At 41.4% G+C, this 57,671-nt stretch carries 48 protein-coding genes, 1 tRNA gene and 2 pseudogenes (2 of these 51 running past the window's edge); 20 read left to right on the top strand and 31 right to left on the bottom strand.

Annotated features, from left to right (window positions below):
* Together nifJ and H6541_12410 are read left to right on the top strand one after the other, a co-directional pair.
* Positions 1 to 1,542 carry the end of a pyruvate:ferredoxin (flavodoxin) oxidoreductase gene (nifJ, locus tag H6541_12405; protein MCB9016591.1) on the top strand. Its footprint begins 1,995 nt before the window's first position, so the window shows 1,542 of its 3,537 coding nt (coding positions 1,996-3,537); its start codon lies beyond the left edge, outside the window; the stop codon is at positions 1,540 to 1,542.
* A gap of 72 nt (positions 1,543 to 1,614) precedes the next feature.
* On the top strand, positions 1,615 to 2,469 hold the full coding sequence (locus H6541_12410) for a 5'-nucleotidase, lipoprotein e(P4) family (protein ID MCB9016592.1): 855 nt from the start codon (positions 1,615 to 1,617) through the stop codon (positions 2,467 to 2,469).
* 1 nt (position 2,470) lies between these two features.
* On the opposite strand, the gene H6541_12415 is transcribed toward H6541_12410, so the two are convergent.
* Positions 2,471 to 3,016 (bottom strand): 5-formyltetrahydrofolate cyclo-ligase, encoded by a 546-nt coding sequence (locus H6541_12415; protein MCB9016593.1) that lies wholly within the window; start codon positions 3,014 to 3,016, stop codon positions 2,471 to 2,473.
* Between the two features lie 121 nt (positions 3,017 to 3,137).
* Positions 3,138 to 4,907, bottom strand: a complete 1,770-nt coding sequence (gene sppA, locus H6541_12420) for a signal peptide peptidase SppA (protein ID MCB9016594.1) — start codon at positions 4,905 to 4,907, stop codon at positions 3,138 to 3,140.
* Positions 4,908 to 5,205: 298 nt separating this feature from the next.
* On the opposite strand from sppA, the gene folK reads away from it, so the two are divergent.
* The 3 genes from folK (at position 5,206) to H6541_12435 (ending at position 7,439) form a co-directional block, all read left to right on the top strand.
* Positions 5,206 to 5,703: a 2-amino-4-hydroxy-6-hydroxymethyldihydropteridine diphosphokinase gene (gene folK, locus H6541_12425; GenBank protein MCB9016595.1), complete on the top strand. Its 498-nt coding sequence runs from the start codon at positions 5,206 to 5,208 to the stop codon at positions 5,701 to 5,703.
* 15 nt (positions 5,704 to 5,718) lie between these two features.
* Positions 5,719 to 6,351: a deoxynucleoside kinase gene (locus H6541_12430; GenBank protein MCB9016596.1), complete on the top strand. Its 633-nt coding sequence runs from the start codon at positions 5,719 to 5,721 to the stop codon at positions 6,349 to 6,351.
* Positions 6,352 to 6,431: 80 nt separating this feature from the next.
* Complete coding sequence (locus H6541_12435) at positions 6,432 to 7,439, top strand: hypothetical protein (protein MCB9016597.1); 1,008 nt, start codon at positions 6,432 to 6,434, stop codon at positions 7,437 to 7,439.
* Between the two features lie 80 nt (positions 7,440 to 7,519).
* Here the strand turns inward: H6541_12435 and H6541_12440 are convergent, their stop codons facing one another.
* From H6541_12440 to alaS, 3 genes are all read right to left on the bottom strand, one after another.
* Positions 7,520 to 8,026 (bottom strand): RNA polymerase sigma factor, encoded by a 507-nt coding sequence (locus tag H6541_12440; protein MCB9016598.1) that lies wholly within the window; start codon positions 8,024 to 8,026, stop codon positions 7,520 to 7,522.
* Positions 8,027 to 8,536: 510 nt separating this feature from the next.
* Complete coding sequence (locus H6541_12445; GenBank protein MCB9016599.1) at positions 8,537 to 9,427, bottom strand: MerR family transcriptional regulator; 891 nt, start codon at positions 9,425 to 9,427, stop codon at positions 8,537 to 8,539.
* A 279-nt stretch (positions 9,428 to 9,706) separates the two neighbouring features.
* Positions 9,707 to 12,319, bottom strand: coding sequence for an alanine--tRNA ligase (gene alaS / locus H6541_12450; protein ID MCB9016600.1), 2,613 nt, complete (start codon positions 12,317 to 12,319; stop codon positions 9,707 to 9,709).
* A gap of 160 nt (positions 12,320 to 12,479) precedes the next feature.
* On the opposite strand from alaS, the gene H6541_12455 reads away from it, so the two are divergent.
* Positions 12,480 to 13,451, top strand: coding sequence for a M23 family metallopeptidase (locus tag H6541_12455; protein ID MCB9016601.1), 972 nt, complete (start codon positions 12,480 to 12,482; stop codon positions 13,449 to 13,451).
* Positions 13,452 to 13,463: 12 nt separating this feature from the next.
* Positions 13,464 to 13,799: a MerR family transcriptional regulator gene (locus tag H6541_12460; protein ID MCB9016602.1), complete on the top strand. Its 336-nt coding sequence runs from the start codon at positions 13,464 to 13,466 to the stop codon at positions 13,797 to 13,799.
* A gap of 88 nt (positions 13,800 to 13,887) precedes the next feature.
* Here H6541_12460 and rfaD read toward each other — a convergent pair whose 3' ends face one another.
* Together rfaD and H6541_12470 are read right to left on the bottom strand one after the other, a co-directional pair.
* The gene (gene rfaD, locus H6541_12465; GenBank protein MCB9016603.1) at positions 13,888 to 14,853 is read right to left on the bottom strand and encodes an ADP-glyceromanno-heptose 6-epimerase; all 966 of its coding nucleotides are present in this window, start codon (positions 14,851 to 14,853) and stop codon (positions 13,888 to 13,890) included.
* A 38-nt stretch (positions 14,854 to 14,891) separates the two neighbouring features.
* Positions 14,892 to 16,010: an alkaline phosphatase gene (locus H6541_12470; GenBank protein MCB9016604.1), complete on the bottom strand. Its 1,119-nt coding sequence runs from the start codon at positions 16,008 to 16,010 to the stop codon at positions 14,892 to 14,894.
* Between the two features lie 275 nt (positions 16,011 to 16,285).
* Between H6541_12470 and H6541_12475 the strand changes: the two are divergent.
* A pseudogene (locus H6541_12475) lies at positions 16,286 to 17,512 on the top strand (MFS transporter).
* An 873-nt stretch (positions 17,513 to 18,385) separates the two neighbouring features.
* Here the strand turns inward: H6541_12475 and H6541_12480 are convergent.
* Together H6541_12480 and H6541_12485 are read right to left on the bottom strand one after the other, a co-directional pair.
* A complete protein-coding gene (locus tag H6541_12480) occupies positions 18,386 to 20,233 on the bottom strand; it encodes an alpha-amylase (GenBank protein ID MCB9016605.1) in 1,848 nt (615 codons plus the stop codon).
* A 175-nt stretch (positions 20,234 to 20,408) separates the two neighbouring features.
* Positions 20,409 to 21,419 (bottom strand): LacI family DNA-binding transcriptional regulator, encoded by a 1,011-nt coding sequence (locus H6541_12485; protein MCB9016606.1) that lies wholly within the window; start codon positions 21,417 to 21,419, stop codon positions 20,409 to 20,411.
* Positions 21,420 to 22,032: 613 nt separating this feature from the next.
* Here H6541_12485 and H6541_12490 point away from each other — a divergent pair.
* The 4 genes from H6541_12490 to rlmD all read left to right on the top strand — a co-directional run bounded on the left by H6541_12490 (position 22,033) and on the right by rlmD (position 29,962).
* Positions 22,033 to 25,065 carry a TonB-dependent receptor gene (locus H6541_12490; protein ID MCB9016607.1) on the top strand — a complete coding sequence of 1,011 codons (3,033 nt, stop codon included), beginning with the start codon at positions 22,033 to 22,035 and terminating at the stop codon, positions 25,063 to 25,065.
* A gap of 13 nt (positions 25,066 to 25,078) precedes the next feature.
* Complete coding sequence (locus tag H6541_12495; GenBank protein ID MCB9016608.1) at positions 25,079 to 27,253, top strand: RagB/SusD family nutrient uptake outer membrane protein; 2,175 nt, start codon at positions 25,079 to 25,081, stop codon at positions 27,251 to 27,253.
* Between the two features lie 20 nt (positions 27,254 to 27,273).
* Complete coding sequence (locus tag H6541_12500; protein MCB9016609.1) at positions 27,274 to 28,443, top strand: SusE domain-containing protein; 1,170 nt, start codon at positions 27,274 to 27,276, stop codon at positions 28,441 to 28,443.
* A gap of 106 nt (positions 28,444 to 28,549) precedes the next feature.
* Positions 28,550 to 29,962 (top strand): 23S rRNA (uracil(1939)-C(5))-methyltransferase RlmD, encoded by a 1,413-nt coding sequence (rlmD, locus tag H6541_12505; GenBank protein ID MCB9016610.1) that lies wholly within the window; start codon positions 28,550 to 28,552, stop codon positions 29,960 to 29,962.
* Positions 29,963 to 30,080: 118 nt separating this feature from the next.
* Here the strand turns inward: rlmD and H6541_12510 are convergent, their stop codons facing one another.
* Positions 30,081 to 30,593, bottom strand: coding sequence for a shikimate kinase (locus tag H6541_12510; protein MCB9016611.1), 513 nt, complete (start codon positions 30,591 to 30,593; stop codon positions 30,081 to 30,083).
* A gap of 267 nt (positions 30,594 to 30,860) precedes the next feature.
* On the opposite strand from H6541_12510, the gene H6541_12515 reads away from it, so the two are divergent.
* A complete protein-coding gene (locus H6541_12515) occupies positions 30,861 to 32,774 on the top strand; it encodes a RecQ family ATP-dependent DNA helicase (GenBank protein MCB9016612.1) in 1,914 nt (637 codons plus the stop codon).
* 1 nt (position 32,775) lies between these two features.
* On the top strand, positions 32,776 to 33,417 hold the full coding sequence (locus H6541_12520; protein ID MCB9016613.1) for a DNA-3-methyladenine glycosylase: 642 nt from the start codon (positions 32,776 to 32,778) through the stop codon (positions 33,415 to 33,417).
* 28 nt (positions 33,418 to 33,445) lie between these two features.
* On the opposite strand, the gene H6541_12525 is transcribed toward H6541_12520, so the two are convergent.
* The 3 genes from H6541_12525 to H6541_12535 form a co-directional block, all read right to left on the bottom strand.
* Positions 33,446 to 33,718, bottom strand: coding sequence for an HU family DNA-binding protein (locus tag H6541_12525; protein ID MCB9016614.1), 273 nt, complete (start codon positions 33,716 to 33,718; stop codon positions 33,446 to 33,448).
* Between the two features lie 185 nt (positions 33,719 to 33,903).
* Positions 33,904 to 34,857 carry a methionyl-tRNA formyltransferase gene (locus tag H6541_12530; protein MCB9016615.1) on the bottom strand — a complete coding sequence of 318 codons (954 nt, stop codon included), beginning with the start codon at positions 34,855 to 34,857 and terminating at the stop codon, positions 33,904 to 33,906.
* Positions 34,858 to 34,957: 100 nt separating this feature from the next.
* Positions 34,958 to 35,638, bottom strand: coding sequence for a tetratricopeptide repeat protein (locus tag H6541_12535; protein MCB9016616.1), 681 nt, complete (start codon positions 35,636 to 35,638; stop codon positions 34,958 to 34,960).
* A 376-nt stretch (positions 35,639 to 36,014) separates the two neighbouring features.
* On the opposite strand from H6541_12535, the gene H6541_12540 reads away from it, so the two are divergent.
* Complete coding sequence (locus tag H6541_12540; protein ID MCB9016617.1) at positions 36,015 to 36,266, top strand: 30S ribosomal protein THX; 252 nt, start codon at positions 36,015 to 36,017, stop codon at positions 36,264 to 36,266.
* Between the two features lie 219 nt (positions 36,267 to 36,485).
* Here H6541_12540 and murD read toward each other — a convergent pair whose 3' ends face one another.
* On the bottom strand, positions 36,486 to 37,868 hold the full coding sequence (gene murD, locus H6541_12545; protein ID MCB9016618.1) for a UDP-N-acetylmuramoyl-L-alanine--D-glutamate ligase: 1,383 nt from the start codon (positions 37,866 to 37,868) through the stop codon (positions 36,486 to 36,488).
* Positions 37,865 to 39,238 carry a hypothetical protein gene (locus tag H6541_12550; GenBank protein ID MCB9016619.1) on the bottom strand — a complete coding sequence of 458 codons (1,374 nt, stop codon included), beginning with the start codon at positions 39,236 to 39,238 and terminating at the stop codon, positions 37,865 to 37,867. The genes murD and H6541_12550 overlap by 4 nt, the downstream gene beginning before the upstream one ends.
* Before the next feature lie 211 nt (positions 39,239 to 39,449).
* Here H6541_12550 and H6541_12555 point away from each other — a divergent pair, with 211 nt between their 5' ends.
* A complete protein-coding gene (locus H6541_12555; protein ID MCB9016620.1) occupies positions 39,450 to 40,013 on the top strand; it encodes a YqgE/AlgH family protein in 564 nt (187 codons plus the stop codon).
* Here H6541_12555 and H6541_12560 read toward each other — a convergent pair.
* A complete protein-coding gene (locus H6541_12560) occupies positions 40,010 to 40,633 on the bottom strand; it encodes a rhomboid family intramembrane serine protease (GenBank protein ID MCB9016621.1) in 624 nt (207 codons plus the stop codon). The two genes, H6541_12555 and H6541_12560, sit on opposite strands and share 4 nt — an antisense overlap.
* A 7-nt stretch (positions 40,634 to 40,640) precedes the next feature.
* The gene (locus H6541_12565) at positions 40,641 to 41,459 is read right to left on the bottom strand and encodes a hypothetical protein (GenBank protein ID MCB9016622.1); all 819 of its coding nucleotides are present in this window, start codon (positions 41,457 to 41,459) and stop codon (positions 40,641 to 40,643) included.
* Between the two features lie 267 nt (positions 41,460 to 41,726).
* On the opposite strand from H6541_12565, the gene H6541_12570 reads away from it, so the two are divergent.
* Complete coding sequence (locus H6541_12570; protein ID MCB9016623.1) at positions 41,727 to 43,217, top strand: hypothetical protein; 1,491 nt, start codon at positions 41,727 to 41,729, stop codon at positions 43,215 to 43,217.
* A gap of 130 nt (positions 43,218 to 43,347) precedes the next feature.
* Here the strand turns inward: H6541_12570 and H6541_12575 are convergent.
* Positions 43,348 to 44,523: pseudogene (locus tag H6541_12575) on the bottom strand (ABC transporter permease).
* Between the two features lie 92 nt (positions 44,524 to 44,615).
* A complete protein-coding gene (locus H6541_12580) occupies positions 44,616 to 45,386 on the bottom strand; it encodes a TIGR00266 family protein (protein MCB9016624.1) in 771 nt (256 codons plus the stop codon).
* 139 nt (positions 45,387 to 45,525) lie between these two features.
* Here H6541_12580 and H6541_12585 point away from each other — a divergent pair.
* Positions 45,526 to 45,602 (top strand) — tRNA-His (locus tag H6541_12585).
* Between the two features lie 323 nt (positions 45,603 to 45,925).
* Here the strand turns inward: H6541_12585 and H6541_12590 are convergent.
* The 12 genes from H6541_12590 to ndhC all read right to left on the bottom strand — a co-directional run bounded on the left by H6541_12590 (position 45,926) and on the right by ndhC (position 56,464).
* A complete protein-coding gene (locus H6541_12590) occupies positions 45,926 to 46,294 on the bottom strand; it encodes a hypothetical protein (GenBank protein MCB9016625.1) in 369 nt (122 codons plus the stop codon).
* A gap of 92 nt (positions 46,295 to 46,386) precedes the next feature.
* A complete protein-coding gene (locus tag H6541_12595; protein MCB9016626.1) occupies positions 46,387 to 47,817 on the bottom strand; it encodes an NADH-quinone oxidoreductase subunit N in 1,431 nt (476 codons plus the stop codon).
* Between the two features lie 74 nt (positions 47,818 to 47,891).
* On the bottom strand, positions 47,892 to 49,412 hold the full coding sequence (locus H6541_12600; GenBank protein MCB9016627.1) for an NADH-quinone oxidoreductase subunit M: 1,521 nt from the start codon (positions 49,410 to 49,412) through the stop codon (positions 47,892 to 47,894).
* 16 nt (positions 49,413 to 49,428) lie between these two features.
* A complete protein-coding gene (gene nuoL, locus H6541_12605; protein MCB9016628.1) occupies positions 49,429 to 51,345 on the bottom strand; it encodes an NADH-quinone oxidoreductase subunit L in 1,917 nt (638 codons plus the stop codon).
* 54 nt (positions 51,346 to 51,399) lie between these two features.
* Positions 51,400 to 51,717 carry an NADH-quinone oxidoreductase subunit NuoK gene (gene nuoK / locus H6541_12610; protein ID MCB9016629.1) on the bottom strand — a complete coding sequence of 106 codons (318 nt, stop codon included), beginning with the start codon at positions 51,715 to 51,717 and terminating at the stop codon, positions 51,400 to 51,402.
* A gap of 13 nt (positions 51,718 to 51,730) precedes the next feature.
* A complete protein-coding gene (locus tag H6541_12615; GenBank protein ID MCB9016630.1) occupies positions 51,731 to 52,279 on the bottom strand; it encodes an NADH-quinone oxidoreductase subunit J in 549 nt (182 codons plus the stop codon).
* A gap of 45 nt (positions 52,280 to 52,324) precedes the next feature.
* Positions 52,325 to 52,807 carry a 4Fe-4S binding protein gene (locus tag H6541_12620; GenBank protein ID MCB9016631.1) on the bottom strand — a complete coding sequence of 161 codons (483 nt, stop codon included), beginning with the start codon at positions 52,805 to 52,807 and terminating at the stop codon, positions 52,325 to 52,327.
* Between the two features lie 19 nt (positions 52,808 to 52,826).
* Positions 52,827 to 53,903, bottom strand: coding sequence for an NADH-quinone oxidoreductase subunit NuoH (nuoH, locus tag H6541_12625; GenBank protein ID MCB9016632.1), 1,077 nt, complete (start codon positions 53,901 to 53,903; stop codon positions 52,827 to 52,829).
* A gap of 43 nt (positions 53,904 to 53,946) precedes the next feature.
* Positions 53,947 to 55,014, bottom strand: coding sequence for an NADH-quinone oxidoreductase subunit D (locus H6541_12630; GenBank protein MCB9016633.1), 1,068 nt, complete (start codon positions 55,012 to 55,014; stop codon positions 53,947 to 53,949).
* 68 nt (positions 55,015 to 55,082) lie between these two features.
* Positions 55,083 to 55,538: an NADH-quinone oxidoreductase subunit C gene (locus tag H6541_12635; protein MCB9016634.1), complete on the bottom strand. Its 456-nt coding sequence runs from the start codon at positions 55,536 to 55,538 to the stop codon at positions 55,083 to 55,085.
* 45 nt (positions 55,539 to 55,583) lie between these two features.
* The gene (locus H6541_12640; protein ID MCB9016635.1) at positions 55,584 to 56,123 is read right to left on the bottom strand and encodes an NADH-quinone oxidoreductase subunit B; all 540 of its coding nucleotides are present in this window, start codon (positions 56,121 to 56,123) and stop codon (positions 55,584 to 55,586) included.
* Positions 56,114 to 56,464, bottom strand: a complete 351-nt coding sequence (ndhC, locus tag H6541_12645; GenBank protein MCB9016636.1) for an NADH-quinone oxidoreductase subunit A — start codon at positions 56,462 to 56,464, stop codon at positions 56,114 to 56,116. The genes H6541_12640 and ndhC overlap by 10 nt, the downstream gene beginning before the upstream one ends.
* Before the next feature lie 301 nt (positions 56,465 to 56,765).
* On the opposite strand from ndhC, the gene H6541_12650 reads away from it, so the two are divergent.
* Both H6541_12650 and H6541_12655 read left to right on the top strand, forming a co-directional pair.
* Positions 56,766 to 57,224 carry a hypothetical protein gene (locus H6541_12650; protein MCB9016637.1) on the top strand — a complete coding sequence of 153 codons (459 nt, stop codon included), beginning with the start codon at positions 56,766 to 56,768 and terminating at the stop codon, positions 57,222 to 57,224.
* An 87-nt stretch (positions 57,225 to 57,311) separates the two neighbouring features.
* Positions 57,312 to 57,671: the start of a TonB-dependent receptor gene (locus H6541_12655; GenBank protein MCB9016638.1), read on the top strand. 1,875 nt of this gene lie beyond the right edge of the window; 360 of the gene's 2,235 nt are visible here — the first part of the coding sequence; the start codon lies at positions 57,312 to 57,314; the stop codon falls past the right edge of the window.

Below are 57,671 nucleotides of genomic sequence, written 5' to 3' on the forward strand. Positions count from 1 at the left end.
ACTTTCCCTGCCGGTACAACTGCTTACGAAAAACGCGGTATTGCTGTAAATGTACCTAAATGGGTGTCTGACAATTGTATCCAGTGTAACCAGTGTGCCTATGTTTGCCCTCACGCCTGTATCCGTCCTTTCCTTATTGATGAAGAGGAAATGAAAGGCTTGCCTGTAGGTACTCCGGCGCTTAAAGCTATTCCAAAAACATTCGAAGGACTTAAATTCAGAATTCAATTAAGCCCGCTTGATTGTACTGGTTGTGGAAATTGCGTAGACGTATGTCCGGCCAAAACCAAAGCACTTGTCATGGAGCCACTTGAAAGTCAGATGGAGCAAAATGACCTTTGGAATGTTATTTCTAAATCTGTTTCTTATAAAGATACAATCGTGTCAAAAGAACAGAATGTTAAAAATAGCCAGTTTGCCCAGCCACTGTTCGAGTTCTCAGGAGCATGTTCAGGTTGCGGTGAAACACCATATATTAAACTGATTACTCAGCTTTATGGCGACAGAATGATGGTTGCCAATGCTACTGGTTGTTCTTCAATTTATGGTGGTTCAGCTCCTTCAACTCCTTATACTACAAATGCAAAAGGAGAAGGTCCTGCATGGGCTAATTCATTGTTTGAAGATAATGCAGAATATGGATTTGGAATGGCTACAGCCGTTTCGAAGCTGCGCGATCGCATTGCTCAGCGCATGGAAATTATCATCAATGGCGATGCAAAGGCAGCTCTCAAAGAAGCTTGTCAGGAATGGATTGCTGGTAAAAATGATGCAGTGAAATCGCGCGAAGCATCAGCTAAAGTGCTTGATTTACTCAAGGATGAAACATCTGATGTTGCCAAAGAATTGCTGGCACTGAAACAGTATTTCGTTAAGAAATCAATCTGGATGTTTGGTGGCGACGGTTGGGCATATGATATTGGATATGGCGGACTTGACCATGTGATTGCCTCTGGCGAAGATGTTAATCTGCTTGTGCTTGATACCGAAGTTTATTCCAATACAGGAGGACAGGCTTCCAAATCTACACCTGTTGGCGCCATTGCCAAGTTTGCAGCAAGCGGTAAGAAAGTAAGAAAGAAAGATTTGGGCATGATGGCCATGAGTTATGGTTATGTTTACGTTGCCCAGGTTGCCATGGGTGCCAACCAATCACAGTATCTTAAAGCACTGCGTGAGGCCGAAGCTTATCCCGGACCATCTGTCATTATTGCCTATTCTCCTTGTATCAATCATGGTATCAGGGCTGGCATGGGTAAAGCTCAGGAACAGCAGGCCAATGCAGTTGAATCGGGTTATTGGGCACTTTACAGATTTAATCCGCTTCTTGAAAAAGAAGGAAAAAATCCATTCCAGCTTGATTCAAAAGAGCCTGATTTTAGCAAATTCCAGAACTTCCTTGAATCAGAGGTACGCTATACTTCACTCAAAAAGTCATTCCCGGCCGAAGCTGCAGAGCTATTCTCTGCTGCCGAGGATAATGCCAAATGGCGTTATTATGGCTACAGACGGATGAGTGAAATGGATTTTACTCCCAGATAATCGTTTTTCCTTTCAAAGGAATATGTAACTTTGAAGCCGGGATTTTTCCCGGCTTTTTATTTTTAAACAATCATGAAACATATCTTATACCTGGCTACTGCTATCATTTTAATTACATCCTGCAAACAGGAAAAAAGTAATAACAAAGCGCAGAATGATTTAAAATCAATTCATGAAACAACTTTAAAGTCAGCTGATTCTTCGGCAAATAACAAGTTGGGCAATGAATACATGGTACTTGGTACATTGTATCAGCAAAAGGCCGGTGAATACCGGGCATTGTGCTATCAGGCCTTTAACCTTGGCAAATTAATGCTTGATGCTGATTTGAAAGATGCTTCTGTTGATAAACATCGTATTGTAATTCTTGATGTTGATGAAACAGTGTTGGATAACAGCCCTTTTCAGGCAAAGTGCATCAAGGAAGGGACTAATTATCCGGTAAACTGGGATGAATGGTGTAAAAAATCGTCGGCTATGCCGTTACCGGGCGTTCTCGATTTTCTGAGTTATGCCAAATCTAACGGTGTGAGTATTTATTATGTAACTAACAGAAAGTCACACCTGAAAGAAGCTACAATTAATAATTTAGTTGTAATGGGTTTTCCGCAGGCTGATGCCGAACATGTGATTACCAGGACAACAGATGATAGCAAAGAGGGCAGGAGGCAGGAACTGGCATCAAAATATCATATCTCACTGCTGTTTGGTGATAATCTGAATGATTTCTCCAATGTGTTTGAAAAGAAAGATTCATATACCAGAGCTGCCAGCGTGGATGAGTATAAAAATGAGTTTGGAAGGAGGTTTATTGTTCTGCCAAATGCTATGTATGGTGATTGGGAATTAGCCCTTTACAATTATGATTCAAAGTTGAGTGATTCCACTAAGTCTGCTCTCAGGCATGAGGCTTTGACGGGTTTTTAAGTCAGGCTGAGATAATTTTGTCCATAGCCACATCGTGCTCGTCAACAGGAATGTGATTGAAGATTTGAAAATCAAAACAGATTCCCACTTTTACAGCACTGAGCGTTTGCAAAAACCGGTCGTAATATGCTTTTCCACGCCCCATACGGTTGTTTTGTCTGTCAAAAGCTATACCTGGCACAATGATAAGCTCAATTGAATTGTAGTCAGTAAATAACGCTCCGTCAGGCTCCGGTATCTGGTAAAGATCCCCTGAAATCAAATTTTTTTCGCCGGTATATTCTTTCAGGTTCATGGTTTCACCGTCAACAGTGGGCAATATTATTCTTTTGGCAGAAGCCCACTTTTGAATGGAGGTATGGGTAAAGACTTCACCGGGTATTGACCAGTACATCATTATTGTATTGGATTGAACGAACTCCGGCAGAGCCTCAATTTGTTCCATGATTGAACGGGATTTTGAAAAGTATTGTTCCTGGTCAAGATCGCCTTTTAATTTTTTTACGATTTTTCTGATTTCCTTTTTAGCTTCGTCTGTTGATCTCATGGCTTATTCTCATGGTTTTTGGATTGAGCAAAGTTATAGAAACGTGTTTGTCAGAAATATGAAATATTGCACTAAAAAGAAAGCCGGTGAAAACCGGCTTTTTTTTTAGTGCGGATGATGTTTAATTGATGTCTAATATAAATGGAAGGCGGGCTTGTACACCACTCATTTTCGAGAATGATTGTATTTCTTTCAGGTATGGGTACATATTGCCCAATTCGTTTCTAAGCATGGTTTCTGAAGGAGAGCCTGTGATATCTTCCATAAGTTCAGTGAAAGGATCTTTCTGTTCGGGAAGTGAGGTCAGGCGGTAGTCTTCAATTTTGGCCATTTTAGCAGCAATTTCAATGGCCTTTCTCAATCCGCCCATTTCATCAACCAGGTGAATTCGTTGACCGTCAATCCCGCTCCAGACTCTTCCCTGACCTATACTGTCAACTGCAGCGGTAGTCATCATTCTGCCGTCTGATACATGGCCGATAAATGTTTTGTAAATTCTTTCGATGCTGTTGGTCATCACTTTCTCTTCATAGGAAGTCATGGGCCTGGTTACTGATATGTAATCTGAGTTTTTATTGGTTTTAACCATATCAAATGTAATTCCCAGCTTTGAAGAAAAGAATTTCTGGAAATCTGGAATTACTCCAAATACACCGATGGAGCCGGTCAATGTTGTAGGATTAGCCAGAATGGTGTCAGCGGCACAGGCAATATAATATCCGCCTGAGGCGGCTAAGTCGCCCATGGAAGCGACAACCGGTTTCTTTTCGCGGGCAAGTTTTATCTCGCGAAGAATAACATCAGATGCAAGTGCGCTGCCGCCGGGTGAGTTGATTCTGAATACAATAGCTTTTACGTTGTCGTCAAGCCTGGCTTTGCGGATGGCGCGCGAAATTCTTTCAGAGCCAATGGCCTCATCGCTGCCTTCTCCGCCGCCAATTTCTCCGACTGCGTAGATTATAGCAATTTTATCTTTTGATCGTTTTTTTGAACTTAATGCAGGTGAATTTTTATAAGACTCGAGTTTTAAAAATTCAATCTTGTCGGTTGAACCAAGCTCAAGTTTTTCCCTCAAAAGGTCAAGTACTTGATCTTTATAGGTGATTTTATCGGCAAAGCCATATTTTACGGCGTCTTCAGCTGTCTGCAGAAGTAATGAGTCGGCAATGTTTTGTAATTTTTCAGGAGCAATATTACGGGCTTTGCTGATTTCAGACGAAATGTGTTGCCATATTGACCCAACATAAGTGAGTGTTTGCTCTTTGTTGGCCTCGCTCATTCTGTCGCTAATAAGAGGTTCAATGGCACTCTTGTATTTGCCGTGCCTGATAACCTGCGCATTAATGTCGAGCTTGTCAAGGAGTCCTTTCAGGAAAAGAACCTGACCTGTCAGTCCTTTAAAATCAATAAATCCTTCAGGATTAAGACAAATGATGTCGGCAGCTGAAGCCATATAATATGCCTTCTGCGAGTAGGTTTCGCTGTAAGCAATGACAAATTTACCTGATTGTTTAAAGTCAAGGATGGCGTTTCTGATTTCTTCCAGTGTGGCCATTCCTGAGGGTATGTCGCTTAAATTCAGATATATGCCACGGATATTTTCATCTTCTGTGGCTTTCTTTAATAAATCCATTGTTTCAAGTAACCCGGGTGTGGTTGTTTTGGACAGGAAGGATGATTGATTGAATGAAAATGGACTTACAGGGCTTCTTTCAGGGATTGCTTCGCTCAAATCAAGTGTTAGCACAGTTCCTGGTTTGACCATAACCTCTTCTTTACTTGCAAATGAAGCAATAGAAGCGATAATGATGAAAATGAAAAATAAAAATAGAAATGTCGTAAGAATAAAGCCTGCCATTGATGCAAGCATAAACTTGAAAAACTGTTTCATGGTAATTGTTTTTAATTTTTGTTTTTCAAAGATACAGCTTTTGACTTCTTTTGCTATAAAGGGTATTCAACTTTACAATCATTAAATTGGGGGAGCCTGTTTTCTGTTCAGAATATTTGAAAATATGACAGCAGTATATTTAGATGTGTGGTTTGCATGCCTGCTGTTTAGGTTTCGTCAGTGCAACTGAAACTATTAATGGCTAAATTGTCTAAATAACGATTTTAATAGTCTTAAAAACTTCCATTTAGCTTAATCCTGCTTATTTTTGCGTGCAATTAACTATAATTATTGAATAATGGAGGCAGTTTACTTGCTCCTGGGTGGTAATCTGGGTGATAGGGTGTTAAATATTGAAAAAGCCAAACAGCTTATCGAAGAGCGGGCTGGTTTAATCATCAGAGAGTCGGCATTGTATGAAACTGAGCCGTGGGGCACAACTGAATCGCCTTTTTTTCTTAATTGTACAATCCTTATCAAAACATTGCTGGAACCGGATGATTTGTTAAATGTCCTTTTGCAAATTGAAATGGAGCTTGGGCGGATTCGTACGGGGAAAATTAATGGTTCCAGAACAATGGATATTGATATTTTGCTTTACGGTCAACGGGTTCTTGATTCTGAATACCTTCAAATACCGCATCCGCGTATGCATTTGCGCAAGTTTGTGCTTATCCCCTTGAATTCCATAGCTTCTGATTTTGTGCATCCTGTCAGTGGAAGAAGTATTGGTCAATTGCTTGGTAGTTGTTCCGACGATTTGTTGGTGAATGAATATGAACCGGTGTTGCTGTAAATTCTTCTTTTTATTATGATGTATAATTTTATTGCCATCGAAGGAACTATTGGAGCAGGTAAAACATCTTTGTCTGCAATGCTGGCCGCTGAGTTAAATGCAAGGCTGATTCTTGAGCAATTTGAAGACAATGATTTTTTGCCTAAGTTCTATAAAGATCCTGCTAAATATGCCTTTCCTCTCGAGCTTTCTTTTCTTGCCAGCCGCTTTCAGCAATTAAAAAATGAACTTTCGGTTACTGATATTTTTAAACCTTTTACAATATCAGATTATTTTATCAACAAGTCGCTGATTTTTGCCCGAAAAACACTGGCTGATGATGAATATGCCTTGTATGCGAGGCTTTTTAACATCATGAACCTTTCCCTGCCAAGGCCTGATTTGCTGGTGTATCTCTATGTGTCGGTTGATCAGCTGAAGTCCAATATTGCCAAAAGAGGAAGGCCTTACGAACAAGATATCAAGCATGAGTATCTTGAAAATATTCAAAGCGGCTATTTTGAATATATTCGGCAGCAAAATGATATGAGGATTATTATTATTGATACAAATGGGATTGATTTTGTAAACAATCATGCTCATTATGAGTTAATAAAGGAACTTATCCTCGCTAAATACCCTGTTGGCGTTACCACGCTTACTCCCTGATTTTTTTTCTTTTCCTGTTAATAAAGAGAGCGCATTATTGCTGAATAAGCTTAAATTTGTCACTTAAGTTAGAATCAATTATGCTGAAAGTAATTTTACTGATCTATAGTTCGCTGTTTCCTGTTACAGGAGGGTTGAGCATAGAGCCCTGCTTTATTTCCTATGGGTCTTATCTGCTCCGGCTTCCCCTGGTTAATAGCCAGCAGTTTTTATATGCGATGGCCTTTATCCTGGCGCTTTTGTTTATTGCATTTTTCTTTTATTACAGAAAGCTGGTTGTACAAAAGAACCGGATGATTAAGCTTTTAAGTGAGCAAAATAAATCTATGCTGGTTGCCCAAAAGGAACTTCTTGAATCTCGCGATAAGGCAAAGGAATCAGACAGGCTGAAGTCTGCTTTTCTGGCAAATATGTCGCACGAAATCAGAACACCCCTGAATGCCATTATGGGCTTCTCTTCCTTGTTGCAGGATACTGATCCCGCTGAAGATGAGCGTGCGCAGTTTCTTGGCATTATTCATAACAATAGTACCAGGCTCCTCAATCTGATGGACGAAATATTTGATATCGCACAAATTGAATCGGGACTGGTTTCCATGCATCATGCGCCAGTGAATGTCAATGAAATGCTTGTTGGATTGGTTACCTTTTTTAATCTGGAAAAGGGGTTAAGCGGGAAAGATGATATTCAAATCAGAGTGAGTAAGGCCAATAAGGATAATAATTTCAAAATTGATACAGATCCTAAGAAGTTGAGACAGACTATCTATAATCTGATTGAAAATTCGTTGAAGTACACCAAGGAAGGGTATATTGAACTGGGATATAATTTTATTGAGGGCTCAATGGTCGAATTTTATGTCAGAGATACCGGGATTGGTTTTGATGCCGATTTGCTTGATGTTTTATTTAAACCATTCAGGCAGGCTGATGACAGTAATTCCCGGAAGTTTGGCGGGATTGGGCTTGGCTTGACTTTGTCGCAGAAATTTGTTGAAATTATGGGTGGCAAAATGAGAGCTGATTCAAAGCCTGGTGTTGGATCTGTTTTTTATTTTACTATTCCTTATTTGGCAGAAACAGAGTAGACTTGTCATTTTGAATGCAATTTATATGAAACAAAGAAGGCTGCCCAATGGCAGCCTTCTTTGTTTTGTTTAACATTAAGTTAACTCTGAAATTCTTTTAACGATTCCATCAGTTTCTTCCGGGTAAAGAATATCCGGCTTTTTACTGTACCAATGGACAGGTTCAGGTTTTCAGCTATTTCTTTGTATTTATAACCGGCTGTATGCATTTCAAAAGGCATGCGCTGGTCTTCTTCCAATCTTGAAATTCCGGCTTTTATTTCTTTGGTCGAAAGTGCTGACTCGGGCGATACAAAGTCTGATTTGCGGGGAATGTTCAAATAATACAGGTCTTCAGTATTGTCAACAATGGTGTTCGCTTTCTGGTTTCTGCGGTAATTGTTGATGAAGGTATTTTTCATGATGGTGTAAGTCCATGCTTTCAGGTTGGTGTCATCGGCAAATTTATCCTTGTGCGTAAGGGCTTTCAGGTAGGTGTCCTGAATCAGGTCTTTCGCTTCCTCTCTGTCATTGGTGAGCGTGTTAGCAAAATAGGAAAGGTTGTCGTGAAGACTAATAAGTTTGTGGTTGAACTCTATGGCTGTCATGGTTATCTGTTTTAAGTACAAAAGGTGTTTAACAAATATAGTGCAGAATTAAACAAATAACAAGGAAAATGGTCAATTATTTTTTCATTCTGTTGTTAAAACATGTTAAAAATGCTGTAAAAAACTGATAATAAGGTGTCTAACATTTTATTAAGATTAGGTTTAAAATGTTAAATAATTGCGGTGTTTAGGTTAAACAAAAAATTTACACAAAATTATTTCGAATTGGGACAGTGGGTGTCCTGAAATGGAGAATTCTGAATATGTAGCGACAGGTAAAATGTAAATGCAACAAAATCAAATAGATAATTAGGTTGTTGCAAGGCGCATTTATTTAATTTCTGGCCTAAAATGGGACAAATGGTGTTTAAAAAGTCGTTTTGACAAAATAAAATATATTATAAAGTATTGTAAGGTATTGATTTATTGTGTTATACAATTTGTTTAAGCTGTGGCTTATTCTTCTTGAAATGTAATTTGTTAAAATGACTTACTGTCAGTTTGTCAATCCTATTTGGTTTGAATTCCTTTTAGTAAAAGGGCGAATTCATCGGGAGTACCTGCCAGGTTGACATTTTCAGGCAATTCTATGGCATATTCATGTGTCTGATATCCTGTGAGGAATATTCTTTTATCCGGAAAGGCTACAGAAAGTTGATGAATGTATTCCGCGTATTTTTTTCTGGTTAGCGGAGTGGTTATAGATGTGAAGAGATAGTTTATTTGCTGTTTGTTACTGACTTCCTGCAAATCTTCAAATGGCACCGATTGTCCGAGATAGATTACTTTAAACCCGTTCTTTTTGATGAGATAACTGTAAAACAGCAGTCCGAGTTCGTGCCATTCATTGGCTGGTAAAAACATCAGAAAGCATTTGGAGTCGGCTTTGTAAATGCCGCTTTGCCCGTCAATGGCAATGATAAGCTTTTGTCTGATAAGGTTGGATACAAAGTGTTCCTGTGCAGGGTAAATAGTCCCGATTTGCCAGAGTATCCCTATTTTTTCAAAGAATGGGAAAAGTACTTTTATTACAGTGTCGTCAAATCCGATTTTAATAATAGATGTTGACAGAACCCGCTCGAAACGTTGTTCGTCAAGGTCTATCATTGATACAATTAATTGCTCAATCTGATTGGTGCTGTCATGCGAAGTTTCCGATATCTCAACAATGCGTTCATTGATTTCATTATTGTCCATAGTAACAATATTTGAAATCTTTAACCCATTTCTGTTCAGCAACGATACGTTCAGAAGTTTTTTTAAGTCGTTGTCAGAATAATACCTGATGTTGGTCGAAGTGCGCTCAGGTTCAATCAGCTGGTATCTTTTTTCCCAGATTCGTATTGTATGAGCTTTGATCCCGGTGAGTTTTTCCAGATCTTTTATCGAGTATCGCATCATTGGTTCAGATATATAAAACATATGCTTCAAGCGGTTAGTTGTCATGCTTATAACAAAGCGGCTGTAAAAAAGTTTGAATAACCATCATTTACAGTTTAATGTGTGCTTTGTTATTTTCCTAATGGCTTTGGCTGATGTTGTTGCGTTCGGTTTTATGGTTTACGTTTAATCTCCCCTTCCATTGTTTGTGAATGAATGGAAGGGGAGTAGGATTGAATTTTAAGGTTAATCCTGGATAGGATTAATTGGCAGGAATTCAGATACTAAATTTCCGCAGACTTATAATTCAGCTGCTATTTCAAATGCTTTTTTTACTACAAGGTCAAGTCCTGCAACGTTTTTGCCTCCGGCAGTTGCAAAATGAGGTTGTCCTCCTCCGCCACCCTGGATGTCGCGTGCAAGTGTTTTAACAATAGCTGAAGCATTTACATTCAGTGTTTTGACGAGCGTTTCAGAGATGCCGACAGTGATACCCGGTTTTTCGTCTGATTCAGTTGCCAGCATGACCACGAATTCTCCTTCTGCCATTATTTTGAAGGCAATGTCTTTAGCGGCCGATGGCTCTATGTGGAGCCTGGCTGCAATCAGTTTGAATTTATCGAACGATTGTGCCTTTGTTATCAGGCTGTTACATAAGTTTGTTACCCGCTCGGCATTAAACGCGTCAAGTTGTGATTTGAGTTTTTGATTTTCCTCAATTATATTTTTAACACCCCTCATAGGGTCCATAGGGTTTTTAACGAGCTCTTTCAGCTCATTGATGAGGGCTATTTGTTCGTTAAAATAGGCTTCTGCTTTTTCGGCAGTAATTGCTTCAATTCGCCTTACTCCTGCAGCGATGGCTGACTCTGAAACAATTTTTATCATACCAATTTGCCCGGTTGCTCTTACATGTGTGCCTCCGCATAATTCAATTGAGTTGCCAAATTTGATGACTCTGACCGAATCGCCGTATTTTTCACCAAATAAAGCCATGGCTCCCATTTCCCGGGCTTCCTCCATTGGAATGCCCCTTGATTCATGGAGAGGGTGGTTTTCCCTGATGAGTTTATTTACCATGGTTTCAATTTGGCTGATTTCGTCTTCAGTAAGTTTTTGAAAATGAGAAAAATCAAACCTCAGGTAATCGGGATGCACGTATGAGCCTTTTTGTTCAACATGTGTGCCAACTACAGTTCTGAGGGCCTGATGAAGAAGATGCGTGGCTGAGTGGTTGTTGGCTGTATTGTTGCGGGCCTGTTCAGAAACCCGGGCTAATACAACAGCTGACGGATTGGACGGGATGGAGTCAGTGTAATGAACAATCAGGTTGTTTTCCTTTTTCGTGTCCGTAACATGGATGATATTTCCTTCCGATTCAATCAATCCGGTATCACCTACCTGGCCACCGCTTTCGGCATAAAACGGGGTCTCTGACAGCACAACCTGATAAAAGTCTTTGCCTTTTGAATGAACCTTGCGGTAGCGCGAAATTTTTGTTTCTATGCTAAGTTTATCATAACCAACAAATATCTCTTTGGCATTCTCATCAACAATTTGCCAGTCGTCAACTTCTACGGAGGCATCTTTGCGTGAGCGTTCTTTTTGCATTTCAAGGCCTTGCTGAAAGCCCTTCATGTCAACTTCCTTGCCAAGTTCACGCGCCATCAGGCTGGTTAGGTCAATGGGGAAACCGTATGTGTCATATAATTCAAAAGCAAATTTGCCGTCAATGGTATCAGACAATTTGTTTGATTCCACGTACTGATTAAACTTAATGATACCGTGTGACAAAGTTCTCAGGAAAGAAGTTTCTTCTTCAGCAATAACTTTTTCAATCAGCGTATTTTGTGTTTTCAGTTCATGGAAGTATTCGCCCATTTGCCCGGTGAGCACAGGAATAAGCTTGTATATGAAGGGCTCGTTCAGGTTGAGAAATGTATAACCATATCTCACCGCGCGGCGCAGAATTCGTCGGATAACATATCCTGCTTTATTATTTGACGGCAACTGCCCGTCGGCAATGGCAAATGCGATTGCTCTCAAATGGTCGGCAATTACACGCATGGCAATATCAGACTTAGCCGATGCGCCATATTTGATGTTACACATTTCTGAAATTCTGCCGATAACCGGCTGAAAAACATCTGTGTCGTAGTTTGATTGTTTATTTTGCAATACCATGCAAAGGCGTTCAAATCCCATGCCTGTGTCAACATGTTTGGCTGGCAGGGGTTGAAGATTTCCGTTGGCGAGTCTGTTAAATTCCATAAACACCAGATTCCAGATTTCGATAACAAGAGGATCGCCTGTATTGACAAGATCTGCTCCGTTTATTTTGTTTCTGTCATCGTCGTTTCTGATATCCACGTGTATCTCTGAGCAGGGGCCGCAAGGGCCGGTGTCGCCCATTTCCCAGAAGTTGTCTTTCTTATTGCCGCGAATGATGCGATCCTCTGCTATCAGTTCTTTCCAGAAGTCAAATGCTTCCATGTCAGCTTCCAGTTTGTCGCCTTCATCTCCTCCGAAAATGGTGACATATAATCTGCTTTTATCAATTTTATAAACCTCGGTAAGTAACTCCCATGCCCATGCAATCGCTTCCTTTTTAAAGTAATTGCCAAATGACCAGTTGCCAAGCATTTCAAACATGGTATGGTGATAGGTGTCATGCCCGACCTCTTCCAGATCATTATGTTTTCCGGAAACCCTTAAACATTTTTGAGAATTGGCAATCCGGGGAAACTTTACCGGTGAATTGCCCAGAAAAATGTCTTTAAACTGATTCATTCCAGCGTTAGTAAACATCAGTGTGGGGTCATCTTTAATGACCATCGGTGCCGATGCAACTGTCTGATGTTCTTTTGATTTGAAAAAGTCGAGGAAAGTTTGCCGGATTTGTTGAGCGTTCATAAACAAATGATTAGACTGATGTTAAAAATTTATAATGTTTTTCTTTTAATCTTTATTTCGGGTTGCAAATTTAGTTGAAAATGTTAATTTTGCCGACACCTTATTAAATAAGCTTGAAATCTGCCATAAAAGCTTAAAATACAACACTTAACAAAGTCACATGGCGAAAATCAGATATCATTTCAATACAAAGTCATTAAAGATTGAGAAAGTTCAGGTTACTTTAAAGCAACGTTTGCTGCGCCTGTTTTCTGTTTTAGCAACAGGAATGGTTTTTGCAACTGCTGTACTGGTGCTGGCATATAATTTTATTGAATCGCCCAAAGAGCGGATGCTTCAGCGTGAAATTGAACAGTATGAGCTCCAGTTTAAAATTTTGAATGACAGAATGGAGCAGGTGCAGAATGTGGTGAGTGACCTTCAGGATCGGGATGACAATATTTACCGCATTATTTTTGAATCAGAACCGATTCCTTCGTCGGTTCGCAAAGCTGGTTTTGGCGGTAGCGACAGATATGCCAAACTGGAAGGCTTTAAAAATACCGAGATTATTGAGAATACTGCGCGCAAACTCGATTTAATTACCAGTCAGCTATATGTTCAGTCCAAGTCCTTTGACGAAGTTTTTGCTTTAGCCAAACGAAAAGAGGAGTTGTTGGCTTCAATTCCTGCTATTCAACCGGTTTCAAATAAGGAGCTCAAAAGAATCGGGTCTTATTTTGGTTATCGTACTGACCCTTTTTACAAGGTTACGAAATTTCATGAAGGAATTGATTTTACGGCAACTGTTGGCACCGATGTTTATTCCACTGGTGACGGAACGGTGACAAGTGTTGAACGCTCAAGAAGCGGATATGGCAATTGTATTACCATCAATCATGGCTTTGGCTATGAAACAGTGTATGCGCATTTGTCGAAAATGGATGTGAGAAGAGGCGAAAAGGTTAAGAGAGGCCAGGTTATTGGTCATGTCGGAAATACCGGAAAATCAACTGCCCCACACTTGCATTACGAAGTTAGAAAAGGTGGAAAGCCTGTCGATCCAATTAACTTCTTCTTTAATGATATTACCCCCGAAGAATATGAGATGATGATTGAATTGTCGCAAAGGCCTTCACAAACACTTGATTGATAATTTTCTGATATGCCTTACAAGAAAAAGGAAATTGAAAAGGTCTACTTCAGGATAGGAGAGGTGGCTGAAATGTTTAATGTAAATGCTTCGCTCATCAGGTTTTGGGAAAAGGAGTTTGACATCATCAAACCTTACCGGAACAAAAAGGGTAACCGTTTTTTTACCAAGCAGGATGTTGCTAATTTTCATCTGATATACCATCTGGTAAAAGAAAGAGGTTTTACACTTCAGGGGGCAAGGGAAAAACTTAAGTCAAATCCTGAAGAATCTGTTGATCAGGCTGATATTGTGCGCAGGCTGCAAAAAGTGAAGAAGTTCCTTCTTGATTTAAAGGAAGAGATTTAAGGCGTACTTTTCGTCCCGAATGGTTACAGAAAAAATGCGGAATAAGCTGTTTTAGGCTTATTCCGCATTTTTTTTCTCTCTTCAAGGTTTATAGATATGCGTTTTTACTGAGGTAGTTGGTTACATAATCTGAAACTCCGTCTTCAAGTGATGTAAAAGCCTGTTTATACCCTGCATCGATTAGCTTTTGCATATTGGCTTCAGTAAAATACTGGTATTTATCGCGGATGTCGGCCGGGGTATCAATAAACTCTATGTGAGAAGCCTTACCTGAAGCATTGAAAGTAGCCTTTGCTAAATCAACAAAACTTCTGGCTTTGCCGGTTCCCAGGTTGTAAAGGCCTGATGCGGGCTTCTGCTTCATCATAAATGTTAATACTGAAATTACATCCTTTACATAAACAAAGTCGCGTAATTGTTCCCCATCTCCAAAATCAGGACGGTGTGATTTAAATAATTTTACTTTGCCGGTTTCATTTATCTGCCTGTAAGCGTGAAAGATGACAGAAGCCATTCTTGATTTGTGGTATTCATTTGGCCCGTAAACATTAAAAAATTTCATGCCAGCCCAAAAAGGAGGTGTTTCAGTCTGTTTCAGTGCCCATTTATCAAAATCGTTTTTTGATTCCCCATAAGGGTTTAATGGTTTTAATTGTTCTACAATCGCATGATCGTCTTTATATCCAAATTCGCCAAGCCCATAAGTGGCAGCGCTCGAAGCATAGACGAGCGGAATGCTGAACCGGCTGCACAATGTCCATACTTTGCGCGTGTAGCCTGTGTTTAATTCATCAAAAATTGCACTGTTAAATTCAGTAGTGTCGGTGCGGGCTCCAATGTGGAACACAAATTCAACTTCATTGCCATGAAGTTCGAGCCATTCAAAAAATTGACTTCGTTCAACCTTTAAACTTATATTTTTGGCTTCGAGGTTGTTGGCTTTTTCTGTTTTTGTGAAATCATCAACAGCTACAATATTGTTGAGTCCTTCACTGTTTAATTTGCTGATTAAGCAACTGCCAATAAATCCTGCTGCGCCTGTTACAACTATCATGAGAGCGTATTTTAAAGTGTGATAAAATGATGACTGATTTATTTACCCGGCAGATTGACGTTGTCCTTAAATCTAAAAAGATGGTAGATTTTTTTAAAGATATCAGTATTGTCAATCAACCCGTGAAATTGTTCTGCCCCCGGGCCAAATGTATACACAGGAACAGGGATGCCAGTGTGATCGTCGGTTGAAAATTTGCCTTCAGGGTTGCCCCACTGACCTTCTCTGACAGGAAGGCTAAGTCCGCCGGTTTCATGGTCGGCAACAATAATGACCAAAGTATTTCCATCTTGAATTGCAAAATCAAGTGCTACTCCGCAGGCCTTGTCAAAGTCAATAGTTTCTTTAACAACATAATCCATATTGTTGTCGTGGCCGCCCCAGTCAATCTGAGAACCTTCAACCATTACAAAAAAGCCTTTTTTGTTTAAACTCAGCAAGTCAATAGCTTTGGATGTTGCCAGACTAAGCATGTCGCCTCTACCTTCTGAAACTTTGGGCGCATGCTCCGGATATAGCAATGCCGCCATCTTGCCCTGATGAACGTTTAACATTTCAGGAATGGTTTTAGCTATATGGTACCCCCTGGAAATTAAACTATCTATCAAATGAATACTGTCTGATCTTCTGGCAAAGTCGTTGTAGCCGCCTCCAATAAAAACATCAATATCAGTATCCAGAAATTGCATAGCAATTTCTTCATGCATTTTACGGCTTTCAACACTAGCAATAAAAGATGCGGGAGTGGCATGTGTAATAGCCGCTGTTGCAACCAGGCCTGTAGCAAGACCATTGTCTTCGGCATATTTTAATATACTGCGAACGGGCGTTTTGTCGGGGAGCATTCCAATTATTCCATTGGTAGTTTTGAATCCTGTGGCAATGGCCGTTCCGGAAGCGGCAGAATCGGTTATGTAGTCGCTGGCAGAAAAAGTTTTAACCAGTGCTATATTCGGGCATTGGGTTATTCTCAGATTATCCTGGGTGGCAGTGTATGCCGCATACATCTGTGAAAGCCCCATGCCATCACCTATCATGAGTATAATGTTTTTAGGGTGATGTTTCCGGTGATTTCCACTGCGTTGCTTTTTCTCGTTCGCATTGGAATAGAAACAAACCAGAAAAAACAAAGAAAGAATGAGTGTAGTTTTTTTCATTATATCCGGATTAAACCGATTTTGATAAGATGGATTCATATAAATGAAATTCATTGCAAAAGTAGAAAATTAGCGGGTTGTATGATATTATTTAAGTGTTAAGTATAGCCATGAGTGAAATGTGGATTATCAGATTCCACAATTTAACTGACATTCAAGTGTGTTATTTAAAAATTTAAGTACATTTGGCAGGCTTTAAAAAGGCCATTTAAAACAATAGAAAAATTCCGGAAATTTTCAACTCAGTATAATTATCAAACTTTAATTGAACCTTTATGAAAGAAAAAGCCGTGTCTTTACTTAGTGAATCAAAAGCAGCCCGGTGGACAGCGCTGGCAGTAGTTGCTTTTACAATGTTAACGGGTTATTATTTAACAGATGTAATGGCACCTCTCAAAGGCTTGCTTGAAGGCCAGCTTCAATGGGACAGCTCAGATTTTGGATTTTTTACCAGCGCTTATGGTTGGTTTAACGTGTTTTTGCTCATGCTTATTTTTGGAGGCATTGTACTCGATAAAATGGGTGTTCGTTTTACCGGACTTGGAGCTTCCATTATTATGGTTCTTGGTACTTTGATAAAGTATTGGGCGGTTTCTACACATTCATTAGATGGTCAAACCTGGCACATTCTCTTCTGGGATGCCAAAGCCCAGGTATTTATGGCTGGTCTTGGATTTGCTATTTTTGGCGTTGGTGTTGAAGTTGCAGGTATTACTGTTTCGAAAATCATTGTTAAATGGTTTAAGGGTAAAGAACTTGCACTGGCTATGGGACTTGAAATGGCCACAGCCCGAATGGGAACTGCGCTGGCTCTTTCAACTTCGGTGCCCATTGCTAAGGCATTCAATACAGTATCAGCTCCAATTTTACTTTGTCTTATTCTGCTCTGTATTGGTCTTATCGCTTTTATTATCTACACATTTATGGATAAAAAGCTTGATGTTTCACAAGCTGCTGTAAATAAAGAAAATAATTTTGTTGATGAAGAAGAGGCTTTCCGTGCTTCTGATATTTTGAAAATTGTGACCAATAAAGGATGGTGGTACATTGCTATCCTTTGTGTATTGTTCTATTCGGCTGTATTTCCATTCCTCAAATATGCCACTGATTTGATGGTTCAGAAGTTTAGCATTAATGAAGACTGGGCCGGAATTATTCCTGCTATGCTGCCTTTTGGTACTATTCTGTTGACCCCGTTTTTTGGTAACCTTTACGACCGCAAGGGTAAAGGCGCAACCATTATGATTATTGGTTCATTGCTTCTGATTTTTGTTCATCTTTTGTTTACCATCCCATTCCTGAATCAGTGGATTGTTGCTATCCTGCTTATTATTGTTCTTGGTATCGGTTTTTCACTTGTACCTTCTGCTATGTGGCCTTCAGTTCCTAAAATCATCCCTGAAAAACAACTTGGTAGTGCTTATGCCCTTATTTTCTGGGTGCAAAACTGGGGTCTTATGGGTGTTCCTGCTCTTATCGGTTGGGTTTTGAACAAGTATTGTTTTATTGGCTATTTTTCTATTGTTGGTACTGGATTTAATACCACTCAGGGCGATAATATTGCTCAGTTGGTAACAATGGATAAACAGGTATATGAATTATCTGAAGTAGGCTCTATCGGAAGAAAAGATACAACCTTGCAGGTTGTCGCTTTTGTAAATAATGCTGAAGGCGCGGTTTCTTCCATCGTTGTGTCTTCTGGTGATACCATTCAGCGTGTAAATATCTCTGATAAAGCGTTTAAAAAAGTTGAGAAGAAAAAAGAGGTGAAAGTGCCCATGTATTCTTTTGAACAAAAAGGCCGGATTGACCATTTTGTGACTTCAAAAGGCAATACTGTTACTAAATTCAGCAATGTGGCTTCTTTCTATAATTATACATTGCCAATGATGATATTCACTGGCTTTGGTATTCTTGCCCTGGTATTTGCTTTACTGTTAAAACGTGAAGACAAGAAAAAGGGTTATGGCCTTGAATTACCTAACAAACAATCATAATGCAAGGTTAGACAATAAAAAAAGCGGCATCCATGATGCCGCTTTTTTTATGCAAAAAAAAACCTGCCGGGATTTGCAGGTTTTTTTTAACGACAATTAAAATTTAATGATAGGAGGGATTAACTCGAACAAAGAACCCGGGATGTTCTTTGTTATAACTATAACTACTATAAATCTATGAGACAAAGGTGCAACAAAAAAAAAGCAAAAAGTGAACAAATGAATAAGTGTCCGGACTTTTTTATCCAGCGTACCCGTTTATTGAATAAGTGTTAACTTTTTGACGAATTTTTATCCCTTTTTTGCATGAAAAACGGGCAAAAAAAATGTGTTTTTTGCCCGTTTTTGTCTCAATTTGTCCCTTTTCTCAAAATTTCGTTAATCTCTTTTCAAAATCAAAGCCGACATGGGACCAAGTTCAATCTCTTCTGAAGGGTAGGATAAACCATCAAGCAAATTGGTATACTTTGACTTTTCATCCAGGTTTACTTTTACAGATGCGTCTCCTGTGTTGAACAGTGCATAAACAAGGTCAGTGTTATTAAAGCGTTTATAAATCAATATTTTGCCTTTTGACTGCACAAATTCAAGTTTTCCATCAGACAGTACCTGGTTTTCTTTCCTTATTTTGATGAGTTTCTTGTAATAGGCCAGCATTTCACTGTTAAATTCCACATTGTCAAATGATTTGGGTCCTGGCTGAATGTTTGTTCTGGTTTCCTGTGTAAAAGTAAGGTTGTCCCACCACAAGGGCTTGCGTTCATCAGGATCGTCACCACCCCACATTCCAAATTCATCGCCGTTCCATATATGTGGGCTTCCTATGCTGGTAAATTGGTGCGCCAGGTAAAGTTTTACTCTTTGGTAAGTTTCCGGGTCGGGCCGGCCGCTTATATAGTTGGAGTCTTCATAAGGCGATGCATGGTATTTATATTTTCCTTTGTTGGCAAAGCATGAAAGTAACCGGGGGCTGTCATGTGTTGCATTAACGCACATCATTGAGTACCTGAAAGGTTCTTCCAGTCTGTTCCATTCCATTGTAAGGCTATCGGCAAGTTGTTGCGCATCTGCCAGGGGTTCTGCTGAGGCAAAGAAGCCTCTTGCAGGCCGGTATGCCTGATAAAACATTACAGCGTCAAAAATTTCAGAATTTGCATAAGGTGCCGGATTCATCAGATTATCCGGCCATTTTTCCCACCAGATTTCGCCCACCAGATATGCTTCCTGGTTTATTTCTTTGACAAATTTGCGGTAATCGCGCCAGAATCCCATAGGAATTTGATCGGCCACATCAAGGCGGTATCCATCAATGCCTTTCGAAATGTCTCCATCAGGAGCCAGCCAGCGCTGTGTGACATCAAAAATATGTTTTTTGGCACCCTCATTCATGTTTCCTTCATATGGATGGCCTGAGATTCTTTCGCCTCTCACATTTACTTTCTTTAGTTCAGGAAGGCTCATAATGTTCAGCCAGCCTTTGTAATTAAATTCATTTTGTGGTGTTGAAGGGTCGTCATAGGATAATACTTCATACCAATCTTTATAGGGTGAGTTTTGTTGGTTTTTGATTAAGTCCTGCCATGCCCAGAATAGTACGCCGGTATGATTCCATGAGTAATCAACAATTACTTTAATGTTGCGTTTGTGCAGTTCGTCTACAAGTTTAAGAAAGAGTTTGTCTGCCGAAGTCCATTTCCAGGTGCCTGGGTCACCCGGGTTTTCAGTTGCCATGATTGCCAAATCACCTTCAGGGTCGGGACCGAAGTTAATGTCAATATGGTGGTAATTTCTTGCATCGTACTTGTGAAGCGAAGGCGCATCGTTAATAGGGTTTAGATAAATAGCAGTGATGCCCAAATCTTCAAGATAATCAAGCTTGTCAAGAATGCCTTGTATATCACCTCCATACCGGCGGTGCTGCATGGTTTCTCTTAGCTCGCGACCGGTTTTTGCTGCCCAGCTTTCCTGTGTGTACCAATCAGATGTCCATGGGGTTATGGCCCAGTCATCGGGCACAGGAAACGATGCTGAAGGCGTTGAAATGGATGAAATTGTCGGGTCGTTACTTGTGTCTCCATTGTTAAAACGCTCTACAAATATCTGATACCAGATTACATTTTTTGACCAGTCGGGTGGGCCATTTGTAATGGCTTGTTTTACTTCCGAGTTACATGCTGATAACAACAGCATAAATAAAAAAAGTGCCGGATAAGATATTCTTTTCATAAGACTCTGTTTTTTGATGTTATGTTTAAATCAGATGGTGATTCTGAGGTTTGTCGGGTGGGTATATATGATGCAGCATCAGCAGTCATCCTGTCGTATGATAAACCATAGCCAATTAGATGACTGCAGAATTGCTCAGATAGTTGGATGTCATGTGGTATTGGGCCTCTGATTATCAGCTCGAAGCGCGTTTTTCAATGGAAACAGGAATTACTCTCGTTTGAAATTCTATAAAGGTAGCCGGGTTCTCAATTCTTCTGATAAGTATTTCAACCGCCTGGCGGCCCATTTCAAAACCTCTTTGTTCAACCGTAGTTAAAGGAGGGTGAGCTATACTGGCAATCGGATCATTCCCAAAGCCGGTAACCGCAATATCATCAGGGATTTTGTACCCATTTTCCTGCAATACCTGCATCACAGCAATGGCGGTAAAGTCATTTACAGCAAATATTCCGTCAATTTCAGGTGCCAGTTTTAAGATTTTATCTTTAAGGCCATATACTTCCTGGCGGGTGTCACATTGCATGATGTAGGAATCATGTTGACTGATATTGTAGTTGTATAAAGCTTTCAGGTATCCTTCTTTCCTTAACTTTCCAATCAATAAATGTTGAGGAGAGGCAAGATGCAGAATTTTTTTGCATCCACGTTCAATCAAATGGCTGGTGGCAATGAGAGCACCTTCAAAATCAGCTGTAACTACGCGGTCGGTTTCTACTTCTTCACATACCCTGTCGAAAAAAACCAAAGGAATGCCACTGTCAATTAAGTCTTTGAAATGGCCATGCTCCTCGGTGCTTTTGCTCATTGATACAAGTATACCATCAACTCTGTTATCCAGTAATACCTGTGTATTGATGACTTCTCGTTTATAATCTTCATTTGACTGACAAATGATTAATCTGTATCCCTTTGCATAAGCAAGTTCTTCAATTCCGCTAATGATGGAGGAGAAAAAGTGGTGAATAATTTCCGGAATAACCAATCCAATGGTATTCGAACGCTGCCTTTTAAGGCTTAATGCCAATGCATTGGGCCTGTAATTAACCTGATCGGCATATTCCTTTACAACACGTTTGGTCTCAGTGCTGATATCAGGATGATCCTTGAGGGCTCTTGATACAGTGGAAGGTGAGATTCCTAATGCCCGGGCTATGTCGTTTATCGAGATTAAGTTCGATTTCATTTCAGTTAATTAAACACGTATAATTAGATTTCCCGATAAAGATACATGATTCGTGTATAATAATCCTTGTCAACCGCAATAATTTCAAAAAAAATGGCTGATTGCTCAACTAAATCAGCCCGGCGATATTTTTTTTAAAATTATTATTACGGTGCAAACGATTGCGGAAACGTTTGCAAGTATTTTTTTGACTTTTCGCCCGAAATACTTGCAAAATCAGTGAATTATTTATTAATATTTTCTTAACATTGTGCCTCGAAAGCCGATGTTATTTAATGCTTTCAACTTAATTTAATAAAACATTTTAAAAAGTTTTTAATACTCCGGGCTAAACTGATTGAACAGACAATCGAAATTTTTAGTCTGGTGCTGATAAAATTTTACTGTTTTTTAACAATAGGATATTTGAGCTTTGTTTATTCATATATTTATGTGCAAGAATTCATATTATCTTTCTGATGGTTAATTTCAGAAAGAAGAACATGTAGAACAGGTTTTCTATATGTTTATCGACGATTTGATATTGCTTTCAAATGCGTTTACCAAGAAAGTTTTTAAACTGAATTTTCATCACCAATTAAATAATAATAAACCACCAACCAAAATCAGAATTATGAAGAAGCATTCTACATTGCTGAAAGTTCTGTTTCTTTTTCTGAGTCTGACTTTTGCTTACCAGGGTTTCGCCCAGGGAGTCAGGATTTCAGGGAAGGTTACAGATGCAAACGATGGTAAAACCATGCCTGGGGTTACCATTGCTGTAAAAAACACTACAACAGGCACGATTACAGATATTGATGGAAGTTTTTCCATTAATGTTGATAAAGGTGCAACACTTGTGTTTTCATTTATTGGTTACAACACCCAGGAAGTTGTTGTAGGCGACAAAACTAGCATTAACATTGTGATGGTTCCCTCTGTTACAACACTTGAAGAAGCAGTTGTAATCGGATATGGTACTGTTAAAAAAAGTGATGCTACCGGTTCGGTTGCTGTTGTTTCCTCTAAGGATTTTAACCGCGGAGCTATTACTTCTCCCCAGGAGTTGCTGGTAGGTAAAACTACCGGTGTGGTTATTACATCCAACGGAGGTGCGCCGGGCTCAGGAGCAACTATCCGCATCAGGGGAGGATCTTCTCTCAATGCCAGTAATGATCCTTTGATTGTTATAGATGGTATTCCGGTTGACAACACCGGGATTTCAGGTTCTGCTAACCCACTGGCTTCTATTAACCCCAATGATATTGAATCATTTACAGTATTAAAAGACGCTTCTGCAACCGCTATTTACGGTTCAAGAGCTTCGAATGGTGTCATTATCATTACCACCAAAAAAGGAGCTTCAGCCGGTGGTAAGAAAATGGCCATCAATTACAATGGCGCATTTTCGCTCAATACTGTACCCAATACATTAGAAGTATTCTCAGGTGATGACTTTAAAGTATTGGTTAACGAATTGAAAGATAAAGGCTTTTCAGGCTTAAGCGATAAATCTGTAAAACGTTTGGGAACTGCAAATACCGACTGGCAGAATGAAATCTATCGTTCTTCCTTTACTCAGGATCATAACCTGAGCATCGCAGGCAATGCAAGCAAGCTTCCTTACAGAGCTTCTGTGGGTTATACCAATCAGGATGGTATTTTGAAAGAAACCAATATGAACCGTCTTTCAGGCGCATTTAACCTGAGTCCGGTTTTATTGAATGATCATCTGAAAGTTGACCTCAATTTTAAAGGAAGTCAGTCTAAATATGAATTCAGTAACACAGGGGCTGTTGGTTCTGCAGTAGCTTATGATCCTACTCAGCCGGTAATGAATGGAAATACCCGTTTTGGCGGATATCACACATGGGTTAATCTGGCCGATACACTGGAAGATGGTTCAATGAATCCTAATGGTTATCCTAACCCAATCGGAGTGAGCAATCCTGTTGCTTTACTGAATCAAACAACCAACAATTCAACGGTAAACCGTTACCTTGGTAATGCTCAGTTTGAATATAAATTCCATTTCCTGCCCGAATTAAAAGCCAATTTAAATATGGGTTTTGATAAATCGAGCAGCGATGGTATAAATAATGCCCCGAACGAAGCAGCCTGGACATTCCGTCAGGGTATTGGTCAAAAAATTGACTACACCCAGGAAAAAAATATGGAGTTGTTGGATTTTTACCTGAATTATGTGAAGGAATTGCCTTCAATCAAAAGTAAAATTGATGCTACTGCTGGTTATTCATGGCAACATTTCAAAAGAGAAGGCGACAATTACTCACGCAACGGAGATGAAACGGTTGTTCAGGACAGTACACAGTACATCAATGAAAACTACCTCGTTTCTTTCTTTGGAAGGTTAAATTATACACTTAACGACAGATATTTACTTACTGTTACTTTACGTGATGACGGTTCATCCCGTTTTTCAGAAGATACACGCTGGGGTTTGTTCCCTGCAGTAGCTTTTGCCTGGAGGATAAAAGATGAAGGATTTGCCAGCAAACTCCAGAATCTGTCAGACCTGAAATTGCGCCTGGGTTATGGTGTTACCGGACAGCAGAATATTGGCGATAACTTCAGGGATTATTATCCATACCTGGCCACTTATGTCATAAGCGAACCTACTGCTTATTATCAGTTTGGCAGTAACTTCTATCCTACACTCCGTCCGAATCCTTATGATGCAAATCTGAAATGGGAAACAACCACAACCTATAATGTTGGTCTCGACTTTGGATTCTACGATAACAGAGTAACCGGAGCCATTGATTATTATTTCAGACAAACTGAAGATCTGATCGGATATATTCCCATCGCAGTTGGAAGTAACTTCTCCAATTACTTGACTACCAATGTTGGAAGTCTTGAGAATAAGGGAGTTGAACTGATGATTGATGTGAAACCTGTTATTACCAAAGATCTCTTATGGACTGTTGGTTACAATGTTTCATACAACAAAAATGAGATTACAAAAATTTCATTGAATGACGATCCTGAATATTCAGGTGTTCCTGTTGGAGGAATCAGTGGAGGTGTTGGTAATTTTATTCAGAACAACAATGTTGGCTTCCCTGCAAACTCGTTTTATGTTTATCAGCAAGTATATGATGATAACGGAATGCCTATTGAAGGACTGTACATCGACCGTAGCGGTCAGGGCGGAAATATTGCAGGTAATGAGTTGAATAAATATCATTACGAAAAACCTGCCCCTGATTTTGTTATGGGACTTTCTTCCACACTCAGATATAAGAAGTTTGACGCTGCTTTATCGGCAAGGGTTAACATTGGCAACTACGTTTACAATAATGTAGCTTCCGACAGAGCTGTTTACAGCAGTCTTTACAATCAGTCAGGCTATTTCAATAACCTGCCAACACAGGTAAATAATACCAAATTCAACACACCTCAGTACTGGTCTGATTTTTATATTGAGAACGCTTCATTCTTCCGTCTCGATAACGTTAGTGTTGGTTACAATTTTAACGAATTGTTCAACCAGAAGATCGATGCACGTTTTAGTTTCACGGTGCAGAATGCTTTTGTTATAACCAAATATAACGGATTGGATCCTGAGGTAGATGGTGGAATCGATAACAATTTTTATCCTCGTGCACGTACGTTTGTTTTCGGTGTAAACTTAAACCTCTAAAATGCGAATTGATATGAAAAAATACCTCAAAATATCGCTGGCTGCGTTGTTTCTTGCAGCCTTCACAACATCCTGTATCAAAGATCTAGATGTTGAACCACTGGATGAAAATGTATCTACTTCTGTTACCGTTTACGATAGTCCCGAGGCTTATTTGCAGGGGCTGGCCAAGCTTTATGCTTCGTATGCAGTTAGCGGACAGCAGGGACCTTCAGGTAACCCTGATATTGCCGGAATTGATGAAGGATTCTCAAATTATCTGCGTCAATACTGGAATGCACAGGAATTACCTACCGATGAAGCTGTAATGGCATGGAATGATGCAACAATTAAAGACTTCCACTGGCAGACATGGTCGCCCAATGACGTCTTTATTCAGGCTCTTTATTCCAGAATATTCTTCACTATTGCTGTTTCCAACGAGTATATCAGGGCAACCAAAGACAATACTGACCCTTCTATTCAGCGTTACAATGCTGAAGCAAGGTTTATCAGAGCTCTTTCATACTGGCATGCAATTGACCTCTTCGGAAATCCTCCTTTTATTACTGAGGAAGATCTTCCAGGTTCTTTCTATCCCCGTCAGATTAACAGGGCTGATCTGTTTACCTATATTGAAACAGAATTGAAGGACATTGAAGGAAAACTTGGTGCTCCCCGCTTTGAATATGGCAGAGCTGATCAGGCTGCTGCCTGGACGCTTTTGGCTAAACTTTACCAGAATGCTATCGTGTACATTGGCCAGGATATGAGCTCAGAATGTATCACTTATTGTACAAAGGTGATGGACGCCGGATATCAGCTGGCTCCTGCTTATCAGAATAATTTTGTTGCTGATAACCACACAAGTCCTGAAATCATCTTTTCTATCAACTATGATGGAGATTATACCCGTTCATATGGTGGTATGGTTTACCTGATTCATGCAGCCATTGGCGGAACCATGCCGGCAGCTGATTTTGGCGTTGGCGGAGGCTGGGGCGGTATTCGCACTACCAAAGCTCTTGTTCAGAAGTTCTATCCTAATGTTACAAGCAAAGGCCTTTATTCATCTCCTATTCCTCGCAGGCTGAAATCTGATTATCCGGTAATTTATGTACCGGGTAATTATATGACACCTGAATGGGACCCCGCAAATTCTACTCAACTGGCTTCGGTTAACAGTGATGGCAACTACGAAGGTTACATTTATGTTGAAGCAGGTAAGGAATTTAAATTTACCGATGGCCCGGGATGGGATGTAAACTATGGCGATGATGGTGCCGACGGTACACTTGATGCTGGCGGAGCTAACCTTACAGTGGCTGAAACCGGGTACTATAAGCTGAATGTTAACCTCAATGATTTTACTTACACCATTGTAAGAACTGATTGGGGTGTGATTGGCTCAGCAACCGCTAATGGTTGGGATGGTGATCAGAATATGACTTACGATCCTGCTACCGGAATGTGGAATGCCATGCTTGACCTTGTTGCAGGTGAAATTAAATTCCGCGCCAATGATGGTTGGGATATCAATTATGGTGATACCGGAGTTGATGGCATCCTCGATGCAGGTGGCGATAATATTGCCATTCCTGAAGCCGGAACTTATATTGTAACAATGAAACTGGGTACACCTGATTATACTTATTCAGTTGTAAGAAACAGTTATGATAAACGCGCTATGTTTTGGAGCGATGGTCAAACCCTTGACATTGTTGACATTGGTCAGTTTACAGAGGGATATGCCATTACAAAATTCAAGAATGTGAATGCTGATGGCTCAGAAGCCGTTCATCCTCACCCTGATTTTGTTTGCACCGATTACCCGATGTTCCGTTTGGCTGATGTTTATCTGATGTATGCCGAATCAGTGCTGAGAGGTGGCGGAGGAAATGCAGGTACAGCCCTGGATTTGGTCAATCAGCTCAGGAAAAGGGCTTATGGCGATGAATATGGAAATGTTACAAGCAGCCAAATGGACCTGAACTTCATCCTGGATGAACGTGCCCGCGAACTTTATTGGGAAGGTCACAGACGTACTGACCTTATCAGGTACAACAAGTTTACCACAGCTGACTATTTGTGGCCATGGAAAGGCAGAACTCCTGAAGGATCTGCAACCGGAGCATTCCGCAACTTGTATCCGATTCCATCTGCTGATATGGGAGCTAATCCAAACTTGAAGCAAAATACTGGTTATTAAGAATTTAAAATATATCTAATATGAAAAAAACACTGTTTTTCATCATAGCCCTTGCCGGAATTGTAGTCTTCAATTCCTGTAAGAAGGAGGGAAATGAACCGGTACTTGTAAAGTCAGGTAATCCGGTGATTCACTCCCCCGAAACTAATTCAACTTTTGTTCTTCTTGAAGCCCAAAAAGATGAAGTATTTACTGAATTCAACTGGGATGCTGCAGAATATAATATTTCTGCAGGCAGAAACTGGAACCTGATTAATGAAGATAAATTGGGTGAGGTTACTTATACCATTCAACTGGATACGGAAGCCGATAATTTTAGCAGCCCGATTGCTTTAACAGCAACAACTTCTACCAGTTTTTCACTAACAGTAGGGGAAATGAATGGCAAATTAATTGCTATGGGTCTTGCCACAGGGGAAGCGCATACTATGGTACTTCGTATCATGGCTGACATGGCCATTGAGTCTCCTGCTGATAATGTGTATTCAGAAACTGTAAAGTTTACTGTTACTCCATTTGCTGCTGAAGTAAATTATCCTCCTATTTATTTGCTTGGTGATGCTACTCAGCCAGGTTGGGACAATGCAAACGCTCTGCCTCTGCATGCTTTCAATACTACACAATTTGCCATTGTGGCTAATTTGGGTGGTGAAGGCAAATACCTGAAATTTATCCAAACTCTTGGTCAGTGGGCTCCGCAATGGGGTACTGATGGTGGAACCAGCGAAAGCGGACCACTGGTATTCCGTGAAACTGAAGCCGAACCTGATCCAGCTGCAATTCCTGCACCTGCACTTGAAGGCGATTACAGGATTTTTGCTGACATAGCAAACCTAACCTATACCATTACAAAAGCTTCCGAAACACTTTACCTGCTTGGTGATGGCACTATCCCGGGCTGGGATAATGCAGCAGCATTGCCAATGACTAAAGTGTCTCCGGGCTTGTTCGAAATTACAACTACTCTATCAGGTGGTGCAACTTTCCTGAAGTTTATCGAAACACTGGGTCAGTGGGCTCCTCAGTATGGTACTGATGCAAACGGAACTTCTGATTTAGGAAATCTGGTACTCAGACCAACCGAAAGTGAACCCGATCCTCCTGCAATTCCTGTTCCTGCTTCAGCAGGTACTTATAAAATTACAGTTGACCTGGCAAAAATGAAATATACAGTAGTGCCTGTAAACTAATATTTTTGCATATTGTCTAAAAACGGGCTGTCCGAAAGGATAGCCCGTTTTGTTTATTGCGACATGTAAGGCTGATTGTTGTACTTTTGCCTCAAAATATTTTTTAATGGGAAGAAAAGAAAAAGGAGCTCCGCTCATTCTTGAGCAGGTTGAAATTCTGGATGCCGGAGCCGAAGGTAAAGCCATTGCCAGACATAACGATATGGTGATTTTTGTTCCTTTCGTTGTGCCGGGAGATGTGTGCGATATTAGGATTGTAGCCCGTAAAAGGCGCTTTTTTGAAGGCAGAGCTGTTAAATTTCATCATTTTTCTGATAAACGTATTGAACCGGTATGCAGTCATTTTGGTATTTGCGGAGGATGCAGATGGCAGAGTATGGATTATCAGCAACAGCTCTTTTACAAGCAAAAGCAAGTGTCTGATAATTTTAGCCGTATCGGACATCTTGAATATCCTGAAATCAGGCCTATACTTGCTTCGCCGGTTACAGAGTTTTATCGGAATAAACTGGAATATACATTTTCTGACTTCAGATGGCTTACCGAAGAAGAGATGAATATGGCTCCGGAAGAGCGGGATATGGACGCACTGGGGTTTCATATCCCCGGAATGTTCGACAGGGTGATTGATATTGAGAAATGCTATTTGCAGCCCGAGCCTTCAAACCGGATTCGGCTGGAATTAAAAAAGTTTGCAAAACAGCAAGGCCTCTCATTCTTTAATGTAAGAACCTTTACCGGCGATCTCAGAAATGTAATTATCCGAAATACCAATACAGGAGACCTGATGGTGATTATGGTTTTTGGTGTGGATGAGGCTGATAAAGTTAAACTGGTTATGAATTTTCTGGAGGAGAATTTTCTGATGATTACTTCTTTATATTATGTAATTAATCTGAAACAAAATGACTCCATCAGTGATCTTGAACCGGTTTTGTGGAAAGGAGAAGCCTTTATGACTGAGAAGATGGAAAATCTTCATTTCAGGATTGGGCCCCTGTCATTTTTTCAAACAAATTCACGCCAGGCTCTTGAACTCTACAGGGTTGCACGCAGTTTTGCCAATCTTCAGGGAGGTGAACTGGTCTACGATTTGTATACCGGCACAGGTACTATTGCCAATTTTGTAGCTGATAAGGCTTCTAAAGTAATTGGTATTGAATATGTTGAGCCTGCTGTTAAAGAAGCTGCCTTAAATTCCGAAATGAATAACATCACCAATACTGCATTTTATGCTGGTGATTTGGTAAAAGTACTTACTCCTGAATTTATTGAAGCCAATGGCAGGCCTGATGTGATTATTACTGATCCTCCCCGTGCCGGCATGCACGAAAAGGTGGTCCTGAGAATCATGGAAGCCGCCCCGGCTAAAATTGTTTACGTGAGCTGCAACCCGGCTACTCAGGCACGCGATATCAGCCTGATGGCTGAAAAATATAAAATTACCGCTGTGCAGCCGGTTGATATGTTCCCACATACGCATCATGTGGAGAATGTTTGTTTGCTTGAGCTTAAATAATCTGGAAATAATAAATGCCAGCGCTTGTTATCTGACGCTGGCATTTGTTTTTTAGTTTAACGGGATAGCTCCGGAGTATAGCCGGGAATTTGGTTCCACGGTATAGTGGTTCTTTTTTTTACAAATGTTCTCTTACTTGTTTGAGCAAATCATTTATATCAAGGCTTTCTCCTTTTTGTGTCAGGTGCGACGAACTGTAAAATGGTTCTCTTTTCTCAAGATGATTTTTGATAAATCCCGGTAATTCATGCTCTGGTTTACCTTGAATCAACGGCCGTTGCTTTTTGGCGTTCATCAGCCTTTTTGCTAAAGATTCCGGTTGCATTTTCAGGTAAACTGTAACTCCTGAACGATTCATTAAAGCCATGTTGTCATAATAGCAGGGAGTTCCCCCTCCGGTTGAGATAACAATATTTTTTCTGGAGGTAAGCGACACAAGTATAGAATGTTCAAGAAGCCGGAAAGCATCTTCACCATCTTCGGCAAATATTCTTTGTATCTCTTTTCCGGTCATTTTTTCAATTTCTTCGTCCAAATCAATGAAGAGATACCCCATTAACTTTGAAAGTTTTTTCCCTGTGGTAGATTTTCCACTACCCATATATCCTATCAGAAAAACCGGTTTGCCCATTTTGCTTAATTTTTAACAAAGATAGGAAGATGAGGTAATAAGAAACTTGTGTATGCCTGATTGCTGAACACTTTTTTGAAAGATGCCATTGATGCAGAAAATATATCCCGGAGCTAACCGGCATAAATGTGCGTAATCAAATGCCATTGCTCAAAAATAATACGTTTTCTGTATCTTTGGTTGTCGGCAGCTATATGAAATCACTTTGTATACAGTCCGGCTTTTATTCCAGCAACTATTAAATTCAGATTCATCTCAGGCTACAGCATGTCAGGACAAACAATGCATCAGGTATTGTCAAAGTATTGGGGCTATTCAACATTCAGGCCTGTTCAGGAAGATATTATTTCATCCGTATTGGCCGGGAAAGATACGCTTGCACTTTTACCTACCGGAGGTGGCAAGTCTATATGTTTTCAGGTGCCGGGATTAATGTTGGAAGGATTGACTTTGGTTGTAACACCGCTCATTGCTCTGATGAAGGATCAGGTTGAGAATCTGCGAAAGCGGGGGATTGCTGCTGAAGCGATTTTTTCAGGAATGAGTGCACGGGAAACAGATTTGGCTTTTAATCATGTATTGCATGGGTCAGCCCGTTTCCTTTACCTTTCGCCTGAAAGATTGGTTACTGAAAAGTTCCTTTCAATGTTACCCTCAATGAATGTGAGCCTGATTGCGGTAGACGAAGCTCATTGTATTTCGCAATGGGGATATGATTTCAGGCCTCCTTACCTGAGAATTGCAGAAATCAGGGCTTACTTGCCCGGCATACCGGTGCTGGCCCTTACAGCTACAGCTACGCGCAAAGTTGTCGCTGATATTCAGAACAAACTCAGGTTCGGGCAGCCTAATGTTTTTGAGCGCAGTTTCGAACGGAAGAACCTGGCATATGTGGTTTTTAATGAAGAGAACAAGCATGAGCGTTTGTTACGGATTGTAAGAAATGTTGCCGGAACAGGTATCGTTTATGTGCGAAACCGGCGTAAAACCCGCGAAATTGCTGAGTTTTTGATACGTAACAAAATCAGTGCTGATTATTATCATGCAGGGTTAACCTCTAAAGAGAGGGATTATAAGCAGACCAGCTGGAAAAACGGGAGTAGCCGCATTATGGTTTCAACCAATGCTTTTGGTATGGGAATTGATAAACCTGATGTGCGTTTTGTCGTGCATCTCGATTTGCCCGAAAGCATTGAAGCATATTTTCAGGAAGCCGGGCGGGCCGGAAGAGATGAAAAAAAGGCCTATGCAGTGCTTTTGTATGAAAAGGCCGATATTCTCGATGCCAGGCATAATCTATTGCTTGCATTCCCTGAACCAGATCAAATCAGGCAGGTTTACCAGGCCCTTGGTAATTATTATCAACTTGCTCCGGGCACAGGCCGGGATGTTTCCTTTGATTTTGAAATTTCAGCATTTTGCAACCAATATAACCTGAAACCCTATACGGTTTTTAATGCGCTTAAGTTTATTGAACGAGAGGGTATGATTTCATTGAATGAGGCGGCTGAGTCGCAGTCACGGATAATTTTCACAGCCAGAAAGGATGATTTATACCGGTTTCAGGTTGAAAATGCACGATTTGACCCTTTAATAAAAATGATTTTGCGTTCATATGGAGGCGTTTTTACCGAACCTGTTGCCATTCATGAAGCAGAGCTTGGCCGTCGGCTTAATACAACCACGGAGGAAATCATCAAGGCTTTGCACTATCTGAATGCCCGTGAGGTTATATTGTATATGCCTCAGCGCGATAAACCGCAATTAACGTTCACCAGTGAACTGATAAGGGCGACCGACCTGAGGATTTCGCCTGAAAATTATCTTCATCGCAAAGAGGATGCCATTCAGAGGCTTGAGGCAATCATTGATTATGCTGTTGCTGATCATCAATGCCGGAGTGTTACTCTTATTTCCTATTTCGGGCAATCCGATGCCGGTAGCTGCGGTATTTGTGATGTCTGCCTTCAGCGCAACAAGGCCGGGCTGAGCGAGTCTGACTTTGAACGTATTGTTGCATTGATCAAACCCGCTTTAGAGTTGCGATATTTGTCAATGAAAGAGATGACAGATATTTGCCACCAGATAAGCGATGATAAAGTTATAAAAGCCGTTACCTGGCTGGTAGATAATAATAAAATTGATTACCTCGAAGATGGAACATTCAGGTGGGCTGAATAATATGAAGCCTCTGTGGCTAAAACCTGCCCGCGCTTTTTTTGCAGAAGAAGATGTGGTGTTGATTGCCCGCCGGATGCTTGGCATGAAACTGGTGAGCAAAATTGGTGGTAAACTCACTTCCGGGATCATTACAGAGACAGAGGCTTATGCAGGTATTACTGACAGGGCATCGCATGCTTTCGGTGGGAAGCGAACGCCCCGGACAGAGGTGATGTATGGCATGGAAGGAATCGCCTATATCTATTTGTGTTATGGAATTCATGCCTTGTTTAATGTCGTAACAAATCATACAGATATTCCGCATGCAGTGCTGGTGAGAGGGATTTTTCCATGCGATGGGATAAATGTGATGGAGGAAAGAATAAAACGCGCCATAATAAAGCCCCTGAAGGAAGGAAATGGGCCGGGAAGGGTTACCAGACTTTTGGGCATTGATTGTGCGTTGAATGGCGTTGATTTGATTGAAAACGATATTTTATGGCTGGAGACCTGCGGAATGGAATTTGAGGAGAGCGATATTTTCGTATCGCATCGGATTGGAGTTGGCTATGCGGGGGCTGATGCCTTGTTGCCCTACCGTTTTATCGTGAATGGAATAACGGCGATGGACAGAATAAAAAAACAGGCCGGCATTGAAAAATGACGGCCTGTTTATAAAAATCCTTAATGACTTACTTCACATTCTTTGAAAGTTCTGTTCCGGGTTTAAATTTTACAACTTTTTTAGCTGCAATCTTGATTTCTTTTCCCGTCTGAGGGTTTCTTCCTTTGCGGGCAGCACGTTTTGATACTGAAAAAGAGCCAAATCCTACCAGTGCTACACGATCGCCTTTTTTAAGGCTTTTTGATGTTGCTGATACAAATGCGTCCAATGCTTTTTTTGAGTCGGCTTTAGTCAGTCCTGATTCTGCTGCAATGGCAACGATCAATTCCTGTTTGTTCATTTTTTCCTGATTTAAATTAATACTATGTTGGATAACCTTACGCAAATATAAGCTATTTGCTTGTAAAATCAAGCGTTATAGAAGGAATCTGCGAAAAAAGTTAATAAAACCGGTGGTTTGTTAATAACTTCGGTCTCAAATAGTAGTGTTTAAGCCAATTTTAGCAGGTTGGATTTGATGCCTTTTTACAAAAACCTTAATTCAGTGGATTTTAGGCCATTAATAAATTCTGTTGAATTCATACTTTTTTTTCCGGCAGGCTGAACGATTTTCAGATCTATGTATCCGTCAAGACATGCTACTGAAATTTTTGTATGGTCAGAAATGATAACATGGCCCGGTTCTGCTATGTCTTGTTTTTCTGAAAGCGATGACCTGAGGATTTTTATCTCATTCTCGGCTTTTTCAGTTTTAAGTATAGCCCATGCGCCCGGGTAGGGACTAAGCCCGCGAATTTGATTATGAACATCCAGCCTGGGTCTGTTCCATGTGATTCTGGTGTGCTCTCTGAATAGTCTGGGCGCTGATTTTATTTTGCTGTCAACTACAGGCTGATCCTGCGGCTGACAATGTCCGGAAGCTATAGATTCAATGGTTTCAATAACTAATTCGGCTCCGGTCTTCATGAGTCTGTCGTGAAGTTCGCCGGCTGTTTCGTCAGGCTCAATGGGCAATGCCCTGTTTAAGATAATTTTGCCTGTATCAATGCCGGAATTGAGAAAAAAAGTAGTTACTCCTGTGATGTCTTCTCCATTCATCACCGCATGGTTAATTGGCGCAGCACCACGGTATTGGGGCAGGAGTGAGGCATGCAGATTAAAAGTGCCCAGCGCAGGCATGGCCCAGACCTCCTCGGGTAGTTTTCTGAAAGCGACAACAATAAATAAATTGGCTCCGAACCGGCTGAGTTGATGAAGAAATTCAGGGTCTTTAAGGTTGGCAGGTTGCAGTACTGGAATTCCCTGCTTAACGGCAAAGGATTTAACAGCTGATTCCCTTACTTTAAGCCCTCTTCCTGCCGGTTTGTCGGGGACTGTAACAACTGCTGCAATATCATATTTATGCGCTGTAATCATTTGCAGGGTTTCTACTGCAAATTCAGGAGTTCCCATAAATACAATACGAATATTTTTTTTCATCTGATTTGTTTGTTGTTGAACCAAATATTTGCAAAATCTGCTTCACTCAAACAAAAAACACCCGGGTTTGCCGGGTGTTTCCGTATATGAACCAATGGTTTTAAATACCTTTTAAACGGGTAACATATTTTTCAACGTCGCGTGCTTCGTTGCTGCGGGGGTATTCGGTGCGGATGCGTTCATATGCTTTGAGTGCATCTTCTTTTTTACCGGCGTCTTCAAAAGCCCAGGCTGCTTTCTGAAGAAAAACAGGGCTTGTGAAATCGTTCTTTGACAAATCTGCAGCCTTCAGGTAGTATCCGGCAGCATCAGCTGTCTTTCCTAATTCCATGTAAGCATCACCTATGGCGCCTTTGGCCATTGGAGCAACTAAAACATCCTTAATGCTGAATTTTTCCAGATGGTCAATTGCTTCCTGATATTTTCCTTCGTTCAGTAAAATGATTCCACTGTAATAATGTGCCAGTTTTGCTGATTTGGTCATCCCGTAATCATCAATAATCTGGAGGAATCCCGGATACATTCCATCACCGTTTAATGCAAGTTTCAATGAGTCTTGCTCAAAGTATTTCTCAGCCATAAACATTTGAGACTGAGCTTCTTTTTCTTTGGGGATAAGGTAAAATCTTTGAAATGCAAAGTAGGCAAGTACCAAGATTGCGATTGAACCCAATATGATGGTAAGGAGTTTCTGATTTTTTTCGATAAAAACTTCAGTTTTACTGAGAGCCTCCTCTACAGCCATGATTTTTTCTTCAGTGTTGTCTGTCTTCTTTGCCATTGCTTATTTAATTTGTGGCGCAAAAGTACTGTTTTTTTTTGATTTCACAAATGGTCAATTAATTCATTTTATGATTATCAAATATTGATTTCATGTTTTTTTTATCATGCATCGAATCGGTTGAATAGTTTTGTCAGGCTTCGTGTTTTTTATGGCTGATTTTTTTCTGATTTTCCTTTTGTTCAATCTCGTTTTTTATGCTGTTCGATGAATTTTATCATGTGCTTTTGATGGGTAAGGCGATTTTCGGGCCATGACATAAAACCGTTTTTTTTGCCATCAATTTGCGAAAAGCAGTTTTAACTTATTGGATTTTACGTATTTTTTAATATCTTTACAACTCATTGATTCATAATTTGTACTAATAAAAAATGTTATGGGAAAAGGAGACAAAAAAAGCAAACGCGGTAAGATTATTATGGGATCTTATGGCGTAAGAAGGCAGCGGAAAACAGCTGTTTCAAGAGTGTCGACAGCACAGGCAGGCGTTCCTGAAAAGCCTGCTGAAAAACCCAAAATAAAGGATGTTGAAGCCAAAGCAAAGACCACTGAGTCTAAACCAAAGTCACCGCGCAAACCGAAGGCAGAGGCTAATGCTGAAGTGAAAGATATAAATGATGTTAGTTGAAGTATAGGTTAAGTGTTACATAGTTTTTTAGCCCTCATGTTTTTCTGAGGGCTTTTTTTATTGTTTTGATGATGTTTTTATATTGATTTGAAAGCAATAAATGATGTGCTCTTTGCTGTCGGCCAAGCTTTATTTATTCAGTTTGCCGGCATTTTGGCAGGCTATGTTCCGAATCCAGCGATGGGCAGAAGTGCTGGTTGAGAATTTCAATGCATTTGGTTAAAATGATTTGTTGCTTACCAGTTCTTTAAACCGGCGACCCCGCTCTTCGAAGTTCTTAAAACTATCGTAACTTGATGCTGCCGGTGATAAGAGACAGATGCCTCCTTCGGGCGTTAACTGTGAAGCGATGTTAACTGCCTGGTCGAATGAGTCGGCCATTTCATGAGTTGCATTTTCTGGGCTGAGCGTGTCAAGCATTTTTTTCATTCTCATTCCTGCCGGGCCTGTAAATACCAGCCTGATGTCTTTTTTGTCAGCCAAAAATTGTATCAGGGCTGAGTAGTCAATTCCTCTGTCAAAACCTCCGAGAATAAGCGTATTTACCTTGTGGAGTGTTGTTATGGCAGCCATTGTTGCTTCAGGAATGGTTGAAATGGAATCGTTGTAGTAGTATTTATTCCGGTAAACCCCGACAAATTCAATGCGGTGTTCCAGGGGAGAGAAAGTGGCGACTCCTTCGGCAATGGACTGTGCAGGAATATTCATCAGGCTTGCAGCAGCTGAAGCCGCCATAATGTTCAACAGATTGTGAGGGCCGGGCAATCTGGTTTCAGGCTCAGAAGGAAGCAATATGCGTTCATTGTCAGCGTATCGCAGGATGATATGGCTGCCCGAAATGCCAACTCCGTTTTTTGAAAACTCAGTATTGTGTAAAGGGAATAACCGGCTTTGGGGCTTGTTTGCCTGCAATAATTCTGCAATATTCATGTCAGCTGCATGAAAAATAAAGGCGTCGTTTTTCTCCTGTTTCAGGCCAATCTGCATTTTTGCCAGTTGATAGTGATAGAATGAGGCATAATGGTCAAGGTGTTCCTGAAAAAGGTTAAGCAAAATGGCAACATGGGGCCCCCGGCTGATATACTCAAGCTGATGTGATGATAATTCGCAAACTATGCGGGTTTCAGGCGTAATATGTGGAACAAGATCGAATAGTGGTATGCCAATGTTGCCTGCCAGCAGGCAGTTGCTGGTGTAGCCCTTAAAAATATGATAAAGCAGGCTTGATGTAGTGCTTTTTCCTTTAGTGCCGGTTATTCCAACCGTTTGACTGCCATATGCCTGTAGAAATAAATCGGTTTGAGAACTGATTTTTGACGGATCAAACTGTATGCCTGCATGATGAAGTGAGATGCCGGGCGATTTTATTACAAGATCGTAATGATGGATATGCTCAAGATATCCGGGGCCTGAAATGACTTTGATGTCAGTAATGTTAAGCTCAGGGTTTTGCAATATGATTTCTGAATTCAGGTCGGCAACTGTCAGGTCTGTTTCCGGACATGAAGCGCGCAAAAGTTTGAGTGTTGATTTTCCTTCGCGTCCGTAGCCTAATATGAGCACTCTTTTCCCGTTGGTGGCCGATTTTAAAATGCTTTTCATTGCAGATGATTTAAAAGAAGATTCAGTAAGTCTGTACTTAAAAAATGCTGTTGGTTTAAGGATTTGAAGTCAGGGTTGGCAGGCTGCGATTTCCGCATCTTTAAATAACGATCGATGAGGATGGGGTGTGTTTGGTTTGTATTTTTTGCGGCTATCATTTCAAGCGCCTGACTCACTTCTTCGGTAGTGCCCACACATTCAAATGGTTTTACTTTTGAAAAACCACACAATTCATCAAAAACAGGGGACAATTCCAGGTCAGCAAGCAGGGGTTTCCCCAGAATCTTATCAGCTTCGTCCAGCCCTGTAAAAGCACCCAGCATAATATGCGTAAATAGACATTTCGGGCATTTTCCACACCATGAATCGTTTTTACTTCCTGCATTGCAGCTTTTAAAAACAGGATGATACTTTTGAAGCTTTGAGAAAATGCTGGCAATCTGCAGTTCACTTAGCGGTCGGAGAAAGCTAAAGTAGTTGAAATCTGGCGAAATATATTGACTGTAATAATCGCGGAACGCACTTTCAAATTCCCACGATTTAGAGAATTGATGGTTGATGTTGGTTCCGGGAACGGTAACCTCATTGGCACTTGATTCATTCGAAAGCGCAATATTTTTTATTCCGGTTAAAGCCGAAGCAAAAAGTGTGTAAAAAGCAAGCATGGCTGAAAAAGGGGTGTGCCCGTTGAGGAATCCTTGGGCATTTAAGTTGAGCAATCCACTGTCAATGGTGCGTTTCATTGTCAGTACCTCTTCCATTTTTATTCCTGCCGCTTCAATAGTTTGAATGGTTGCTCCGCGGGGATTAATGATAAATGGTGTTATTTCTTTTGCGGCATTTTTTATCAATTCCAATGTTACAGCTGAGTCTTTTCCTCCTCCGATAGGGATAAGAAATTTTTCGGTCAGGGGTATATTTACTGATTGGTGATTGACGGGGCCTTCAGCTTCAATTTGAATGAAAGTGTGGTCAGGAGCAATGGAATTTAAGTAGAAAAATTCGCCTAATCCATTATAATAAAGTGTTTTCCACCAGTTTTTTTGTTCATCTGTCAGGTGGCCTGATTTTACAATTAAAGCAGGCGAGCAGGTCGGTTTCCAATAGCTAATCAGTTCAATCATCCCGATATTGAAGGCTATATTTTCAAGTAAAGGGTAAATCTGACCGACCCGTTTATCCAAATTTGGGATTAAATTCCCTATCTGAAAAACCGACACTGGCTTAAACCTGATAAGACCCGGAATGTTAAAATCAAATTCAATCGCAACATCGTTTCCTGATAAGCTTATTTTATAGCTTTCATAAATGAAAACGGGGTACTGAGCCCTGAATTGGTGGTATGATTTTTCAGCGTTTATTCGTTCCATGGTCATTATGGTATAAAATTTGCGTAAATTAAGCATGGATTAACCAGGTGCAAAAGTAAAGAATCGGATTCATTGTTTTGTTTGGTTATTTCATGATTGCATGAATACAGGCATATTGGCTGAATGTTGATTTTCTGTTATGCAGATGACATTTGGGCATTGTGTTATATAAAGGTTGTTATTTGAAGTGTTAAACTGTAAAAATATGACCATGAAACCACTAAAAATAGAACCCCTTGCTGGCAGAATATTGATTTCTGTGCCATTTTTGCAGGACTTTTATTTCAAAAAGTCAGTGGTTCTTCTGGCCGATCATAGCAGTGAAGGTACATTCGGGCTTATCATTAACAAACCCGTTGATGTCAGGCTGAGCGACATCTCTTCTGAATTTGAGGATTTTGAAGCTCCTGTTTTTCTTGGGGGGCCTGTTAAAACGGATAGTCTCTTCTTTATTCATACGCGTCCTGACCTTATAGATATGGGCGTTCCGATTCTGGAAGGTTTATACTGGGGCGGTAATATTGAAACGGTGAAGGAGCTGATACATGAAAAGAAAATTTCTAAAGATGAGATTCGCTTTTTTGTTGGGTATGCTGGCTGGGCCTCCAAACAACTTGATCGCGAGCTTGAAGAAAACTCATGGGTCGTTTCTTTTACCGATCTCCACCAGGTAATTCAAAGCAATCCTGGCGATTTATGGAAGCAAACCCTCAGGAAATTAGGAAGAGAATATGCATTGTGGGTTCACTATCCTGCAGACCCTATGATGAATTAAGCGCCGAAAAACTGTGCAATTTGTCCGATAAATCCCATAAAAATTGCTGGTTTCAGAATAATCGTAAACGAAAGACCGAAAACAGCTCCCCAAAAGTGGGCATCATGTCCGATATTGTCAGTGCCTTTTTTCGACATATACGCTGAATATGCCAGGTACATGGCTCCGAAAATAAAAGCAGGAATGTCAAAGGGGATAAATACAAACCTGATAGGCGACAGCGGATTGATGATGATACTGGCAAAGACTACAGCTGAAACGGCGCCTGAGGCGCCTACAGCCCTGTATAGGTAGTCATTTTTATATTTGGTATATGAAGGGGTTGATGAAATGGCTATTCCGCCAATATAGAGCAGCGCAAAAAAATAAGTTCCTTTGAGGCCGAAAAGCACGTCGAAATAATATTCAACTGCCTTGCCGAACGAAAGCAGTACAAACATATTGACCCCCAGATGTATCCAGTCGGCATGCACCAGTGCATGTGAGAAAAAACGATAGCCCTGCCGTTGAGTTGAAATCATGTATGGGCTGAAAAGCAATTTATCGTAAAGAGCCCGGTTATTAAACGCCAGCAATGAAGTCACCGCAGTGAGGGCAATCAGCAAATAGGTTATAATCATTTCAATTTTATTTGGGCAGTGCTGTATGGTCAATTTCAGAGCCCAGCATACTATGTGGAATCATGTATACCAACAGCATGATAACGGCGGCGGCTATGGCCCATATTCTGGAAGATGGATGCCGGCGCAGCATAAAAACAGCGACAACCCATCCGGCAACAGCAATGGCCGTTTTATTATCTGTCAAATCTCCAAAAGTAAATATACCTTTCATCGGCCATCCCGTCCAGTAATCACCAAAAGCATATTTCTGTACAATAGGGCCGAAAATCAGTCCGCCACCAATTAAAAGAATAAGTGTTATTACAGCGTATTTGTAAGTATTTATGCCATTTCCGATGGCTTCTATGCCTGTTCTGGTCGACATGAGCATGGCAATAAACATCAGAAGAATGTGTGGAATAAGGATGCCGGCTGGTACATCTCCTTTAAACCTGATGATCACAGGCTCTTTGGTTATCAATTGTGCTTCAGAACCATCAGTAAGTGTAATCTGATACATAACCTTGCCGGCGGGAGGCTGATGGGGAATATAGGCTACCAGTTTTCCGCCCTGATGAAGCATATCAGTTTCAGTCCACTCGTCATTGCTTTTGTAACGTTTAAAATTAAACTTGCCACTCAGTTTTCCCGAAGGGTCATCAATGCTGATTTCTGCATTGTCGGGCCCGCCATAGGATCTTAATAGTTTATACTTTACCGTTTCGCTGCCAATAGTAACTTTTCCCTTCATTGGGTAAGTGGGGCCAGTTGCCCTCTGGTAAACTACAGAAGCCAGTGTAATAACAACAGTGGCAATCCAGAAGTACAAAGCTTTGTTATTCATGAGAAATATATGGATTGAGTTTATTTTGCAATAATAAGTAAAACCTGAATACGGTTGTAATTAACAGTTTAATAGGATTCTGGTTCTTGAAAAGTGAAAATTTAATCTTCCCGAAAATTGTAATAAACTCAGCTATTATGCGTTATTTTGCATTGGGATTAACATGCTGATATCTTTTTAAAAAGTTTTAGTTAGAAATAAATTTTACCTTTACACGGTCAAAACAGTTGTTTATTGTCCGTTTTTGGTTTAAATAATCTTTACCTGGTGCTCAAAATACGACTTCTGCTCATTGTTGGAATCATAAATCTTCTTGCGTTTTCTGCCCGTTCACAGGAAATGCATGGATTTGTCTCAAGTAATTACGCTGGTATAACCGGTAGTCAGATCAATCCTACGTCAATACTTACATCCAAGCTGTTTTTGGATATTAATGCTTTGGGCTTGCATGTAAATGCAGATAATAATTACGTTTATCTGTCGAAAACAGATTACAAATTTTCACGGTTTATTTCAGGCGGGGAATTTCCTGAGCATACTGTTGGTGAGGGTACTGAAACACGAAACTTTTATGATAAATACAATAAGGATTTAAAAAACCTTTTTTCACAGGTGAGGATTATGGGGCCTTCGGCTATGTTTGCTACAGGTGAACAGGCTTTTGGCTTCTCTACAGCTTACCGAACTTTGCTGTCGGGGCGGTATATTCCTTATGAAGTTGCCAAGTTTGGTATTGAAGGCATGGATTATTCGCCATTGCACAAGATTAATTTTGTTGATGAACATGATTTCAGGACAGCCTCCATGGCTTTTGCCGAAATCTCAGCAACCTATTCAAGAGTCGTTTACAAGCACAACCGCGACCACTGGACAGCGGGCATTACTGTTAAAGGTTTGTTCGGGACTGCCGGTGCATTCGGCTATGTAGATAATATTGACTATATAGTTCCCAACCGCGATACGCTTATTGTCAACAATATTAACGGGCAGATGGGCATGTCGCTCCCGGTTGATTATTACAACAATGATATTCTTATTCCGGGTAAATTATTCCGTGGAAATGGTCTTGGTATTGATATTGGTGTTACCTACCAGAAAAAAATATTAGGCTATACCAACAAAGGTTACTCAATGCCTTGTGAACAGCCTTATGAGCCATACAGATATAAGATTGGCTTTTCAATTCTCGACCTTGGGCGCATTAAGTTTAAAAGTGATGCCCGTTTGCTTGACCTTGTTGATGCCAGTGCCTACTGGGAGAACATAAGCAGTTATAATTACAACAATCTGGATGAGCTCTTCAAGAAAATAAGTTATGAATTTTCGGGTGATGAAAATGCGTTGGTAAAAGGAAATGCATTTTCAATATGGCTGCCTACGGCTTTCAGCACTCAGGTTGATGTCAGGGTTAATACAAAAGTGTACTTAAATGCTACCATTGTACAGCCATTGGTCATGGGTAAGGCTGCTGTGGTACGTCCGTCACAGGTGGCTGTTACGCCTCGTTTTGAGACCGATTATTTTGAAGTGGCAATGCCCTTCATCTTGTATGATTACAAGCACCCTCGGCTTGGTTTAAGTGCAAGGCTGCATAAAGTTGTTATTGGAACCGATAAACTTGGCGGCTTTTTCGGGATGAGTGATTTTTACGGCATGGATTTTTATGTGCTGGTGAAGTTCTCGTTCTTCAAGGGGCAGTGCCGCAACTTCGATAAGCGTTTCGGTTGTGGAAACCTTGAGTACAAACAGAAATATTAGTAGCAGGGTATAGTTTAAGTCCGCAATTTGCCTCTGAAATGTCTAATACCGGTTTTATACCGGTTTCCCGAATCAAATATTTGAATTGACAGATTTGAAACCTGCTGAATAACAAAAGGCAGTGTTGTATTTAGCTTTGTGGTCCTGCTTTCACATCCAGTGCATCTCTCAAGCCATTTCCAATCAGCATAAAGGCCAGCACCAGCAACATAATGCAGGCACCGGGCAATAACGCAAGCCAGGGATTGTCAAGGATAATATAAGCATAGTTTTCTTTAACCATTGTTCCCCATGAAGGCATTGGAGGTTGTACGCCAATGCCTAAAAAGCTCAATCCGGCTTCAATGAGGATGGCTGATGCAAAGTTGGCCGCCGAAATAACGATTACCGGCCCCATCGTATTGGGCAGTATGTGGCGGATAATGATACGGTTGTTTTTAAATCCGAGGGCCCGGGCGGCTTCCACAAATTCTTTTTCGCGTAAACTCAGAATTTGTCCGCGTACAACCCTGGCTACTTCAACCCACATGGTAAGTCCTACTGCAATAAAAACCTGCCAGAACCCCTTACCTAAGGCAAATGTGATGGCAATAACCAGGAGCAGGGTGGGAATTGACCAGACGATATTGATGAACCAAATGATTAAATCGTCTATCCGGCCTCTGAAAAAACCAGCCAGGGCCCCCAGTAAAATCCCTAAAATAAGGGAGATGATGACTGAAATAAAACCAACGGATAAACTTACCCGGGTTCCAATCATCAACTGGCTTAAAACGTCGCGTCCAAACCTGTCGGTGCCCAGGATAAAGGTGCGCTTGCTGATTCTGGTATCTATGATGAGTTTCTGCATGGCAGGAATGCTCATTGCCATGGATTTTCCTTCAATATCTTTACAGCCGGCGCTGCTGAGATAAAGGCGACTTGTGTCGGAAACAGCGAAAAGAACATCAGCCAGTTTGTATGCATAATTCAGCTCGCTGTTTGTTGCATCAATGCTGTATGGGGTCAGGATGATTTCATCATTCACAAAACTGAAAGAGCTGATTGGAAGTGACAAATACTTTTCCTGGCAACCGTAAATCATTCTGGTCCAGAAATGGCAGTCAGGTTTTTTTTCGTTTTTTCTGATGGAAATCATGGTAACCTGAAACCCGGGCTTTTTTGCCGCAATTTCGAGGTGCTGATCATTGGCGTATGGACTGCTGTCAGGGGTAATCAGATAACCTAAAATTGAAATCAGGATGGCGGCAAGAATAAGAAACATAGAAAAAACAGCAGGCTTATTGTTCTGCAATTTTTTCCATGATTTGGATGACAGGCTTCCTTCGGGCAATAATTTTCGGGAAAATAACAAATCAGGTGAGTTTATTCAATGGGTTATTAAATGAATATGTAAAACTAGTAAGATTTATCACCTCCCAGAATACCACCCAGAATGGAGCCTCCGATGCCGCCAACGCCACGGCTTTCTTCCCTGTTTGTTCTTGATGAGGCAACAATCCGGTCGGCCAGTCGTGAAAACGGAAGACTTTGCAGGTATACTGTGCCGGGGCCGGTTAGTTTAACCAAAAAAAGACCTTCTCCACCAAACAGTGCATTTTTAAAACCGCCTATAAAGCGGATGTCATAATCAACCGAAGGGTGGAAAGCGACAAGACACCCGGTGTCGACATGGAGTGTTTCGCCGGGCTGAAGGTTGCGCTGGATGATAGCGCCACCGGCCTGAACAAAAGCAAGGCCATGGCCCGATAGGCGCTGAAGTATAAAACCTTCACCACCAAATAGTCCGGCACCTATTTTCTTTGTAAAAGCTATGTCAATATCAATACCATTGGCAGCACACAGGAATGCGTCCTTTTGACAAAGGAATTCGCCGCCAAGTTTGTCCAGCTCAAGGGGTATTATTTTGCCGGGATAGGGTGCGCTAAAAGCTACTCTGCGCTTAATTCTGTCGTTGTTAAGAAAGGTGGTTATAAAGAAACCGTCGCCGGTAAGCATTCGTTTAAATCCTTTGAAAATGCCGCCACCCGTATTGGTTTGCATTTCAATGCCATTTTCCATATACATCATGGCGCCAACTTCAGCCCGAACACCTTCGGAAGGATCGAGCTCTACCTCAATCAATTGCATGTCATCGCCAAATATCTTGTAATCAATAATGTCTGCCATTGGTTCTAATAGTGTTTGTGAAGTTTTATTTAAAGCAAATTTAATAAGAAATGTGCCTGATTGGTCATAAAAAAATCTTGCATGATTGTTTTAGTATTTCAGGAGAATGTATTATCTTTGCCGCTCCAAAACAAACATGGTGGTCTTAGCTCAGTTGGTTAGAGCGTCTGATTGTGGTTCAGAAGGTCGTGGGTTCGAGCCCCATATTCCACCCCAAAAATTGAAAGGTCGGCATTGCCGGCCTTTTTTTATTTATCCAAAACCCTTGTAAATCATGGTTTTCAGCTTGTAAGCTGTGTGATAAAATATGCCTTTGTATGCTGAAGCGCTGCATTGGGGGCGACTGTAATTTCTTATGATATCTGTAATAATTGGGCTACGAAACCTGGCAGGAAGTCTGGTTATTCAATATGTATGGTTTTTTGTTTGATGGATGTCCAATGGTGCTTTGTGAAGCCGGGACCCGAATCAGGGTTTACAAGAGGTTAAAAAAAATCCCCGGCGCAGGCCAGGGACAAGTATGGTGAAACAGGAAAGCTTTATTCAAATCTTCGATGCCAGGCAGAGGTCCCGTCTTTTATTTCTTCATCGCGAACCCAGTATTGATCAACAATCTCTGTTTTTTGCTGTTCCCAGTAAGCCGGAGAAACTTTTTGTCCGTCTTTGGTTTTCAGGCTCATTTCATAAACAGCAATCACCGGATTAAATACCAGATCGGTAACTCCAATAGTGAAAGTGGGGGCAGTTGATTCATCTGCACGTTTATCTTCCGCTAGCTGAATTTCAAAACCGTTGAAGCTCAGAAGCTCTTTCAGGAAATCTACCCGCCTGGCTGTTACGCCTTTTTCAATTACGGTGCATCGGATTCCGTTAATTTCTTCGACGATGTGTTTGGCTTGCAGGGGCATATGTTTCAGGGATTTTAAGTCTTAAATGTAAGTTCAAAGCGTTTTTTTATCTCAAGGGCCTATTCTTAATCAATGTGTTTGTTTTAAGTACATCAGAATAAGCCGGCGCCAATGCTCAGGTTGTAAACAAATTCATAAATCTGACTCCAGAAACCCACAACCACAATGCCAATGGCACTCAGAAGTAATCCGGCTTTGGTCATGCCGTCGCTGTTAAAAAAGGCGATTGGATTTTCAGTTTTATTGATGAACATGGCCTTTACAACCATCAAATAGTAGTACAATGAAATGGTGGCATTTAATACAGCGATAAATACCAGCCAGTAATATCCTGCCGAGGCTGCTGAGGTAAACAAAAAGAATTTTCCGAAGAATCCGGCTACCGGTGGAATTCCGGCTAACGAGAACATCGAAAGCATCATCAGCAGGCTGAGTTTCGGATTGGTTTTGTACAGCCCGTCATAGTCGCTCATTTCTACTTTTCCGGTAACGCTTTCAATGGCTGAAACGACCCCGAAAGCTCCCAGATTGGAGAAAATATAGATCAGCACAAAATAAATGACAGAGGTCATCCCCATCTGGCTGCCTGCAATAATACCCAACAGAATAAAGCCAGCCTGGGCTATGGAGGAAAATGCAAGGAACCTTTTCATGTTTTTCTGCCTGAGCGCAAAAAGATTACCTACAACCATGGTGATGACTGAGATAACATAAATCACATCTTTCCAGATGTAGGCCAGCTGAAAAAATACTTTGTATAGGATGAGGATAAGAATAAAGGAAGCAGCTCCTTTTGAGATGACAGAAAAGTAGGAGGTGACATTTACCGGAGCGCCTTCGTAAACGTCGGCTGTCCACAGGTGAAAAGGTACCAGTGATATTTTGAAGGCAAGTCCTGAAAAGAAGAACAGAAATGCCAGTACCTGCATGGGAGCTGTGCTGTAACTTAAAGCAACATCGTTAAAATAAATGCTTCCGGTTGAACCGTAAATGAGTGACAGCCCGAACAAAAGAATGCCCGACGACAGGGCTGACGAAAGGATTAATTTTACACCGGCTTCAGCCGATTTGGTTTGGTGATGGGTGTATGCTGCCAACGCTGCCAAGGGAATGGTAGCAGTTTCGAGGCCAAGATAGAACATCAGAAAATCACCTGATGAAATCATAAAATACATCCCAATAAGGGTTGAAAACAGCAGAATAAAATATTCGCTCATTTTCTCTCTGTTTTCGGGCTTCATTATCCAGGTGTACGATTGCAGCAGAATAATCAGCACGCCGATATTCAGTACGTTTTTCATCATACATACCAGCGGAGTTGCCCTGAACATACCTCCGAAGAGTTCACCTTCGGGCGTAGGAAAGAATCCAACGATGGTGTGAATGCTAAACAGCGCTATTACCACCGGAATAATGCGCGGTTTGTGCGCAGGTTTCAGTCCGAGATCAATAATCAGCAGAATGAGTGCTATGGCAACTAGCATTATTTCGTGCCGTAAAAGTAAGAAGTCGTTGATGGTCATACTACCGAATCTAAAGTTTTTATGAATTGGTTCCTGCCGGTTTTACATCAACCGGTAAGTCCGGAATATGCTTATTAAAACAGACTGACAAATTCAGTTCCTGAAAGTGAAATTTTCTGTACAATGGGTGCCAGGCTCACATTAATCATATCGGAAAGCCAGAGAGGTGCAATACCAATAGCAGCAATGGCAATCACGAGCGTAATGGTTGAAAGCCTTTCATGCCATTTGGCATCTTCGAGATGCAGAAAGTGATCGTTTTTGACAGGCCCCAGTAAAAGTATGCCAACCACGCGCAAAATGTACACTGCGGTGACTACAATACTTGTAGTGGCCATAATGGTGAGTATTCTGTGAAAATTGTCAGTATGCTGGAAGGCGCCGATAAAGATGGTCATTTCAGCAACAAATCCGCTTAAACCGGGAAGTCCGAGTGAAGCGAGACCGGCAATTACATAAACCACCCCCAAAAAAGGCATAACTTTCATCAGGCCGCCCATTTCGTTGATCATACGGGTATGGGTTCTGCCATAAATCATACCGATAAGGGCAAAGAAGAGGGCAGTCATCAGTCCGTGTGAAATCATTTGTATGATAGCTCCGTTAAATGCAGTCTGATTCATCATCAGCACGGCGAAAAGTACCAGTCCGCAGTGGCTTACCGATGAGTAGGCATTGATATATTTCAGGTCTTTTTGCCAGATAGCTCCAAAAGCACCATAAACTACACTGATGGAGGTAAGCAGCAGAAATATCCAGGCTTGTTCCTGGGCAGCATCGGGCATCAGAAAAATGGCAACGCGGAAAGCGCCGTAGCCTCCGAGTTTCATCAAAACACCGGCGTGCAGCATCGAAACAGCAGTTGGTGCTGAGGCATGCCCGTCGGGCGACCAGGTGTGGAAAGGGAAAAGAGCGCCCAGAATACCGAAGCCGATAAAGGTAAACGGAAAAAGAAAACGCTGCATTTCAATAGGAATGGTTGTTTTTGAGATTTCAAGAAGATTCCAGGTGAGTTGTCCACCGGCAGGAGCTGAGTAAAAATAAATGCCAAGCAAGCCTACCATCAGCAATGCAGAGCCACCCATCAGCATCAGGGTGAGTTTCATGGCTGAATATTCCTTGGGCCCCGAGCCCCAGATACCAATCAACAGATACATCGGGATAACCGCAATTTCATAAAACAGGAACATGGTAAACAAATCGAGCGAAATAAAGAACCCAAATACTCCGGAAGCCAGCAGAATAAGTGATATAAAAAATTCCCTGGAAAGGAAATCCATGTTCCATGAAGCAAAAACGCCTGCAAAAACCACCACTGAGGTTAAACCAATCATGGCAACCGAAATCCCGTCAACACCAACCGCGTAATGTATGTTCAGTGTCGGAAACCAAAGTGCATCGTAGGTAAACAGCATTTCGGCCATGTTACCGGCGTTGCGTTCGGCCAGATACATGTATACCAGGATGGCCGCAAGAATTAGCTGAAAGCTCATACCTATGGCAGATACAAGGCGGGTTTGCTTCAGATTTTTGGTAAATCCGATACCTACCATTGTCAGCACCGGAATCAGGACAAATAGACTGAGTATATTCATAGTTTGATTCTTTTCTTTACCACAGATAAATAAAAATGATGACCAGCGCTATTGTGCCTGAGATAAATACAAACCCGTACTGCTGAATGCGACCGCTCTGGAATCCTTTAATCATGATTGAAGAGCGCTCAACTACACGGGCAATCAGGTTCATAAACCCATCTACAATGTGCCGGTCGAACCATGCAACCGGGCGCGAAATGTAATTGAAAATGATTTTATGCGTTACAAACAAGTATACTTCGTCGATGTAAAACTTGTGATAAGTCCATTTGTAAAACTGACCGAAGCCCGTTGCAATTTTAACCGGAATGGCTGTTTCTTTGCGATACATAATGGTTGCAATAACAATGCCCAGCAATCCGATAAGTACAGAAGGAATGGCAACGGCATACTCAATATGTGTTTCAAACGGGAGGCCGTCGCTGGTTACAAGGTTATGGAAGGGCAGGAATCCGGCGAAAACCGAACCAAAAGCCAGCACCATCAAAGGAATGGTCATGGTTGCCGGAGCTTCGTGCGGTGTATGATGGTAATGTGTTTCTTTGCCCCAGAAGATGTTGTAATATAACCTGAACATATAAAAGGCCGTAAGTCCTGCAACAGCAAATTCAATGATAAACAAAGGCATATTGTGATGGAAAGCAGCCACAAGTATTTCGTCCTTGCTGAAGAACCCCGAAAGTGGCGGAATACCGGCAATGGTCAAACAGGCAATCAGGAATGTGATGTGAGTAATGGGCAGATATTTGCGCAGGCCGCCCATTTCGCGCATATCGTTGCTGTGCACTGCGTGTATAATGGCTCCGGCGCCGAGGAAGAGTAATGCCTTAAACATGGCGTGTGTAAACAAGTGGAAATTGCCGGCCATAAATCCAAGGCCTTCATGACCACCATATCCTGAAACGCCGAGTGCAAGCATCATGTAGCCAATCTGCGACATGGTTGAGAATGCCAGAACCCGTTTAATGTCGTTTTGTGTGCAGGCGATGATGGCTGCAAACAGCGAACTGAAACCGCCCACCCAGGCAACAATATGCAGGGCTTCAGGAGCCACCATTGAATAAACCGGGAACAATCTTGCCACCAGGTAAACACCGGCCACAACCATTGTAGCAGCATGAATTAAAGCCGAAACAGGAGTGGGGCCTTCCATTGCATCGGGAAGCCAGATATGAAGCGGAAACATGGCCGATTTGCCAGCGCCGCCGACAAAAATAAAAGTCAGTGCCCAGGTGATGGCGCTTAAACCCATAAAGGTAGCGCCGCCAGCATGCAGCATAGCCGGGCCTGTGGGGCTAACGAGTGTCTGAAAATCAAATGTATCTGTCATAAACGACAACATCAGAATTCCGATAAGAAACCCGAGATCGGCAAAACGGGTAACAATAAATGCTTTTTTCGATGCCGAAACTGCGCTCGGTTTTTCGTAATAAAAACCAATCAGCAGAAACGATGAAACCCCGACAAGTTCCCAGAAAATGTACATCTGGAAAATGTTGGTTGCCAAAACCAGTCCCAGCATGGAAAAACTAAACAGCGAAAGGAAAGCGTAAAAGCGGGCAAAGCCTTTCTCGCCTTTCATATAACCCAGGCTGTAGATATGCACCATAAATGAAACAGTGCTTACCACAATTAGCATCATCACTGAAATGGGGTCGAGCAGAATTCCCAGATGAATGGTTAGTTTGTCGGTTAGGTTAAGCCATTGTATTTCAAAAGCTTTCAGCGAGCTGTATCCCATTCCGGCAACATGGTCTGTCCAGAAATACCTGATGGCAGTCATGTAGGAGAGTATGAAAACAACAAATAAACCTGTGGTTCCGATGAGCCCCGAAACGAGTGGTTTGAATTTGTGGCCTGTGAGTCCTGTGAACAGGAATACTGCCAGTGGAATCAGCGGTATAAGCAATGTGTAAGTGTAATCTGTCATATGCTGCAGTCCTTTCGGTTATCTTTCTTGATTTTTGAAATTCAGCTTTTTCTTTTAAAATTTCATTTCGTCAACTTTATCTACCTCAATGGAGTGGAAGTTGCGGTAGATGTTGATGATGATGGCAATGGCAACTGCGGCTTCAGCTGCTGCCACGGCAATGACAATCAGGCTGAAGAAATGCCCGTGAAGATTATCGGGGTACAGATACCTGTTGAATGCCACAAAATTGATATTTACCGAATTAAGGATTAACTCGATAGACATTAACATGGTGATTAGATTTTTGCGGGTCAGAAATCCGAAAACCCCTATAAAAAACATGAGGGTGCTAATCACTAAAAAATACTGTAAAGGAATGGTTCCGGTCATTTTACAAAGTATATTATTGTTCGCTTTCCTTGGTTATCTGTTTTTTACTCACGGGTGAGCTGTTTTCTTTTCTGGCAACTATAATAGCGCCAATCATGGCAGCCAGTAGAAGAACAGATACAACTTCAAATGGCAGGGCGTACCCGTTTTCCTGATAAGATACCAGCGCACGGCCTATTGATTTTACATCAGACGAAGCACTCACTGTTGATTTGGCAGGAAACGAATAGTTGAGAATTGTCATGAGGGTAAGGGTAGCTCCTGCAATTACTGCCAAAGCCGACATAATGCCCTGGAATTTTCCTGCCACTTTCGCCCTTTCGCTGATATGACTGGTAAGCAGAATGGAAAAAATGATCAACACGATGATTCCTCCTGCATAAACGGTAAGCTGAACGGCTGCCAGAAAGTTGTAATTCAACATGAAATAGAGGCCGGCAGTGCTTACCAGCACAAATAGCAGATACACTGCAGCCCGGAGTATTCTTCTGGTTGTAACCGTAAGTATTGAAAAAACCAGGATCATACCTGAAAGCAGAAAGAATAAGATTTCGCTGTTCATATTGTTAATATTATCAATCGGTTAACGATTATTGACACTGTGTGTTTAGTCTTTTACACCTTCCATTATTCTGGAATCGGGTTTGTTCAGCACCTTGGTGAGCGTAGCGCGATCCCATACGGCATGTTCAAAATTCTGCGCCATTACAATAGCACCGGTAGGGCAGGCTTTCACACATAAATTGCAGAAAGTGCACATGCCCAGATGATATATGTGCTTGTCGATGGCGCGGCGTTTTTTACCGTCTTCAGTCATAACCGATTTGGATATAATTTCAATGGAGCCATTGGGGCAATTGATTTCGCAAATTCCGCAACCGGTACACTTATGTTCGTTGTTTTCGTTGTGAGGCATTACTACTTCGCCTCTGAACCGTTCAGCAATTTTAAGTGTTTGCCGGTTTTCAGGATATTGCTGCGTTACATGTTTCCATGGAGTAAAAAAGTACTTTCCCGTAATTTTCATTCCGGTAAGCAGTGTCCAGATACCCTTGATAATTTCGGTTATATATGTAAGAATCGATTTCATGTTTTAAGTTTCAGAGAGATTAGAAATGCAACCCTAAAAGTACAACTGCAGCCATGAGCAGTATGTTGAAAAGGTTAATCGGCAGCAGGTATTTCCATTCGAGGTTCAGAATCTGGTCAACACGCAAACGGGGGAAAGTCCATTTAAACCACATCATCAGGAACATAACGCCCAGTACTTTGATAAAAAACCAAACCAGTCCGGGAATCAAATCCATCACCTGGTTAAATCCGGCAAAATCGCCAAAGTGAAGCGGCATCCATCCTCCCAGAAAAACGGTGGTGGCCATGCCGGCAACAATAAACAGGTTGATGTATTCGGCCAGGAAGAAGAAGGCAAATTTGATACCTGAATACTCGGTGTGAAAACCGGCAGTAAGTTCTGATTCGGCTTCGGCAAGGTCAAAAGGCCCACGGTTTGTTTCGGCAGTTCCGGCAATCACAAATACAAAAAATGCGATAAAGGCAGGGATATGTCCTTTAAAGATAAACCACATTTCGCGCTGTCCTTCAACCAGACCCGAAATCTGCATGGTGCCGGCCAGAATAATCATGGTAATGAGCGAAAGCCCGACCGAAAGTTCGTAACTTACAATCTGAGCACCTGAACGCATTGCGCCAATGAGCGAGTATTTGTTGTTTGAGCTCCAGCCTGCCAGCAAAATGCCGATTACACCAACAGATGACACTGCCGTGACAAAGAAAATGCCGATGTCGAAGTCAAATGTTTGTAATCCGGGAGCAAACGGAATAACTGAGATGACCAAAAAGCTGACAATAATTACAATGAAAGGAGCCAGGTTGTAAAGGAATTTGTCAACTCCTTTGGGTGTAACCAGTTCCTTCATCAGCAGTTTGATAAAGTCGGCAATGGTTTGCAGCAAACCCCAGGGGCCCACCCTCATGGGGCCAAGCCTTTGCTGAAAAGCTGCACAAACCTTGCGCTCAGCATAAACAAGAAAAAGGCCGAAAAGTGCTACAAAAAGCAGGTAGGCCACTCCAACTATTGTCCATTCAATGGCGATGGTTGTGGTTGCTGAATATTGCGACGACAAACTTTCGTGAATGGATTTTGTCAGTGTTGTGAAATCGTAGATATTGAATGCCATCTTTTATGAGTTCGATGTTATCTTCAAAGTATTAACGGTCAATGTCGGGTATTACCAGGTCGAAGGTTGACATGATGGCAACCAGGTCGGCAATTTTCCATCCTTTGGCAATGTGATTGATTGCGAAAAGATTTGAAAATCCCGGGGAACGGAATTTTACACGGTAAGGATTTTTCTTGCCGTCGGAAGTGATGAATACCCCGAATTCTCCGCGGGCAGTTTCAACACGCTGATAAAATTCTCCTTCGGGCAGTTTTACAACGCCTTTCATTTTTACGGCATAATCACCTTCAGGTATATTGTCGATAAGCTGTTCGATAATGCTCATCGATTCCCACATTTCCTGCATGCGCACCTGGTAGCGGGCGTAGGTGTCGCCCACATCGCTTAAAATTTCGTTGAAATTAACTTTTGAATAGGCGCTGTATGGCTGGTGTTTGCGCAGGTCGCAGGCAAAACCCGATGCACGGGCAGTGGGGCCGGTAACGCCGTAAGCAATAGCATCCTCGCGCGAAAGATAGCCCACCCCTTTGGTGCGTTCAGTAAAAATTACATTGCCTGATAACAGCTTATCGTATTCGGGCAGTTTGGTTTTGAACTTTTTAATGAAAGCTTTGACATCGCGCTGGAAATTAGGGTGAATGTCAAACATCAGCCCGCCGGGAATGCTGTAATTAACAGTAAGCCTGGCGCCGCAGGTTTCTTCGAAAATATCGAGAATATCTTCGCGGTCGCGCAATCCATAAAAGAAAGTGGTGAGCGCCCCCATATCCATACCCATTACACACCACCATAACTGGTGAGAGGCCAAACGGGTAAGTTCGGCCATAATGGTGCGGATGTATTTTACTCTTTCGGGAACCTCAATCTGCAGGGCATTTTCAACGCAAAGAGCCACCGCTTCGTTGTTCATATGGGCCGAAAGGTAGTCCATGCGATCGGTAAGGTGGCCAATTTGCGGATATGAAAGTGACTCTGCCATTTTTTCAATTCCGCTGTGAATGTAACCGATGTGAGGCTGCACATTGTGTACAATTTCGCCCTCGAGTTGAACAAGCAGGCGCAGTACACCATGTGTACTCGGATGCTGCGGGCCCATATTAATGAGATATTCATCGGTTTTTATCTCATCAGTGGTAATCATTACTTCTTTAAGCTCAGCCATGTCTATCGGGATACGATGTGAATGTCGTCTTTATAATCTTTGCGCAATGGGAAACCCCAGTTTTCGTCAAGAAACAGTCTTCTGAGATCGGGATGATTGCTAAAGGTGATGCCCAGAAGGTCAAAAGCTTCTCTTTCGTGAAATTCGGCTGTGGGCCAGATGTCGCTCACCGTATCAACCACCGGGTTTTGCCGGTCAGCAGTTTTTACTTTTACGACCAGCATATGCTTGTGTGTGGTTGATTCGAGGTGATATACCATTTGCAGATGGTCAGCGTGATCTACGCCGGTAACGCAAATGAGGTAATCAAATGCCAGATCTTTGTCCTCTTTCAGTTGCACCATAAAATCATGCAGCCGGGCAAGAGGTACAAAAGTCTCAACGTACTGCGCCCCGGTTTTTGTTTCAGCTTGTGCTTCTTTCTTACCTATGGCAGTTATCAATGCTTCGTTTGTCATCTTGATTTTCAGTTTATTGAAATCACAGTTTGATGCCTGTTTGATTTATTTCTTTTTCCGTTTCGAGAAATTACGTTCGCGCCGGATTTTTTTCTGTAATTGCATCATTCCATAAAGGAGAGCCTCAGGACGCGGAGGGCAGCCCGGCACATATACATCAACCGGTATCACATGGTCGGCACCTTTCACAATAGCATAACTATTGTAATAAAACGGGCCTCCTGAAACAGCACAGGCTCCCATGGCTATCACGTATTTGGGGTCGGCCATCTGGTCGTAAAGGCGTTTGAGTACCGGCGACATTTTGTAATTGATTGATCCGCTGATGATAATCAGGTCGGCCTGCCGTGGTGTGGCACGCGCAACTTCAAAGCCAAAACGGGCCATATCGTGCCGCGATGCGCCTACAGCCATAAACTCAATGGCGCAACAACGCGTTCCGAATGTTAATGGCCATAACGAATTAGACCTGGCCCAATTCACCAGGTCATCAAGTTTGGCCAGAATAATGCTTCCCCCTTCGTGCGATTCAATGATTGGATAATCATTGATTTCTATGTCTTGTTTCTTTTTGATTATTCCCATTTCAATGCATGTTTTTTCCAGCCGTAAAGCAGGCCTAGTCCGAGAATGGTGAAGAATATACCAATTTCAATAAATGCCGAAATGCCTGTTTCGCGCATCACCGTAGCCCAGGGAAACACAAAAACCGTTTCAACATCGAAAATCAGAAACAAGATGGCAAACAGGTAATAACCCACCGTGTACTGGAGCCAAGAGCCGCCTATGGTTTCAATTCCACATTCATAAGGTTCAAATTTTGCCGGGTTGGATGACGTGGGCGGAACAAATGTGGAAAATAATAACGCTCCTCCAACTAGTACCACTCCTACAATGAAAAACAAAACGAGTGACTGACTGTCCATGTTTATAAGATATTTAAGTATCTATATTTGTCGAGGCGACAAATGTATGAATTGTGATCTTTTGTTTGGAGCATTTTCTTTTTTGTACCTTAATTTATAATGTTTCAAAATAAAGGACTTGATTCTGCTCAAAACACGCCGGCAAATTTAGAGCGATATTTTTAAAGATATCCGAATTCCGGACTCTTATTTTTTATGGTTTTGCAAGCCGTTTGAGTTTCAGTATGTTTTGTTAAAGATTTCATAATTTTTCACATGTTAACTGCTTAATGCTTATTTTTGTGGCCAGCTTAAAAAAACAATGAAAGTACTGATAAGAAATATAGCGGTGTTGCTGGTGTTGGTTGCATTTTTGCTGCCTTCAACCGGCGTGCTTGTTTTTCTTCATCATTGTAAGTCAAAAGGTACGATACAGGCGAGCCTTGATGGTTCAAATACATGTTGCAAAACCCGCAGTTCATTGTTTAAAGCCACCGAACCTGATGTTTGTGCCCTGGCTCATGAAAATCACTGCACCCATCATTCATTTCTGGCTCAGGAGACCTGCTGCGACGATACCCATTTTTATGTTAAAATAAACATGGAGTACCTGTCGGAAATGTCACAGAGTTTTCAGGCAAATGTATTTGCGATTGAGCTGCCGGGTGTACCCGAAATTCATCCTGTTTATTTAGCTGATCTTCCTCCCGGTATCATACCCGATTGGCCTGTGCCTCCCGATATCGGTACTTATTTAAAGGTATCTTCTCTCCGCTTATAAATCTCACCATTTGTATTCAGCAGGAATGCAGATGCTGCATGCCTGTGTTTTGATTTTTCTACCAAATTCTACAAATGCTGAGATATTATGAAAACTAAAACTATTGCATTTTGCATGGCATTATTGCTGTGCGGATTAAATCAGATTTTTGCCCAACAAACATTGAAGGGTAAAGTGCGCGAAAGCGACGCCAACGGAAAACTTGTTCCGCTCCCTTACGCCAATATCCACTGGCTGGGCACCCAACTGGGGACTGTGGCCGATGATGACGGACGTTTTTCGTTGAAAAAACCTGAAGCAGCCCAACCCAAACTGGTGGTGAGTTTTGTGGGTTATCTGAATGATACCATTCTTATTCCAGGCAATCAGTCATCTATTGAGGTGGTATTGCTAAAAGGCAGCCAGCTTGGCCAGGTTGAAGTAAAAGAGCGCATGGCCGGCAGTTTT

The organism is Lentimicrobiaceae bacterium, assembly GCA_020636745.1.
Lineage (GTDB): Bacteria > Bacteroidota > Bacteroidia > Bacteroidales > Lentimicrobiaceae > Lentimicrobium.

Coding starts and splice junctions, on each gene's coding strand:
- H6541_12530 (MCB9016615.1), bottom strand. CDS start 34,857: ATGAAAAAAAATATTCGTATTGTATTTATGGGAACTCCTGAATTTGCA.
- H6541_12490 (MCB9016607.1), top strand. CDS start 22,033: ATGAAGAAGCATTCTACATTGCTGAAAGTTCTGTTTCTTTTTCTGAGT.
- H6541_12515 (MCB9016612.1), top strand. CDS start 30,861: ATGTCAGGACAAACAATGCATCAGGTATTGTCAAAGTATTGGGGCTAT.
- H6541_12510 (MCB9016611.1), bottom strand. CDS start 30,593: ATGGGCAAACCGGTTTTTCTGATAGGATATATGGGTAGTGGAAAATCT.
- H6541_12615 (MCB9016630.1), bottom strand. CDS start 52,279: ATGAACAGCGAAATCTTATTCTTTCTGCTTTCAGGTATGATCCTGGTT.
- H6541_12440 (MCB9016598.1), bottom strand. CDS start 8,026: ATGACAGCCATAGAGTTCAACCACAAACTTATTAGTCTTCACGACAAC.
- H6541_12460 (MCB9016602.1), top strand. CDS start 13,464: ATGCCTTACAAGAAAAAGGAAATTGAAAAGGTCTACTTCAGGATAGGA.
- H6541_12480 (MCB9016605.1), bottom strand. CDS start 20,233: ATGAAAAGAATATCTTATCCGGCACTTTTTTTATTTATGCTGTTGTTA.
- folK (MCB9016595.1), top strand. CDS start 5,206: ATGGAGGCAGTTTACTTGCTCCTGGGTGGTAATCTGGGTGATAGGGTG.
- H6541_12445 (MCB9016599.1), bottom strand. CDS start 9,427: ATGATGCGATACTCGATAAAAGATCTGGAAAAACTCACCGGGATCAAA.
- H6541_12565 (MCB9016622.1), bottom strand. CDS start 41,459: ATGAATAACAAAGCTTTGTACTTCTGGATTGCCACTGTTGTTATTACA.
- H6541_12455 (MCB9016601.1), top strand. CDS start 12,480: ATGGCGAAAATCAGATATCATTTCAATACAAAGTCATTAAAGATTGAG.
- H6541_12600 (MCB9016627.1), bottom strand. CDS start 49,412: ATGAATATACTCAGTCTATTTGTCCTGATTCCGGTGCTGACAATGGTA.
- H6541_12485 (MCB9016606.1), bottom strand. CDS start 21,419: ATGAAATCGAACTTAATCTCGATAAACGACATAGCCCGGGCATTAGGA.
- H6541_12550 (MCB9016619.1), bottom strand. CDS start 39,238: ATGGAACGAATAAACGCTGAAAAATCATACCACCAATTCAGGGCTCAG.
- H6541_12415 (MCB9016593.1), bottom strand. CDS start 3,016: ATGAGATCAACAGACGAAGCTAAAAAGGAAATCAGAAAAATCGTAAAA.
- H6541_12640 (MCB9016635.1), bottom strand. CDS start 56,123: ATGGGAATAATCAAAAAGAAACAAGACATAGAAATCAATGATTATCCA.
- sppA (MCB9016594.1), bottom strand. CDS start 4,907: ATGAAACAGTTTTTCAAGTTTATGCTTGCATCAATGGCAGGCTTTATT.
- H6541_12410 (MCB9016592.1), top strand. CDS start 1,615: ATGAAACATATCTTATACCTGGCTACTGCTATCATTTTAATTACATCC.
- nuoL (MCB9016628.1), bottom strand. CDS start 51,345: ATGACAGATTACACTTACACATTGCTTATACCGCTGATTCCACTGGCA.
- H6541_12595 (MCB9016626.1), bottom strand. CDS start 47,817: ATGACCATCAACGACTTCTTACTTTTACGGCACGAAATAATGCTAGTT.
- H6541_12520 (MCB9016613.1), top strand. CDS start 32,776: ATGAAGCCTCTGTGGCTAAAACCTGCCCGCGCTTTTTTTGCAGAAGAA.
- rlmD (MCB9016610.1), top strand. CDS start 28,550: ATGGGAAGAAAAGAAAAAGGAGCTCCGCTCATTCTTGAGCAGGTTGAA.
- H6541_12590 (MCB9016625.1), bottom strand. CDS start 46,294: ATGCCCCTGCAAGCCAAACACATCGTCGAAGAAATTAACGGAATCCGA.
- H6541_12500 (MCB9016609.1), top strand. CDS start 27,274: ATGAAAAAAACACTGTTTTTCATCATAGCCCTTGCCGGAATTGTAGTC.
- H6541_12620 (MCB9016631.1), bottom strand. CDS start 52,807: ATGAAATCGATTCTTACATATATAACCGAAATTATCAAGGGTATCTGG.
- H6541_12495 (MCB9016608.1), top strand. CDS start 25,079: ATGAAAAAATACCTCAAAATATCGCTGGCTGCGTTGTTTCTTGCAGCC.
- H6541_12435 (MCB9016597.1), top strand. CDS start 6,432: ATGCTGAAAGTAATTTTACTGATCTATAGTTCGCTGTTTCCTGTTACA.
- H6541_12560 (MCB9016621.1), bottom strand. CDS start 40,633: ATGATTATAACCTATTTGCTGATTGCCCTCACTGCGGTGACTTCATTG.
- H6541_12430 (MCB9016596.1), top strand. CDS start 5,719: ATGATGTATAATTTTATTGCCATCGAAGGAACTATTGGAGCAGGTAAA.
- alaS (MCB9016600.1), bottom strand. CDS start 12,319: ATGAACGCTCAACAAATCCGGCAAACTTTCCTCGACTTTTTCAAATCA.
- H6541_12470 (MCB9016604.1), bottom strand. CDS start 16,010: ATGAAAAAAACTACACTCATTCTTTCTTTGTTTTTTCTGGTTTGTTTC.
- nuoK (MCB9016629.1), bottom strand. CDS start 51,717: ATGACCGGAACCATTCCTTTACAGTATTTTTTAGTGATTAGCACCCTC.
- H6541_12525 (MCB9016614.1), bottom strand. CDS start 33,718: ATGAACAAACAGGAATTGATCGTTGCCATTGCAGCAGAATCAGGACTG.
- murD (MCB9016618.1), bottom strand. CDS start 37,868: ATGAAAAGCATTTTAAAATCGGCCACCAACGGGAAAAGAGTGCTCATA.
- rfaD (MCB9016603.1), bottom strand. CDS start 14,853: ATGATAGTTGTAACAGGCGCAGCAGGATTTATTGGCAGTTGCTTAATC.
- ndhC (MCB9016636.1), bottom strand. CDS start 56,464: ATGGACAGTCAGTCACTCGTTTTGTTTTTCATTGTAGGAGTGGTACTA.
- H6541_12555 (MCB9016620.1), top strand. CDS start 39,450: ATGAAACCACTAAAAATAGAACCCCTTGCTGGCAGAATATTGATTTCT.
- H6541_12540 (MCB9016617.1), top strand. CDS start 36,015: ATGGGAAAAGGAGACAAAAAAAGCAAACGCGGTAAGATTATTATGGGA.
- H6541_12635 (MCB9016634.1), bottom strand. CDS start 55,538: ATGACAAACGAAGCATTGATAACTGCCATAGGTAAGAAAGAAGCACAA.
- H6541_12580 (MCB9016624.1), bottom strand. CDS start 45,386: ATGGCAGACATTATTGATTACAAGATATTTGGCGATGACATGCAATTG.
- H6541_12650 (MCB9016637.1), top strand. CDS start 56,766: ATGAAAGTACTGATAAGAAATATAGCGGTGTTGCTGGTGTTGGTTGCA.
- H6541_12535 (MCB9016616.1), bottom strand. CDS start 35,638: ATGGCAAAGAAGACAGACAACACTGAAGAAAAAATCATGGCTGTAGAG.
- H6541_12630 (MCB9016633.1), bottom strand. CDS start 55,014: ATGGGCCCGCAGCATCCGAGTACACATGGTGTACTGCGCCTGCTTGTT.